Origin of the sequence: Paenibacillus sp. MAHUQ-63 (genome assembly GCF_028765165.1) — a bacterium.
Taxonomy (GTDB): Bacteria; Bacillota; Bacilli; order Paenibacillales; family NBRC-103111; genus Paenibacillus_E.
The window spans coordinates 1,640,846-1,698,516 of record NZ_JARADB010000002.1 but is presented as its reverse complement, the minus strand read 5'-3'; the positions used below and the strand labels follow the sequence as shown (position 1 = coordinate 1,698,516).

The following is a 57,671-nucleotide window of genomic DNA, read 5'->3' as shown; positions in this document are numbered from 1 at the left end:
TGATTCCAATCCAAAGGGACAGTCTCGCAGAACTTCGAACTCTCTGCGAGGACTATCCCTATTGTGATTATGCCTACGGCTGGATGGGAAATCGAAATGGGTCTACTACCCTTAAAATAAATCCCACATCAGAGGTCGCTCTACTATGAAGGTACACATTAATCGGTAATGCCCAATCTTTCGAACTGTTCAGGCGGCGCATCATGCTGATTCATGATTCGGATCATATGTCCGATCATCCGCTTTTCAACTGCGGCATCCTGAATCGGCCGCTGTTGCCCCGGATCCGCCGCTAAGTCATACAACAAGGTTCCAAAGCGATGCGCGGGAATATACGAGGCCGCCGGAATTTTGAGAGTCCGAACCCCTTTCGTGAATGAAAACGGTTCTGCCAATTCCAGCTCTTGCAGCTCCTCTACACGAAATAATGAAGCCATATGCGCCGGCATTAACGTATAGTTGAACAACGGCGTATTATCCGGTCGTACCGGGGCGCGCATATAGACATATCTGCCATCCGTACAATTGACATGGCCGCCATGAATGCCGAATAATACCGCTTCACGCGAGCCCCCGTTTGCCTGAAGGGCTGTATGCAGGGGAACACCCAGCATATCCTTAGGTATTTCCACGCCAAAGAATTCCAATAATGTCGGCGCCAAATCAATCAACTGCGTTAAACCACCGCAGCGTTCGTTCTTCCTCTTGTCACGAGGGTCCCAAACGAAGAGCGGAGACCGGGCGATTTCATTATAAAAGGGCATGATATTCTTGGCCCACCAGTCGTGCTCCCCAAGCAAGAAACCATGATCGGTCGTGACGATTAGCATGGTGTCCTGCCACAGCCCGTATTCATCCATGATATCCAGCACCTTGCCTAAGTAGGCGTCGCACATACTGAGCAGCGCCGCATACTCGTATTTGCAGTGTTCGACTTCTTCCCTCGCTTCCTGAACAGGCTGATAGCCAGGCCAGTCAAAGTGCTTGCCCGAATAATCATGAGGATACAAGTCTTTATACCTCTCGGGAGAAAAGAATGGCTCATGCGGGTCGAAGGCTTCAATTTGCAGCACCCACCTGTCTGCGGTGTGATTCGCCCGAATGAACTCGATTCCTCTGGCAAAGGTCTCAGACTGTGGATGCAGCGATTCTTCCTTCATATATTTCCGGTTAATCCAATCCTGGCGAAACAGTTGGCTCCGGTATCCTTCGAAGCTCCCTACGTGCTCAGGAATCTCAGGATCTAAGACTTCCCCCTTCCACGGGTCGCCCTCCTGTCCGCGAACGAATTCCCAGGTGCTGTATTGGCTGTGGTAAGTGGCGCCTCCCGGTTCCCAATAATGATAATGGTCGCTAACCAAATGCGAGTAAACCTTTTGCGCTCTTAGCAGCGCAGGCATGGAATCGTCGAAGGGCTCCAATGGCCCCCAGCTTCGATGCAGGAAATTGTAACGGCCGGTGAGCATATCGCGCCTGGCTGGCATACAAGGCATACTCCCCACCCAATTATTATCGAACGTTACACTATGTGCGGCCAGGCGGCTAAAATTCGGGGCATGCGTCCAATCGCATCCATATGGGGGAAGCATATGGCGGTTCAGGGAATCAAACATCAGCACAATCGCTTTCAAAGCATCTGCGCCTCCTCGTTAAGTGATCGGTACCACCGTCTCACATCTTCCTCCAGCCTCCGGGCAATGTCCGGGAATTGCTCCGCCAGATTGACACGTTCGCCGCTGTCCTGCTCAAGATCGGATAAGTGCACAGGGTCGGCTGCCGTTCGGCTAAAGTCCAGCTTGCCGTTCAGCACTAGCTTCCACTTGCCTTCGCGAACCGCCAATTGATCTCCGTATTCCCAGAAGAGCTGCCGGTGAGGGCCAGGGGCAGCACCTCGAAGAGTAGCGCACAGGCTGCTGCCGTCCAGGTCATAGTCTCCCGGGTTAGTTCCGGTCAGTTCCAGCATCGTGGGGAAAATATCCATCATGGCGCAGACTTCATCGTTCGATTGTCCTTTGCACGCTGCTAACCCCGCCGGATAGCTCAGGATCGCAGGTTCCCGAATGCCGCCTTCGAACAAACTGGCCTTATGGCCGCGGAATCGGCCTGCACTTCCCCCATAGTACAGGTCCTCGGTGCCATCGAGCCAGTTGCGGGCTTCCGTCGACGGACCGTTATCACTCGAGAAGAAGATGATCGTGTCATCGAAGACGCCTCGCCGCTTTAACGCCTCAACGATTTCACCTACCCCGTCATCAACGGCCGCAATCATGGCAGCCATAATTCTGCGATCCGGAGGAAGATCCGGAAACCGGTCTATATACGCTTTGGGCGCATGCATGGGATAATGCGGCGCATTATAAGCAACATATAGGAAGTAGGGCTCCTGATCTGAAGCGTCATCGATGAAAGCCACTGTTTCCCTCGTAATCACTTCCGTCATGTACTGGCCATTCTCCCATACTTCCGTCTCATTCTGCCATAAATCGTGTACGGGGTTGACGCCGCTACTTTGCTCCCAATAGAAAATATGCGAATAATAATCGATACACCCTGCCCGAAAGCCATAAAATTGATCAAACCCATGAGCATTCGGCCCATACGCCGCAGATGCTCCCAAATGCCATTTACCGAATATAGCCGTTCGATAACCCTGCGTTTTCAAGGCAGCCGCTAACGTCTTCTGTTCAAGCGGCAGTCCCTTGGTCCCTCTTTTTCCTCCAAGAATATGGCTGATCCCCGCTCGCGCCGGATATTTGCCCGTCAACAGTGAGGCCCGCGAAGGCGAGCAGACCGGCGAATTGGAGTACCAATTCGTGAAGCGGATGCCTTCGCCGGCAAGCCGGTCGAGATGCGGCGTCTTCATGGCGTCGGAGCCGTAGCAGCCCAGATCGCCGTATCCCAAATCATCGCAATAGAAAATGATGACATTCGGTCGTTTCATGTTAAGTTCCTCCACTTATCCAAAGAGATGACAACGTATTTGATGTCCGTCTGCTAGATGTACAGCACGAACCGCCTCTGTCCTGCAAATTTCGTTCGCGTAAGGACACCTGTGCTGGAAGCTGCAGCCCGTGCTGGGGATATCCTTACCATTCGGATCGATGACTTCGAAGTCTTCCGACTGCTCTCTCCATGGATCGGGAGACGAATGCAGCAGCAGTTTCGTATACGGATGCCGGGGATGATGGATCAGCTCCTCAGAAGGTCCGCATTCCATCATTTGCCCTGCGTACATCACCATGATGCGATCCGCCATATATCTGGCGCTGCCTAGATTATGGGTAATCAGCATCAGCGCTAGATTCTCCTTCTCTTTCAAATCGAGCAGCAAATTCATAATATCGACGCCGATGGAAACGTCCAGCATCGATGTCGGCTCGTCAGCGACGATGACCTTGGGTGCAAGCCCCAGCACTTTGGCAATGACAACGCGCTGCTTCTGTCCGCCGGATAATTGATAGGGATACTTATCGATGAAGTCCTCCGCTGGCGTAAGACCGACCTTCTGCAGCAGCTCCAGCACACGCGGCCGAAGATCACCTTCCGCTATGCGCTGCACCTGCAGAGGACGGCCAATGATGTAGCCGATAGGATGATGCGGGTTTAGAGCGGCGAAAGGGTCCTGGAAGATCATCTGCACAAAGGTTGGCAGCTTCTCTCGCAGCTGCCTGCTTGCCTGCAAGGACTCTCCATTATAGACAATATCCCCGGAAGTAGCTGGAATCAAATTAGTCAGCATGCGGGCAATCGTGCTCTTGCCGCTTCCGGATTCGCCGACTATCGCCAGCACCTCCCCCGCTTCCAGGCTAAAACTAACCTCATGCACCGCACGAAATTTCTTCTTGCGAAACATGGAGCGGGTACTGAACACCTTGCCGAGCTCATTCACGTGCAGCAGAGGCTTGCTCACGGGATAATCCCTCCTCGGAATATAGATGGCAGGCTATCTCCCCCTGTTCATCCTGTATGAATGCCGGCTGCTGGGTCTGACATTGGGGAACCGCTTGCGAACAGCGCGGATAGAAACGGCAACCCGCAGGCGGCCGGATCAAGTCTGGCGGGTTCCCGGGAATGCCGGCAAGCCTTTGTTTGGGACCGGACAGAGAAGGGAACGAGTTGAGCAATCCCTGTGTATACGGGTGGCGGGGTCCTCGCAGGATCTGCTCCTTAGCCGTCACCTCCACCAGCTTGCCCGCATACATAATGCCGATCCGGTCACACATCTCCAGCATTAAAGGAAGATCATGCGTAATAAATAGGATGGAGAAGCCGAACTCCTTCTGAAGCTCCAGAATTTTACGTATAATGCCGTTCTGAACCACGACATCGAGCGCGGTTGTCGGCTCGTCCATGATCACCAGATTGGGTTTGAGCGCCATCGCCATGGCGATAACTACCCGTTGCCGCATCCCGCCAGACAATTCATGCGGGTAGCTGTCCAAGCGGTCAACCGGAAGATCGACGAGCCTCATTAGATGCGCAGCTCTCTGATAAGCTTCCTGCCCTGCAACCGGCTCATGTGCCAGTATCGCATCGACCAGCTGGTCGCGAATTTTGATCACCGGATTCAGATTGTTCATCGCACTCTGAAGAACAATGGATATCTTAGACCAGCGCAGCCGATCAAATTCCTCGTCGCTCAGCGCCGTCAGCTCCATGCCCGCCAATTGCACACTGCCTCCTGTAATTTGGGCCGGGTGGCGCAACAATCGGCATATGCCGAAGGCCGTCGTCGATTTTCCGCAGCCGGATTCCCCGGCAAGACCGAAAATCTCTCCTTGGCCAATGGAGAAGCTGACCTGATCGACCGCTTTGACGACACCCCGGGGCGAAGCGTATTCAATGCTTAGATGATGAACCCGCAACAAATCCGCCAAGACATTTCCTCCTTCGAATTCCTAAATTCCAGCAGCCTTCCTGTTCTACAAGGCCGCATTACCGCGGTTCGAACGATATTTCTCCAGAATGCCATTGCCAATCAAGATGAACCCGAAGCAGAAAAAGGCGATTGCCAGCCCTGGCGGAAGAATCCACCACCAGGCATGGAACAGCACGGCATTATTCGCATTCGCGAGCGCGAGAATGGTCCCCCAGCTTACATTCGTGGGATCGCCAAGCCCGAGAAAACTTAGTCCCGCTTCCGCTAACACAGCTTGCGTCGTCACGAGTACGAGATTCGCCAGGATCACCGGGACAATATTCGGCAGAATCTCGCGGAACATGATCTCTGAATCCCTCATGCCAACCATCCTAGCGGCTTCCACATACCCGCTTTGCCGCTCGCTCATCGTCTGACTGCGGATACTTCTACCCATGTAGAGCCAGCTTAACGAACCTATTATCAGTATTGTGCTGAGCGTCCCCATAGAAGGAAGGAAAGATGCTAGGATAATCATCAGAGCTAGCGTAGGGATAATCAGAAATAGGTCAACGATCCGCATCAGCGATTCCTCCACCCATCCTCCCTTGAAGCCGGATACAACGCCGACCGTTACACCGATCACCGTTGTAATTAATCCGGCAAGGATTCCGACCCAGAATGAGGTTCGCGTGCCGTAAATCATTTGGCTCAAAACATCCTGCCCGTAGCTGTCCGTACCCAACCAATGGCTGAATGACGGTGCCAGCCATGAATCGAAACCTATGAAATTTTTCGGGTACGGGGCGAACCAGGAGCCGAACACCGCAATAACGGTGAACAACAATAAAATAAGGAGACCCATCTTCCCTTTTGTTCCCGGAACGACGGACCAGCTTGCCTTCAGTAATTGTTTCATAGTTTGCATGTCAGCCTCCTAGACCGGTTAATTGAGCGCCACGCGGGGATCAATCAGCGGATAGACGAGATCGGCAATCAGATTGCAGACGATAACCGAAATGGCAATACACAAGAAGCTTCCCTGAATCAATGGATAGTCATGATTCAGAATCGCATTGAAGGTGACCAGTCCCACACCGGGATAGGAGAAGACGATCTCGGTCGTGATCGCCCCCCCAATGACGTGTCCAAGTGAGGTCATCAATCCGGTAAAGGAGGGAAGCAGCGCGTTGCGTGCGCCGTACATGTATTTCCTTCGTCTTGTGCGGAGCCCTTTGGCCTTGGCCAGCAGCATATAATCTTCGGACAGCACACGCATCAGATTGTTGCGCAGTACCAAAATATGTCCGGCAAGTGTAGCTATGATTAAGGTGAATACGGGCAAAAAGGCGTGATACAGGACCGATTTCCCTTTATCCCACACGGTGAAGCTGTCGAACGCAGGATCAACCGCCTGCCCCAGCGGGAACCAGCCCAGATAAAAGGAAAAGATCATAATAAAGATGATCGCTATCCAGAAGAAAGGAACTGAATTTAAGAAGAAGGCTGTAAATAATGTCGTGTTATCGAAGAGCGATCCCGCTTTCCACGCGCCACGGATGCCAATGAGCCAGCCGATCAGATAGCTGAGCAGAGTTGCTGTGAGGACTGTACCGAATGTCCAAGGCAGCGCTTTCAGCATGACATCGGCAACAGGCGAAGGAAAATTGGCGTAGGAAACGCCGAGGTTGCCGTGCAGCAGCTGCCTCAAGTACTTCACATATTGGTACCAGAGGCTGGGGTTATCCAGCCCGAATTGTACCTTCAGTGCGTTAGCCACCTCCTGCGAGCCTAGTGCCTTATCCGACGCAAGGGCACTCGCAGGATCTCCCCCCATGAGGCGGGGGAGCAAGAAGTTTAACGTTGCCGCAACGTATAACGTGATGAAGGCGAAGCCGATTCTTTTCAACAGATATACGGAATTGTAACGCATTTGGCACACCTCCTCTTCTCCTGGCTTGATTACTTCTTCTTAATTTGCAGCAGTGAGAGTGCGGAGGTGACAGGCAGATCTTCGTTGTAATTCGTGAATTGGTCGATACGGTAAGGGATATGCCCGCCAACGTTATACATGACGGCTATCGGCGCTTTCTCCGCGATCCGGTTCTGAACCTGCAGGTACAGCTCTTTCCGTTTGCCGGTATCTGCGGAAGATGCTTCATCCAGCCATTTATCGACATCTGCATCGCGGAAACGCATGTAATTGAGGCCTGGTGTATTCATTTTGGTAGGCGCCGTCATTTTGCTATGGAATATCTCGAGCATGGCTTGCGGGTCCGGCGGTGTTTGAATACCGTTCTGCAGCAGCTCATAATCACCCGACATTAAGAGCTTCGTCAGCTCCGGCCAGGTCACCAGCTTCACTGTCGTTTCAATGCCGATGCTCTTCAGCCAGTCGGTGATCATGGCGCCCTCTTTATTCTGGGCCGGTGCATTGGCCGCCATATGATAGGTGAAGGAAAGCGGCTTACCGTCCTTTTCGTAAATGCCCTTGGCATTTTTCTTATATCCTGCGGATTCCAATTGCTTGATGGCATCATTGACGTTATAGGCATAGGCTGGATTGTCGACCAGTTTGGCGTCCGCAATCTCCCCAAAAACAGAGGATAAGAACCCTGGATTGGCCGGGAATACGCCGTTGGACTCGCCCTTCTCAATGAGCGATTTGCGGTCCAGCGCGAGTTGGATGGCCCGGCGCACAGTGGCATCCGTCAGCCCCGGTTTTTCGTTATTCATAATGACGGAGAACGTATTTAACCTCGGATATACCTGCAATTTGTTTACGGGATTCTCCAACAATTTCGGCACGCTTGGCATGGCAACGGTTCCGGTTGAGCCTTGCACGTCGCCTTTTTCCAAAGCTAGTGTTAGCGTGGAGGAGTTATTAAAACGATTAATGTACAATTGATCGATATTCGGGGCGCCAAGGAAATAATCGGCATTTTTATTCATCACTATAGCGCTTTCATTTATGCTTTTAAATTGGAACGGACCTGTGCCAATCGGGGTTTTGTTCAGGAATTGGGATGGATCTTCTTTCTCAAACTGTTGTTTCGGCACGATATAAACGGTCGTTAAATAGAAGGGTAAGGAAGGAAATTGCTTGTTCAGTTTAAATACGACGGTATCGCTGCCTTGTGCACTAACTTCTTGCAGCCTGCCCTCTCCCCACAGCTGGTAGCGGTCGAGCACTTTATTATTTTTCAAAGTATTGAAGGAATAGAGCACATCATCTACGGTAAAAGGCTTGCCATCCTGCCATTTGGCCTTCATATTCAGCTTGACGGTATAGGTTTTGTTCTCGTCTGACCAGACTCCGTCACCCGCGGCCAATCGGGGAACGAGCTTTCCTTTCACGGGATTAAAGTAGTACAGTGGATCAAACACGTAATCGAAGAACGGCTGCCAGTTGCCCGTGGCGAGAAACGGGTTAAAATTGGTGACTTGCTCCGGATTTACCGTTTCACCGAGATGATAAACCAATGGCTCGCCTTTCTTAGCCGCTTCAGAGGGCTTGGCTGCCTCCGTCACACCCGCGCTGGTTGGCGCTTGCGGCGTGGAATCGCTGCATCCGCTAAGCATACCTGCGAATAAGGCCAGCGTGGTGAACAAGACCGTAGACGTTTTTCTGGTACCCCGCTTCATTGTACTCTTCCTCCTTGAGAAAAGATGGTGTTGTAGACTCGAGCATCTACAACTCCGATCATAGTGACAAGACGCGATAAGCGTAAAGAGACCATTTCCGGACTTTGTAGCCTTCGCCTGAGATCCCTGTCCATCCAGGCTATGGACCTTTTCTGATATCGTTCACCTGCATGAGAAGTTAATAAATTTCGTTGGTATGCAGCTTCTTGGGAGCGTGAATGTCCCTGAATTCACCGGGCGTCATGCCTTCATGTTTCTTAAAAATGCGGTTAAAGCTCCGCTGATTGGCATAGCCAACGGCCGCTCCAATATCCTTCACCGTAAGGTCGCTCATCTTCAGCAGTTCCTTCGCCTTCTCCAATCGCAGGTAGATGACATAATCCATGAACGTGATGCTGATCTCCTGCCGGAACATGCGGCTGACATATGACGGGTCCAATTGCAATTGGTCAGCGATGCCTCCAAGCGAAACTTCCTTATCATAATTAATCTGTATGTAGTCAAGAATCTGCTTGGCAACCGTATCCGGTTCGCGCCTCTTCTCATCATGAAAGCGCCGACTGGTATGACGGATATACATCTTGGTAACCTTAACAACGTCGTCAACCGTTTCCATCCGCAGCAGTTTTTCCTGCAGCATGGCCAGCTCATTGTCGGCTTGAGGCGGCAGGCCAAGTTCTGTGGAACGCTGGAACACTTCGACGATCAACTGAAAGTAAGCATGTTGGATGAGCGGAAATGGCAAGCCCTCAGCACCTCGGGCCGCCTCGTCAAGCTTTTGCAATTCTTCTTCGAAGCTCTCCGAGGGCTCCTCGCGAAACAGCAAAAGAATCTCGCGTTTGTGTTCCGCCAGCTTGCGGATCAGCAGGTTGTCGCCTGGCTTCTTCTCCCGGACAAGCCAGCTTGCCGCAATTAGACCGTAGCCTTTAAACACCCTGCTCTCCAGTGCATCTACCGCTTCACGGTAAGACTCGCTGATATCGCCTGCCTGCTGTTTAAGTTCGCCGATGCCCGTACTCACGGTCAAATGTAAATATTCCCGGATCGCATCGCGAATCCGCTCAGCCGTCTCCAACGCTCCCTGGCCAAATGCTTCCGCCGTCATGCTCTCTTCCGGATTGCAGACCAGGATGATATCTCTGCTTTCCGTATGCAGCGGATAGCTTCTATAGAAATGGCCGCCCAGCTCACCCGCAAGCTTAGCGATAAAATATCGAATCAGGCTCTGGTCGAAACTCCCATACTGGTTCACATATGTATGATAATCATCGATGCGGATCACCATAACGAAAAATCCGCAGCGCGTCACAGGCAGTTGATAATAAATAAATTTGGCATAACGCTCCTCGTGGAGTTTAGACCGTTCATGGATTAATTGCTGAAGAAAGCTTTGCTGCAGCACCGGCCAATTATCTTTTAACTGGCCCTCCATTTCCGCACCATGCTCCTTCAACGAGATGAATGCCGAGAACAGCATGGCCAGTTCGCTCTGCTCCCGGACCGGAACCACAGATTTCCAATCGCCTTTCTTGTTATTAACCATTTGCACGAGGGAGTGAATTGGGCTGTAAATCCGGAGCGTTATATAAAAAGCGACCAGTACAGCCGCCAGCATGCTGAATGCCATGAGGATCAGCATGAAGCTCTGAATTTCTTTGCTGCTTTTGTATAACGAATAGGTTGGAATGAGGTCGACATATTTCCAACCTGTATACGGCGAAGATACCGCTGTAAATGAATACTCGCTGCCACGGAAAGGACCCGTAAAGGCCGATATATCGCTGCCCAGCTTCTTTTGAATAGCTGCGAATTCCTCGCTGGGCACTTCGAGCCCCGTGTTGCTGTTGAATGCCAGCGTAGCATCCGGGCTGACCATCCATATCTCTTCCCCTTGCCGCATGAGCCGGAAAGAAGGAATTTGAAACAGTGCTTGCTGATTCATATTGACAATAATGGCACCTTGTATAGGAGAGCTTGCCCATGGTGTGGTTCGAATGAATGTAACCTGCGTTTCGGATAAATTTTTATGCTCATCCGGATATTCACGGATTAACCATTTTCCTTCCGTACGGTTCATACTCCGGTAATAAGGGAGCCACGCCGAATCATCCATTTCCATCGACTTTACCGGTCCGATGAGCGAAGTCTGTACGGTATCGCTAGCCGCATAATACACATACATGGATTCAATATACGGTGAAGTTATGTATGAATCGAGCAAGTAACTTCGAATTTCGTCTGCATCGGATTGTGTGGGGCCCTCGGCCCCTGCTTCCAACGCTTCCGAGAATGCACGGTTCTGCGCCAACCTGACTGTGATCTGGTCCACATCGTTGAGGAGCGTATCCATGAGCCGGCGCGTCTGTTCCAGCATTTGAATACTGGACTGTTTAACCTCCGTCTTCACCACATTCTGGCTGTAGCGATTTGCGAAAAATCCCACGATCAGAACGGTGATCACCACCAGCAAGATGAGGAGAAACAAAATTCGAAAAAATAAACTTCGGAATTTGAAATTAGAAAAGGCCCCTTGGATAAGGCTTACCATTCGTCTCCCCCCTGTGCAATAAGTAGGGTAACACAGCGTCTCCTCTATACTTTCCATATGGGGCCTATAATTCCCTTTCGAGGGAACGTAACGCGGCTGTAACAGTTGTTTCATTTCGCCGTTAGTTCATTTCATGTAGCGATATTCCAGGAGATTTTTCAAATTTGAGATTTTCTGCTGCAGCTTCTCCCCGATATTGGTTTCCCTCACCAGCTTCCGCTCCAGTTCTTTGTCCACCAGCCTTTTTACAGACAATACGTCCGTTCCGTTACATAATACATCTTCTTTTGACTTAAATTTCTGATGGGCAACGAGCTGCATGCCAAAAGAATTATACAACAAGGTATATCCGGCGATGCCCGTTGTGGATTGATAGGCTTTGGAAAAACCGCCGTCAATGACAACCATTTTCCCATTTGCTTTAACGGGATTCTCTCCACGTATTTCTTTAACCGGCGTGTGGCCGTTAATGATATGGCCATGATCCGGATTCATATCAAACTCCAGCAGGATTTTCCGGCAGATCTCTTCGTTCTCACGTAAATGATAATAAGGGTTCTTTCTCTCCTTATAGGCTTCTTTATCTTGAATAAAGTACCTTTCAAAGGTGGTCATTTCTCTCTTCCCAAAGAGCGAGGAATATTCCCCTGTCCAGATGTACCATACCATATCCGTAGCCAGATCATCCGTCTCTTCCGGATGCGCAAAGGCGTAACGTAAATAATATTCAAAAGCATCGAGCAGCTTACGGCCCGAATACGTCTCGTTTTCAATCTGCATTTCTTCCATATTACCTTCTTCATCCAAAGGAATACAGCCGTGGAATAATAAATTCCCGTTGTATTTTAGATAAAGGCTGCCCTTTTTCATAAAAAAATTCATATGTCTGGACAGCTTTTCGGAATGCTGAACGGAGAACAACAGCTTTTCCATCACCTGCTGTTCTTCCTCCAGCAATTGTTCAGGCTGCTGCGGATTTACAGTTGAGAAACAGGTGTTTTCCAGCGGATACGTTTTTCCGCCGATCTCGATTTCACTTTTGTCGTAATCGATTTGCTCAAGCAAAAGCCTTTCAGACATATTAAAGTAAGGGCGCCTCTTGATAATAGGGATTTCAAGCTTAAACTGGATCATGGCAATGGCTTGATGAATTTTGGTAATCTGCAGAATTTCCTGCTCCGAACCGTTATGGTCGGTCTGCAGCTTCGGTCTAAAGGCTGGATTGTCATTATAGTATTTCTCCGCCAAGTTCAGCAGCGGGCGAAGATTGATTCCATACACGTCTTCGATGATATTCAGATTGTCGTATCTGGCGCAGATCCGGATAATATTCGCAAGGCAGACCAGGGAACCCGCATAGGCGCCTATCCACAGGACATCATGGTTCCCCCACTGAATATCTACAGAATGGTAGTTGATCAGCGTGTCCATAATTTTATCGGGGTCCGGCCCCCGGTCATAGATATCTCCGACCACATGAAGATGGTCAACCACCAGTCGCTGGGTCGTATAAGCAAGGCCGATAATGAGCTTGTCCGCCTGGCCCAAGGAAATAATTTGCCGGTATATTTCCTCATAATAAGGGTCCTTATTGTTAGTCGAATCCGTCTTGTATAGAAGCTCTTCTACAATATAGACAAACTGATCCGGCAGAGCAGTACGCAATTTCGAGCGCGTATATTTGGAAGAGGCGTAAGAAATGAGCTTAAGCATTTGTTCAATCGTTTGTCTGTACCATAAGTTCAAGGCTTGTTTATTGCACAGGTCTCCTTTAACCATCTGTATTTTTTCTTCCGGGTAATAAACTAACGTCGTAAAATCATTGATTTCCTGATCCGTCCAAACCTCATAGAATAAGGCTTTGATTTTCTCTTTTACAGTACCCGATCCGTTCCTTAGCACATGCTGAAAAGCCTGGAACTCCCCATGCAAATCACTGACAAAATGTTCAGTTCCCTTGGGAAGATTGGAGATCGCTTCAAGGTTGATGATTTCTGTTATAACTTTTTCTTCCGTATCATATTTCTGGGCCAATAAATCTAGAAACTGTGCATCCAAAATAGATGTCCCCCTTCAAGGCAATAAGGTGATGTATAAGAGGTTTTTCAATGGGGCTAGTCGCGTACCTTTAGGCTTAGTGTAAACAGTAAAGGGAAAAACATAAGGTGTTCGAGGTAACTTTTGGTACTTATATTAATAGCTATTATAACTGAAACTTCCCATGCTATCCTCCCATTACTTCAAAGAAAAAGGGAACAGCTGCCGGCCGCGGCGACTGCTCCCTGTTAATTTAAGTATCGTTCCCAGTTAGTTGAATCCCAAACCCCTCTAATGAATCTTCCGTTTCCTTTTTAAGCTCTAACATCATAATAATCAGACCACTCTATTCCTCCTGAATTTCCGCTGCTGCGGTAATCTGCTCCCTGGCCTATGATCTGTATCCCATGGTTACTTTTTGTAAAACTTGTTGACCGCAATGGAGCACCTATCATTTGGTTTTTTGGACTAGTCGTACTGATTATTACAATTATTACAGACGAATTTGGGGCAGACATTGGTATCTGGGTATATCCTACAAAATTAATACCATAATCTGTTTTCGAGTTACCTTTTGATATTTCACTAGTACCAATAGGTCAAATGTTAATTTTTCAATATTTTTCAACATGGAAATCGTTTTCCATTTCTGTATTCTTACAAGCTGCTATTTTTGCGTTTATTGGCGAACCGTTTTCTGTCTGGGTCGGTGCTCTCGTTTATTATGGCTGGAACTACATTTATTCTTTCATTTTCTATATGTTGATCGGTACTCTGGCTAGAGTATTCGTTCTAAAGTGGATTCCAAAAAAGCGTCCCCGTAGCTTAATTATAAAACGAATTCCCCAACACCTTCCTCCCTTCGTGCATTACAATGCTAGACATAAATTTATAAAAATTCACCACCCTCCCAGTCATCTTGGTGGTTAGACTATCGTTCTGCTTTTAGATTTTTATCAAGAAACTCCTTTATCTTTTGCAGCATTCCCAGTGTGATCTGGTGATTAACTCTCGGATATTCAATCAATTGGAGATGATCAACTGATTTTCCCTCTGCTGATATAGCATTGATAAAATATAACTGACTATCGATAGGTACTGAAGTGTCATCCTGGCAATGAAGAAGCAATAATGGTTTTTCAAGATTCCTGTGAATATAGGAAAGCGGATCATGTTGTTGTAAAAGAGCTTTGGCACTAGCCTCTATTGGATTCAAACCATTTTTTTCACGAAATAGTTCTTCAAATTGAACCCAAGCACAGGAACCATTAATAACGATTGCGGATTGAACCTGCTGATGTTTAGCATAAGTTCCAGCAGTAATAAACCCGCCTGTTGAGTGGCCAACCACACTTATTGGACTATCACTGTTTTGTATAAGCTCTGAAACGATTTTCTCCGCTTCTTGTACACCTTGAAAAACGATGGGCCAGAAATTCGTTTGCAGCGTTTCTTCATCCAAATAATTAAGACTTCCACGCTCTCCATGGCAAGGTAGTTCAGGTATAATGACTCTATACCCCCAGTTAGATATTAATGAGGCAAAAAACTTGTAACTATCCATGGTTGATCCCCACCCGTGATACAGTACAATTTGGCCAATCTGTTCAGATGAAGGTTCAAGTATGATGCATGGTACTCCACAAAGTTCTCGATATTCACCAATCTGTTCCATTAAGTTATCTCCTATGCTTAATTTATCATTCAAACAAAAAAACTTATCATATATATGCCTTCTTTTTCCTTAACTCATTGTAACATTTAGCCGATTAAACTGCCTGTAACTATAATGTGTCTACTAACTCCAATCGCAAAAAGACGGTCCTAACGGACCGCCTTAAATCATCCAAACATTCCTTTCTTATGCGTGACTCTCCGTCTCTTGACTGGACAAGTGCAGTCGTCTTCGAGCTTCCTCGTACACATCAGTTGAAAGCGGGCCTTTCTCAACCATTCGTAGATTGTCGGCCAGATGAGAGGGATTCTTGGTGCCGACGATTGTGGTCGACATATCCGGATGGCTGAGTGTATAACGCAGCAGGAATCCTGTGCGGCTCTCCCCGACATCCAACAGATCGTCCAAGCCGGCGTTCTCCCATACGGCCCATCGATCTGGGAGCTCGCGCCCTCCGTTCGTTTCTCCCTTGCAGACTCCACCGCGAACAATGGTTCCCGCCCCTGCCTGGGCTGCTGCCGTAATGATCTGTTCATGGTCTCTATCCAGTGCGGAATAAGGAAGCTGGAAGGTGTCGAAAGCGCCGGACTCGATGTAGGTCGTAATATGAGGCATCGTAGAGGAGACGCCGATCCAGCGGACTTTGCCGGACGCTTGAATGTCTTGGAGAACCTCGATGAGCTGGCCATCCTCTGTCTGTTGCACCGTTGGATTATGAAGTTGAAGCAAGTCGATGTAATCCGTGTTCATTCGTTTCAAGCTCGTTTCAATATTGCTTAGCAGGTTTTCTCTCGTCCATACATGCGGTGTCTCAAAATGATCTCCGCAGTCGACCAGCGTACAGCCGCACTTTGTCGCCAAGAAGTATTCGCTTCTCCGATGGTTGATATAGCGTCCGATGTAGGATTCGCTAAGTCCATAATCATAAGATGTATCGATAAAATTAATGCCTGCATCGAGGACGGCGTTTAGGATCCGCTCCGCATCTTCATCCATAAGCGGACGTCCGTTCCAAACCCGCGTTCCGCGTATTTCCATGGCGCCAAATCCAAGGCGGGTCACTTCAAGACCGGTTCGGCCTAACACTGCTTTTTGCATGATAATCTCCCTTCCCTATCACGTATTGATGGATGACTGCTGCTGAGAAGCGGCTGCTTCCATCAGACCTTTGATATAACCAACGCCATACAACCGCCCTAAAAGCTCATAGCCTGGATTCGAATTATCCTCCCCTTCCATGGTCGGGACATGGTCAGGTCTTGCGATGCCGTTATAGCCGACCTCATAATAAGTTTGCATGGCTTCCAGCATATTGGTTTTGCCGTCGTCGTGAAAAGTCTCCTCGAATTTCTCCGGTGTCCCTTGCACATCGCGGAAATGAACGAAAAAGATTTTATCATCAGCCGCGAAATGACGGATGACGGCGGGGATCGATTCACCTGCGGTTGCCAGCGTTCCTTGGCAAAGCGTGATGCCGCTGTATTCGCTCGGAACGAGATCAATCGCCCGACGCAAGCTATCTGCGCTTCGCAAAATGCGAGAGACTCCGCGAATCGGAGAAATCGGCGGATCGTCCGGGTGTAGCGCAAGCTTTACCTTTGCTTTTTCTGCTGTCGGAACTATTTTTTCCAAGTAATACTTCAAATTTTCCCACAGCTGCTCTTCCGAAACTTCGCCGGCTTCTGTCAGTGGAGCATTCTGCATCAGCGAATGATCATAGCTGGATACAAGCGCGCCGCCTCTTGTACGGGTTGTCGTTGAGGTACGGAACCAGTTGAACTGTGCCATAAAGTTATAACAAAGCACAGAAATCCCTAATTTACCTATGTTTGTAATCAATTGCCTCATCACTTCGATCTCTTCATCGCGACCTGGCAAGCCTAGTTTAATCTTGTTCGTCGGGGGCGCCGATTCAATGACAGCCAGCTCGATGCCGAAATTCTCGAATCTTTGCTTCATATGCAGGAGATTCATAAAATCCCAGGGCTTCCAGCCGTTTTCTTCCCGTGGAAGAGGACCAACCGCATAGTCGACGCCCATCTGTTTGGCTAAATGCCAAAGCCGGTTTGGATGAGAAGTGAAAAATTCAGCTAATTTCATGGCCGCCACGCCTCCTCTGCGATTCACTTATTTTTTACTGAGCTTGGCTTCGGTTTCCTTGCCCTTTGCTGTAATTTTCGCGAATGCTTCATCAAGCGTTTGTTTGCCGAACATAACATTTTCCATTTCCGAGGTGTACGTTTTGACGAAATCTTCCCATCCCGGAGGAGCCGGATAGAACGGCAGTGCTTTACCTAGAGCAGCGTCCAGAAGATCTTTTCCAATCGTGTCCGTTTTCTTCAAGTTCGGCACCAACTCTTGATAAATGCTTTCATTGATCGGAATGCCCCGGGTCGTACCGAGCACCTTGCCGGCTTCCTTATCGGTAATAAACCATTTGACGAACTGCTTCGCTTCCGCTTTATTTTTGGAAGAGGCGCTAATGCTCAAATAGATCGTAGACTGTGCCCAGCCGCCTCCTGACGGACCTATAGGATTGTTCACAACGGCAACTTTACCCGGCATCAACTGTTCAAGCACACTCACAGAGCCGACCGTCGCGCCTCTCGTCATGACGGTTCCGGATGCCATCGGATCGCCTTTCGGATCGTTTTCTTTAAATGCAGCCTGTATCTGCCCCTGAGGAACTACACCGTCTTTGCGGAACTGTTCATAGGTTTGCTGGAATTTATACCACAAGTCTTTATCCAGGTTAAATTTCGTTCCGTCGATCATAACAGGACCTTTGCCATAGGAAGTTTGATAAAATTGATACCACTCCCAGCCCGTAGAGCTGTCAGCAATTCCGAACTTATCCTTGGGCAATTTCGAGCGCGCTTCCTTCGCGAAGGCAAAGAAATCATCCCAGGACCAATCTTTGGATGGGAGTTTGATTCCTGCGGCTTCCAAATCCGTTTTGTTATAAGCAAATCCGGCCCCGTTATGACTAAGAGGGATGCCATAGAGTTTTCCGTTAATCTTCGAATTTTCAATAATTTTGGGATCCACAATCCCCTTTAAGTCCACATCCGTCAAGTCTTCAAGCAATCCCCGCTTCGCATAGTCCTGGATATAGGCAGCATCCATTTGAAGAACATCGGTCATGGACTTGGATGCAGCCAGTGTCGTTAATTTCGTCCAATATCCGTCCCAGGCCAAATACTCCGGCGTAAACTTGATGTTTGCATGTTGCTGTGAATACAGTTCCAGCGCTTTTAGCGTAGCTTGATGCCTGGCATCTGGCCCCCACCACATGATTTTGAGATTTGCTTGTTTAGCGGATTTAGGAGCATCCGTTGTCGCTGAAGTCCCCCCCTCACCTTGACCTGAAGTCGATTCTGAACTACAACCGGACATGAACATGAGTGCTGCAAGAGTAACCGCTGAGAACTGTAAACCCCATGTTTTCTTTATGAGCATACTTTCCTTTTCCCCTTTCAGATTCATTTTATGGTGTCTAACCTTTAATACCAGTTGTAGCAATACCTTCTACGAAATATTTCTGAGCGAGGAAGAAGACGATTACGGAAGGAAGGGTCGATAATAAGGACATGGCGAGAAGCTGCCCCCACTGAACTTCGAATTGATCGATGAACATTCTCAGCCCTAAACCGACTGTATATTTCTCGATCGAGCTCAAGTAGAGGACTTGCCCGAAGAAATCGTCCCAACTCCAAATAAATGTAAATATCGCGACTGTGATCAATGCAGGTTTAATTAAGGGGAATACGACTTTCAAAAAAATGGTGTATACCGAAGCTCCATCGATTTTGGCGGCTTCATCCAACTCTCGGGGAATCCCTCGAATAAATTGAACAAGTAAAAAGACAAAGAACGCGCCTCCGCCAAAAAAATGCGGCAAAACCAAGGGAATATAACTGTCAACGAGTCCTAAATTGTTGTACATGATGTACTGCGGAACGATCGTAACCTGACCCGGCAGCATCATCGTGAGCAATAGAATGGAAAACCAAAAGTTTTGCAGCTTAAACTTCAGACGGCCGAATCCATAAGCCACCAATGCGCTTGTTATCACCGCACCGACTAAGTTCCAAAATTCCATGATCAACGTGTTGGCAAAAAAAGTGGAAAAGCTGTATTCAGCAGAAAAATTCCAGCCTTTGCTGAAGTTTTCCCACATCGGCGTTTCCGGCCAGATTGTCGGTAAACTCATTTCTGAATTTTTTTTCAATGAAGCTCCGAGCCACCAAATCACCGGATAAAGCATGAGAAGTGATATCGCCGTTAATACAACATGGTTACTGAAAGAGGAAAGCCTGGTTCCTGACATTTTCATTTGGCATGACCTCCCTCAGACTCATAGAACACCCAATATTTGGACATCAGGAAATTCAGTGCGGTCAGTGCAGCGATGATCACAAGCAAAATCCAGGCAAGCGAAGATGCATAACCCATTTGATAATTTTTAAAAGCTTTTTCGAACAGAAATAGCGCATACATATAGGTGGAGTTAGCAGGTCCGCCATTCGTGATGATGAACGCGGAAGTGAACATTTGGAACGATCCTATAATACCAAGAACCAGATTAAAGAACATGACAGGTGAAAGCATCGGAAGCGTAATATGGAAAAATTTTCGTAAAGACCCTGCGCCGTCAACAGATGCAGATTCATACAAATCTTGTGGAATTTGCTTCAAGCCGGCAAGAAAAATGACCATCGTCGAACCGAATTGCCAGGCATTCAGCAGTACAAGCGTATATAGTGAAGTGCTTGGATTGGATAGCCAGCCCACGCCTTCCATATGGAACCAGCCCAAAACGTGGTTCACATACCCTTTCATGTCAAACATATTTCTCCAAAGCACGGATACGGCAATACTGCCGCCGATTAGCGACGGGAAATAAATTGCGGTCCGATAGAGTTGAATCCCCCGCATACTTCTGTTCAGAAACATAGCTACCATCAATGAGCAAAACAGCTTCACGGGGACCGAAAACACGACGAATGTAAAGGTGACCCCTAACGATTTGCGAAACAGCTGATCATTGAAAAATATTTCCTTGTAGTTGTCAAAGCCGACCCACACCGGGTCCTCAAGCAGCGAGTACTCCGTGAAAGAAAGATAAAAGGATCGCAAGATAGGCCAAACGGTTAATAGAAAAAATCCCAACAGCCATGGAGATATAAATAAATAACCGGCCAAATTTTGCTCGTTGGAGAGAAGGCTTCTTCTCCTAAGGCGGCTAAACGATAACGAACGTTTCGATACCGCTATTTCTTCCACATTCATTCTTCCACTCCTTTCATATTGTTCATTGCGACAGCGCTTACAAGACTGCTAGCGGTTGTCGTGTATTAACAAAATATCAAATGGAATTTTAGATGCACAGTAGACAATTTATTGATAATGTTTGTTTTCTTTCATTCACGAGAACCGCCTATGTAACTAGGTGCCTGTTGTTTGCAAGGATTCCCTGTAGTCGCTCGGCGACAATCCGACCTTTTTCTTGAAAATTTGACTGAAGTACCTGGAATCGTGATAGCCGACCTTTTCAGCTACCTCATAATTTTTTAACTCCGCTTGCTTGAGAAGCCTCTTCGCCTTCTTCATGCGAATCTCGGTCAAATGCTCAATAAATGTAATGCCCATATTCGTTTTGAAAAGCGTGCTTAAGTAAGCCGGCGTAATGAACACTTTTTCCGCCACATAATGAAGTGTCGCTCGGTCGTATTCGTCCTCCATGATTGTAAGCGCTTTCCGAATGAGCGTGCGATTCATACTTTCCGTTGACAAAGCGTGGATTTCGTTCACAAGGAGCTGAATATAGCAAGTGACATAAGCTTTAATTTCATCAATGGATGGCAAGTGCAAGACGGACATGATGTCCGGCTTCATGATCGTAAGCGTGCGCGCTGTTGCAGAAGATTTGACCCGATGCTCCAAGCCAATCAGCAATCTGATCGTTGCATCTCGAATATCATTAGGCTGCGAAAGTCCATGTATCAGAAAGGATTGATAAAAAGAGTCGATCGCAGAGCCGATATGCTGCATTTCTGCAGAATCGTTTATTAAATGAAACAATGCTTCTTCTTGAGCTTCAGGATATTCAATGGTGTTTTTAAATGGGGCGATAGAGTTATACAAGATCATCTGGCCGATGCCACGATAAAATTTATGCGTCAGGGAAATTGTAGCTTGAAGGTAAGAGGTATGCAGTTCTGCGAGGTGTTTGCACGGATTTCCGATGCCTGCCGTTGCGGTATGGAGACTTGCTCCCTTCATACAGCTATGTATGCTTTGGACTTTATCCAGATTGTCCCAAGAAAACAAAATGCCGATATGGCAGGCATCGTCCATAAAAACGATACAATTACACGTTATCCTATGTTCTATGAACGTTCGAAGCTGCTTGGCAGCCTCCCTTTTCGTCCATTGATCTTGAAATTCACCGGCAATATCGAATAAGGCCAGCGTTGGGTAAGAAAAATAAGGATTCATCCCCTTCTCCACGAATCGATTCCGGATAGATTCCGACTGCTCGGTCCGATTCCGAATGAGGTCGGACACAAGCCTGTCTCGAATGACCATATGCTCCGGGTCAACGGTTCTTCTATCCTTTTCGTATGTACTGATTAACGAATTCATCTCCTCGTTCTCCTCTCAGTCAGGACTGTAGGTTATGAAAAATGAGCAGTATCGTTATCCTGTGTACGCTTTGTGGAAATCCAAGCCACGAACCAGCTTTTCAACTAAAATCTCGACATCTCCCGATTTGATCAGATCCAGCAGTTCTTCGTGAGCGGATGGGATGAAGTATCCCGTATAATCTTGATTCGTGATCGAAATAAACCGCATGATTTTCGTTTTGATACCGTTCCAAATGTCTAGAAAGAGCGCGTTCCCGCTTCGTTCGTAGAAATAACCGTGAAAGGCCATATCCAATTCGACCAATCGGTAAGGATCGTTCTCGTCTACAGATTCTTTCATTCCATGTAAAATTTGTTCCAAATGAGCGATGTCTTTCGGAGTCAGGTTTTTCATCGTCTCCCGAAGCGCATGGCCTTCAATCAGCTGCCTTAGCTCATAAATATCGCGAATTTCTTTTAACGTGATTGGTGCTACCATAGAGCCTTTGTTGGTCTTGCCGATGATCATACCTTCATGCTTCAATCGCTCGAGTGCCTCTCGGACCGGTGCTTGACTCACATCAAATGCTTTGGCAATTTCAAGTACGATCACCCGGTGACCTGGAGGGAGCTCCCCCTTCATAATTTGCTTTTTTAATGATAAATACACATGCTCGCTTAATGAAGTTGGATGTTGAGAGTAGTTTGCAAATTCCATTCGGTGAGGATTCCCCCTGTCCTATGTACCCAATAACGATTATCGATAATCGATTTATCCAGATCATACCGGAGATGAAGAGTGTTCGTCAACAAACAAAATCACTTAATCTTCGACAAACGGCAGTTTTAAAAAAATCAAACAAAATCATAATTTTACAGCATCGCCTTGTGCACGGTTCCGTTTGTAAGATTGACCATATCAGCCGCTTGCCCCCTAGCACATCTAACTATGGCTTTTGGAGGACTTATGAAACTTACAAAAAAAGTGATCTTCATTACGGATGCCGACAGCGGCTCCGGCAAGGCTCTCCTCTATCGTCTGGCGGATGAAGGAGCGCACTTTATTCTCAACAGCGTCTCAGGAGGTACGAATCTCGAATCCGAATTGCAGCGTTGTCAGACCCGCGGTGTGCAAGTGGTTATCGTCAATGCGAACCTGCTCAGCAGTTCGGCCGTCGTCTCTGTTTTGGAAGACACGACAAAACAGATCGGGCCGGTAGACATCCTGATCCACAACAATAGGACAGTGAAAACCTCTAGTGTGGAATTGTGCGAAGAGGATTGTTTCCTTGAGGTCCTGAATGCCAACGCCAAGTCAGCTTTTGTATGTGCGCAAGCGGTTGGCAAACAGATGATCGCCAAGCAGTCCGGGACGATGCTGTTCGTCGGCTCGATTCATGCAGAGAAGCCGACAGGCTCGTCCTTCTCCTTCAGCGTTTCACAAGGCGCCATAAAAATGCTAAGCCGGGAAGCATCGCTTGTCTTGGGTCGGCATGGCATCCATGTGAACTTCATTGAAATGGGGCCTGTCGCGGGTGATGATACCTTGTTTCAAAGCGATGTTTCTTCAATCTATGAAGACTACATGTATAAGGTACCGAGTAACGTCCTCGGCACTTATGATGATTTGGCGCAGCTGGTCTCCTTCCTGTGCTCGGACAACGCACGTCATATGAACGGAGCCGATATTCGCTTGGATGGAGGGTTCCTCATGCATTACATGGATCACAAAATGAAAAAGCCACCCGATTTGGAGGTCTGAGCAGCCATGAATTTATCGGGAAAAACGGCATTGGTTACCGGAGCCGGAACAGGCATTGGCAAAGGAATCGCTGTCGCGCTTGCCAAACGAGGCGCAAATGTCGCCATCCACTACAATTCAAGCGATACCGGCGCTAGAGAAACGCAACAGCAGATTGATGCATGCAGCGGACAATCTATGATTGTGCAAGCGAATATTGCGTATAAGCCTGAGATCGAACACATGGTCAATGTTGTTGGGAATCGTTTTGGCGGCATCGATATCCTGGTCAACAATGCGGCACTGCAGTTGAATGTTGATTTCTTCGCGTATATGGATGATCAGTTCGACCAGTTGATGCATATCAACTTGAAAGGTTACTGGCAATGTATCCAGGCCGTCGTCCCGCAGATGAAAGCCAACGGTTTTGGACGAATCATCAACATTTCCTCTGTCCATGGCAAGAGGCCGACAGATTTCGATGTGATCTACTGCATGACCAAAGGCGGTATCCACATGTTAGGCAGAGAAAGCGCCATTGAGCTGGCGAAGTACGGAATAACAGTGAACACCATTGAACCGGGAGCTGTTGATGTAGGAAAACAGGGAAAGCTCAAACGCGGCGTAAACCGTAAAAAATTCCCTATGGGCCGTGTCGGTTTGCCATCGGATATAGCGAGTATGGCTTGCTACATAGCATCCGAAGAAAGCGAATTCATGACTGGCGCTTCCATTCGTTTGGATGGCGGCAGCATGCTGCTTTAGCTAGAGGTCCGATTGACGACCACATTCTATGAGTCAAAGGAGCATTCCTATGCCGAATCAAGAAACCTATGAAAATACGTTAGCCTATGTTAACACAAACGCCATCCCCTCGGAATTAAAAATTACCGATATCCGCTTTGCGGATATTGCCGGCGCGCCCATGCACTGCAGCCTCATCAAGGTCTATACCAACCAAGGGTTAGTCGGCTTTGGTGAAGTTCGCGACGGTGCAGACAAAACATTTGCCCTCATGCTTAAAAGCCGACTGCTGGGTGAAAACCCATGCATGATCGATAAACTGTTTCGACGAATCAAGCAGTTTGGCGGTCATGCCCGCCAAGGCGGCGGTGTCAGCGGACTGGAGATCGCACTCTGGGACTTAGCGGGCAAAGCTTATAACATCCCTATTTATCAAATGCTTGGCGGTAAATTCCGCGAGAAGATTCGCATGTACTGCGATACCGATGTGAACGGCAAAGACACGGGCACTGCAATGGGAGAAGCTTTGAAAAAAAGGATGGAAAAAGGATATACCTTCCTCAAAATGGATCTGGGTATCAATCAAATTATTCATGAACCCGGCACCCTAAGCGCCCCTCTCGGCTTCCTGGAGGAAATGCGATCGCTCTCCAAGTCGTGGTACAACCGCAAACAATCAAACCATTCCGAACTGGAGCTCTGTAACCTTCGAAACCGGCATTACGATATTTATAATATCGCTCACCCGTTCACTGGCATTCACGTCACGGAAAAAGGCCTTGATATGCTCGAACAATATGTAGCCGATGTGCGTTCTGTAATTGGACACGAAGTACCGCTTGCTATCGATCATTTTGGCCATATCGGCATTGAGAACTGCATCAAGCTCGGACAGCGGATCGATAAGTTTAATCTCGCCTGGATGGAGGATATGCTTCCATGGTCATACACGGATCAATACAAACGATTGTCTCAATCGGTTGCTACTCCGCTCTGTACGGGTGAAGACATTTATTTGAAAGAAAACTTTAAACCGCTGCTCGAGTCGGGTGCCTTATCGGTTATTCATCCGGATGTGCTCACAACCGGCGGCATCCTGGAGACGAAAAAAATCGGCGATATGGCGCAAGAATACGGCGTAGCCATGGCTATTCATATGGCAGAAAGCCCCATCGCCTGCTTAGCGGCGGTTCACGTTGCGGCAGCGACGGAGAACTTCCTGGCGCTCGAATTCCATTCCTCCGATGTCGACTGGTGGGATGACATTATTATCAGCAAGCTGCCGAAGCCGCTCGTCCAGAACGGATTCATCGCCGTTCCCGATGCGCCGGGTCTCGGCATTGAAGAGCTGAACGATGAAGTCATCGCCGAGCATCTGCATCCGGAGATTCCTGGCCAGTGGGAACCCACCGATAAGTGGAACCATTATTGGTCGAATGACAGACTGTGGAGTTAACCAATTTTAAATAAGCGAGGTGCTTACTATGAAATTTGACAATGCGGAAGATATTGTACAATTGACGCCTCTGTGGCAAGGGGAACGGTTTCCTAATGGCCGGCCCAAAGTAGCTGCTAATATTTTACGGCGGATGCGCAAAATTACACTGGAGGAAGCTTGGGGACCCCTGTGGAACAGAGGCTATCAGTACCAATTTGAAGGGGATTTCAAGATCATCCATCCGAATCAAGTCATGGTCGGGCGTGCGGTGACAGCCGTCATGGTACCGAAACGTCCCGATCTGCATGAAACACTACTGAATTACGGCCATCAACAAGAAAACCGCAGAGGCTTCTTCAATCAGTGGGTCATCGACTCGCTGGAGGAGGATGACGTTGTTGTCGTCGATCTGTTTGACAAAATTTATCAAGGCACCTATGTGGGCGGCAACTTGTCTACCGCTATCTCTGCCCGCACGAAGCAAGGCGGAGCGATCATCTGGGGAGGCATTCGGGATAATCAGCAGGTCGTAGAGATTGAAAATATTAACGTGTTCTATCGGGGGAGCGATCCAACTGCAATTGCGGACGTAACGATGGTCGGCATGAACGTGCCTACGCGGATCGGCCGTGCCGTATGTCTCCCCGGCGATGTCGTGCTGGGAACACCCTCTGGCGTTATTTTCATCCCGCCTCACCTCGCTGAACTGACCGTCGTGAACGCAGAGAAATCGCAGGTTCGGGACATCTTCGGTTTTGTTCGTTTGAAGGAAGGCACCTACACGACAGCACAAATCGATGCCTCATGGAACGTATCCCTTTGGCAGGATTTCCTGAACTGGTTTCAGAACGATGAAGCTGCTTCGGAATATCGTCATCTGACTTGGGAGAAGGAGCTCGAGGAAGCCCGGAAATTGGAAGCGAACGGGCCTATTAATGACGTTCGATTGTAAGTATGGGATGGGGTCAGCGGATTTGTCCGGCTGACCTCTTTTTTATGGACAATAATGAAAAAGCCGAATAAAAAATGCCGACAGTTGTTATACTCCTAAGTCCCAATCAATCCCCATTTATCATTCAATTATGGTAAGATGAACTTATCATCCGCTCTCAAAAAAAGAACCTTTCGAGGTGACTATGCTTCCACAAATCCTTCACTTTATCGCCCCGCCAATCCCATATTTCCTAGATTTCGGTAAAGCTTTCTATCAAGCCGGCGATCTCCATATTTCGCGGAATCAAATCGGTACCTTCGACTTAATCATTGTGACCAAGGGTACGATTTATATTGGAGAAGGTAAGCATAACTGGACGGTGAAGCAGCAAGAGGCCATCATTCTCCGCCCGGATCTCAATCATTACGGTACAGCCCCTTGCACAGAAGAGACTGAAATTATTTGGATTCATTTTCACACCCATGGGGCCTGGGGCGAGTATACCGATATGAATGCCTGCCTGGATAATCAAGCCGAGTTAATCGATAATCATCGAACAACCGCATTCCTGAACCATGCAGAGGTCAACTCCATTTTCATTCCAAAATATATAAAGCTGACGCCCAAAGCGTTTGAGCTTGCGGCATATTTTTTCCAGCTGGAGGACGAGTCCCGTTCCTTGCGAAACTGGCGCAAGCAAAATGCATTCCAGCTCTTTATGCAGCATATTAGCCGGGAGCTCATCGCGACTACGGATATGACGGCTTTTCACCTGGCTGAGAAGGTTGAGCTGTTCATTCGCCAGAACTATATGAGGAAAATCACGAACGCTACGCTCCATGTGGAGCTGAACTATCACCCAAATTACTTGGCCAAATGCATGCTCAAGGTATTCGGGATGACACCGATGGACTTCTTGCTGCAGTACCGGATCGAGCAGGCCAAAAAGCTGCTCATCCAGACCGATTGGTCCATGACAAAGATCGCAGAGGAGTGCGGCTTCCAGCATGCCTCTTATTTCTCTTATTGTTTTTCAAATATAGAAGGGATATCACCGCTTCATTTCCGAAAGAATTTTACGAGTCAAGCATAGAAAGAGCAGAAGTACAGACCGTTCGATGAACAGTCAACGACCTCAACAGGCAGCCCCTTTCACCTACGTGCAGGCAGCCTTCACCCACACCATCATCTCGCCTGCTCCGCGGTTACCCCACGCATAATACGGAATGAACGTGGATATAACGCGGCTTTGCGCCCAAGCTTTATGAGGAACATATAAATGCACTCCCTCCGCTGGCACTTCCGTGCGCAGCGTTTCCACACGGATCGTCGATAAGCCGCCAAGTAGATACGGATCGTATTCAACCATAAACGCTGCCTCCCTGTCAATCTCCACCAAGTGGATATGACTGCCGTTATCCGCCTCCTCCAGGCAATAGATGAATGGACCCCGCTGCAGCGCCACTTTCCCGGCATTTTGGCGGACGAGCGGATGGCTATGCACCAACTGCACCTGCATGTCGAACAACAGCTCGACCCGATCGCCGGATTGCCATGACCGCGTCAAGAAAGCGTAGCCGTCCCGGACATCATCCGGCACGCATATCGTGCCGTTCAGCCGATATACCACGTCTTCACACCACACAGGAACTCGAAATGCCAGTGAAAAAGGAATCGCAGCACCGACACCATGTATGTTAAAGCTTACATTTCCGTTTATTGTGTACCTCGAGTCCTGACGCACCTTCACCTGATTGCCGTGAATGCGCACCTCCGCTTCGCCTCCGATATACAGATGAACATACAGCGTATCCCCTTTGGCCGTATATACATAATGATTTAGCGAGGCCAGAAGCCGCGCGATGTTCGGCGGGCAGCAGGAGCAGCCGAACCACTGCTGACGCTGGATATTGACATGCTTATACATCGGATTGACCTTATTTGCCTTTGGATACACCTCCAACGGATTCACATAGAAGAAATGCTTCCCGTCCATCGCCATGCCGCCGAGTACCGTATTGTACAACGCCCGCTCAAGAACGTCGGCGTACTCGCCCTTCGGCTCAATCTCCAGCATCCTCCGCGCAAAAAAGATAAGTCCGATCGACGCGCACGTCTCACCATACACCGTATCGTTCGGCAGGTCATAGTCGATCGTGAACGACTCTCCGTACGCCATCGCGCCGATCGCGCCAGTGATATACATCTGCTTGTGTACGATGTTCGCCCATAGTCTGCGGCACGCCTCCAATAGGCTTGCATCCCCTGTCACTCCAGCCACGTGCGCCATGGCCGTGCACATGTAGACCAACCTAACCGCATGACCGACTGCCGTGTCCTGTTCCCGAACCGGCAGGTGCGACTGACTGTATGTCAAGTCAAATGCCATGTTTAGCTCTTTGAAATGCACCTTGTTCTCGCGTTTCTCGAACTCTTGCGCAAAGAAGCTCGGCCGCCGCCCCCGTTCGTCGAGGAAAAAGAGGCTCAGCCTCACATACTGCTCGTTGCCGGTCACCTCGTACAGCTTCATCAGCGCAAGCTCGATCTCCTGATGCCCGTCGTAGCCCTGCAGCTTGCCCGGTTCGCTCCCGAACACCGTACCCACATAATCGGCGTACCGGCAGCATACATCGAGCAGCTTGCGCTTCCCTGTTGCTTGGAAGTAAGCGACACCCGCTTCGATCAAGTGGCCTGCACAGTACAACTCGTGACATTCCGCCAGATTCGACCAGCGGTGCTCCGGTTCCTTGAGCGTAAAGTACGTGTTCAAGTACCCATCCGGTTGTTGGGCTTTGGCAAGCAGCTCTACTACATCGTCTGCAATGGCTTCCAAAGCCGGATCCGGCTGCACGCTGAGCATATAACCGACAGCCTCCAGCCATTTGTAGACGTCGCTGTCCTGGAACACCATACCGCCGAACGTCCCCTCTTCCTGCCCTGCCGCAATTCGGAAATTCCGAATTGCATGGCTTGGCTCGGCGTCCTCGATTATATTGTTGAGAGCCTCCCATTGATAGGGCAGCACAACCTCTTTCACCAACCGGATATAAGATGACCAGAAGCCGTCTTCAATCCGTACCTTCCCCGGTTCCAGTTGTATATCCTTCATTTGCTTTGACATTGCACAGCACCGCTTTCATTTGCATTTATTTCGTCGATCTGGCCGGCAGCCCATGAATCCGGACTAATTTTTCAATCCGGTCAATGTGATTCCCTCTACGAAATATTTTTGACCGATCAGGTAGAAAATGACGCCTGGAGCAAAGGACAGGCACGTGGCCGCCATCGTCATCGACCAATCCTGCTTTAATTGACCTTTAAAATTGGTAAGCCCCAAGGCTATGGTGTATTTATCGCTCGAATTAATGTAAATCATCTGTTGGAGCAAATCATTCCACAAGCCGATGAAAATAAACATGGCCACGACGATCATAGCGGGCTTGATTGCCGGCATAATTATGCTGAACAAAATGCGAAAGTACCCGGCGCCGTCTATCGTTGCCGCTTGGTCGAGTTCTCTCGGTATAGAGAGAATGAACTGCCGAATCAAAAAGATATTAAAAGCCCCGCCGCCGCAAAAATAGGGCAAAATCAACGGCAGATAGCTGTCTTGGAGCCCCAAGCCCCGTGTCCATCCAATGTACAGGGGAATGAGCGTAACCATGGCAGGTAGGAGCATAGAACCGACGCAAAGAATCCAGATCAATTGTTTACCCCTAAACCGCAGCCTCGCAAAGGCATATCCGCATAAGGTGGCTGTGAACGTGCCCCCCAAACAGGAAGGAACGATAATGATCATCGTATTCCACAAATATTTCCAAAATTTAAATAACTGCATTGTTTTTTCATAATTAGAAAATAACCATTGTTTCGGGAAGAGAGACGGCGGATATTGGTAGATCTCGGGATTTGTCATCAAAGACGTACGAAATATCCACCAGATCGGGAAGAGCACGATCAGGGCAAAACCAATAACGAATATGAGCGTAAGTGCATTGATCGTTCGTTCACTGCGTTTCTTGCTCTTAAAACTGGCATATGCAGCTTCGCTCATCTGTCGTCATCTCCTTCGGAAAAGATCCAGCGCTTCGACGCTTTGAACAAAACGGCAGTAAAAGCGGCCAGTATGGCAAAAATAATAAAGGTCGTTGCACAGGCATAGCCTAGCTTGTAATTGACGAAAGCCTGATCGTACATCAGGTAAGTCATGAATCGCGAAGAGTTGCCCGGACCCCCATTGGTCAGAGCAAGGGCTGGCGTAACGACTTGGAGATTGGCGATCAGGCTCATCAACAGGTTGTAAAAGATGATAGGCGTCATACAAGGCAAGGTGATATGCCGGAAGCGATTCCATCCGTTCGCGCCATCCATTTCAGCCGCTTCATGATAGACGCTCGGAACGTTCTGAAGCCCAGCCAAAAAAATAACGATTAAGTTCCCCGACAGCCAAACTGAAATTAACGAAAGAGATGGGACTACGTAATTGGAATCAGCGATAAAGAGAACTTTGTTCAACCCGATTTCGGAGAGGAGATAGTTGAAGAAACCAAAATTCGCCTCGTAAAGCCAGGACCAGCCTACATATATAGCGGCAGCAGGCAAAACAAAAGGCACATAGAAAACAGCTCTGAAAAACCCTCTTGCCGGAATTTTACGGTTTAGCAGCATAGCGATGAAAAGTGAATAGACCATGCTTCCGGCTACGGATAAAAATGCAAAATAGAGCGTTGCTAGAATGGAATCTTTAATATAGGGGTCGGTGGTAAAGAGCGTGATATAATTGCTGAAGCCGACGAATTCAGGCGTTTTTAGCCCCGTCCAATTCGTCATACTAATTGCCAACACGCCAAGAAGAGGCAGATACGTAAGGAAGATCAGTCCAAGTATTGCCGGAATCAAACATATATAAGCAATGCCTGCCTCATTTGAATACAAGCGGGAACGGCGTTGCTGAGGTTTATGAATGGTTTCCATATCTTGCTCCCCACCTCATATTTGAAGGATGACCGCCGCTTGCTGGTTCTTGGCGGCCATCCCTCCTACACGTTATTTTTTGCCTTTATTGGCTGCTTTCAAAGCTTCGAGATTCTTTGTAATAGCATCTTTGGCGGTAGTTTTTCCGGTCCAAACATCCCCCAATGTTGATGCCAGTAAAGTGTTAAAGTCCGTCGTATGATTCGTATAGAACCAAGCAGCTGGCCTCGCGGCTGAGGATTGTGCATAATCGACTACAGCAGATTTGTATTCGTTATATGGAGGGAAGTTCGGATTATCGACCCATTTATGTGTAAGCGCTTCATCCGTATACCACTTCTTCAGCGTTGGCATCCAAATGCCCGATGAGATGAGTCCCCAATTGTTTTCTTCGGCAGTGTACCATTTAAGCCATTCCATAGCTTCTTTCGTATGCTTGGTTTGGGAGAAGACGACATTGGCACCGCCCGTGTTGAGGGTAACTTTTTCCTTAAAATAAGGTAATACGGCTACGCCATATTTCAGTCCTGCATCCTTGGCCGCATTCAAGCTGGTTCCTACGTTCCACGCGCCGTTCGTGGCCATGGCGACCTTTCCTGCGATTATGGTACGCTGAATGCCATCATCGGTCTGCCCGACGGACAATGGAGCGACATGATCTTTCAAGTACAGATCCGCAACCTTCTGAATCGCTTCGATACTGGCGTCTTCCCCGATTCTCACCGCTGTACCGTCATTGGAATAGAAACCGCCGCCATTGCTGAGCGCCCATACTTCCAGCTGCCAGGCCAGATTTTCAACGGATGCGCCATACTGTACGATACTCTGCGGTTTGAAGCCGGCCTCGTCGGGATGTTTGCCATTCGAGTCGACCGTCAGCTTCTTGGCCGTTGCTACGAATTCGTCCCATGTCCATGCTCTATCCAATGCGGATGGAGGATAAGGTACCTTCGCTTTGTCGAACATGTCTTTGTTGTAATAAAGGAGAAGAATTTCATTGGCAGCCGCATAGGCAACAGTTTTGCCTTGATATTTGTAGGCTAGACTGTCCAGTGGTTTACTTTCACTTCCCGTGTACATGCTGCTTACATCATTCAGCATGCCGTCGGAGGACCACTGAATGACGCCATCCTCCTTTAATATCCCCGTATCCGGCAATTGACCTGCCGTTGCCATGGCATTCAGTTTGGTCATGTAGTTTTCCCAAGGAATCGCTTGCACTTTGACTTCGATTCTGTTTTGAGAAGCATTGAACTTGTTCGCCGCTTCCTGGGTTTTATTTCCTTCTTCCTCGCTTCCCCACATCGAATAAGTTATCTTGACCTTCTCCGTGGAAGGAGACACCGTCGTCGTCACCGTTGGTTGGGAAGTCGCTTCTCCAGTTGGCGATGCGTTCGGTTTGTTATTTTTCGTGGAGCATCCAGCCACCATGGCTAAGATCAAGACCATAGATACGTTAAACATGAATCCTTTTTTCATCGTCTTCACATTAACCCCTCCATCATTTATCAGTCATCGTCATTCCTCGATTTCTCCCGCGTTGGCGGGGATATTTCGTTTGTCCGGATTTGAGCCTCATTTTCAGAGTTTTTTTAAATGGATTCTTTCTTGTAAGCGCTACAAATTCATTATAGATAAACGTTCCAAGTTTGACGACAAAGGATCTCAACCTCTTTTTTAGAAATCTCAACCATTCAAATAAATCTTCGGCTGGATCAAAACCGTGGTTTTCAAATCTATTGCGAATATTTAAAGATCCATCCTACCAAGGATGGATCTTTCTTACGGTAATCAATAAATATGTTTATAGACTTCTCTTTTGAGTAAGGCATATAATACACTTTATGAGTTAGTAGTTGAAAGGATGTGTCATTCACTTGATCTCATCAAGCAGTTCCATACATCAAATTCCCTATTATAAGAACTATTGGATATCCCGAATGTTATCTTCAATTGCCTTCCAGATGCTTTCTGTAGCCATCGGTTGGCAAATGTATGAATTGACCCACGACGCCTTCAGTCTCGGTCTTGTTGGCCTAGCCCAATTTCTCCCGATGGTACTACTTACTCTGGTCGTTGGGCATTTCGCAGACCGCTACGACCGGCGATTTATAGTCTTTCTATGCCAGATCGTAGAAGCCGGTATGGCCTTATTACTTTTGTTAGGTAGTCTTACGGACTCGTTAGGTCAGCATCATATCCTGCTGATGGCTGCCGTTCTAGGAGCCTGCCGTGCATTCGAAGGGCCTTCCTCCTCAGCACTGTTGCCTCAATTAGTACCAAAAGAATTCCTTCAACAGGCGATATCCTGGAATACCTCGGTCGGTCAATTATCCCAGATCCTTGGCCCCTCCATGGGGGGATTACTATATTGGGCAGGCTCTATTTTCGTTTATACAGCTGCTTCTCTTGCCCTTTTAACCGCCGGTATCCTAACCTTCTTCATCCGTTCAAGACCTATAGTCCGCAAATCTGAACCGGTTACCCTGCGTTCCTTGTTCTCCGGCATAATGTTCGTTTACCGCAAACCGGTCATTCTAGGGACGATATCACTTGACCTTTTTGCTGTACTGTTGGGAGGCGCCACCGCTCTGCTGCCGATTTTTGCCCAGGATATCCTTCATACGGGACCATGGGGGTTAGGATTAATGCGAACCTCGCCGGCTATCGGTGCCTTGATAATGTCAATAGTATTGGTTTATTATCCGCTCAAGAAAGCTGTTGGTTACATACTGTTTGCAGCCCTTGCCGTCTTTGGATTGGCAACTATGCTTTTCGCCGTATCGACCCATTTATTCGTTTCCCTTGTGGCACTATTCCTCATTGGTGCTTCAGATGTGATTAGCGTCATCATCAGGTCTTCCCTCGTGCAATTGCAAACGCCTGATGAGATGCGGGGGCGGGTCAATGCCGTTAACTCCCTCTTTATCGGGACTTCCAATCAGTTGGGTGAGTTTGAGTCGGGTACATTAGCCGGATTTATTGGAGCGGTACCGGCAGCCTTCATCGGTGGTTTGGGTACGCTTGCAATTGCGGGGCTCTGGATGTTCCTGTTCCCATCCCTTCGCAAAATGCGGACACTATCCGAACAGTCGTAAGTCCTTCGCTCAATCATTTACATCAGGATATATAGATAAAACCACTCCCGGCAATGGAGTGGTTTCTTTTGTTTGAACTTCGTGTTTACTTCAATACTAAAGTAATCACTGCGCACGATGTGATAGTCGGTACGATCCATATACTCCTGGTCCTTTAAAAATCTATTTTACAGCGTTTGTTGTGAAGCTAAAGCTGGCCTCTTGACTAAGAAAAAATAGGAGATGACAGCCAAAATACTTGTCGTGAAAATCGTGACTCCGAAAGGCAATGCCGAGTTTTCTCCTGCTATTCCTACAAGAGGAGAAGTGACCGCCCCTAATGCAAATTGCAAAGTGCCTAGTACGGCGGCAGCACTCCCTGCAATATGCCCTTGTGACTCCATAGCCAACGTAAATGAAATTGGGCCGATAATTCCAATAGATGCTGCGAACAAGAAGATCGAAATAAACAAAAGAAAGAAGGATCCATGAGATAAGATAACAACCAGGATGGCCGCGGTAGTGATAAAAGCTAACTGCAACCCGATCCGAAATATAAGGTGTTCATTCATTCTTCCCGCCAGCCGTTTGACGAACTGTGATCCTAAAATAATACCTAAACCATTTAAGGCAAACAGAACCGAAAATAGCCCAGGTGAGATGCCATACATATTTTGATAAATAAATGGAGTACCGGCAACATATGCGAACACACCAGAGAACAAAATACCGTTGACGAGGGCATACCCCATAAAGTTTCGATCCCTAAGTAAGGAGCCATAGTTCCTTAACACTTCCATAAAATTGCCTGGAACACGCTGCTCTATAGGTAGGCTTTCTTTAATCCCCCACAGGGTCATAGCGGTAAGAAAAAGCCCTAGAAATCCTAAAAAGATAAACACACCGATCCATGAAGTAAACGAACTGACCGCGCTTCCGGCAGTAGGGGAAATTAATGGAGCAACATTACTAATCATCGTCAGCATGGCAATGAATTTAACCATTTCCACTCCACTGTACCGGTCACGAACAATCGCACGGGAAATGACAAGTCCTGCGGAGGCGACAAATCCCTGTAAGAAGCGCAAGATAATAAAAATACCGATGTTAGGTGAAAAGGCACACGCCGTGGAAGCCAGTAAGTAGAGAAACATGGAAACTAACAAAGGCTTTCGTCTGCCATAAACATCGCTTAAAGGGCCTGTAACAAGCTGGCCTAAACCTAACCCTAATAAGCTGGCAGTTAAGCTGGTTTGGATCATAGATGCGTTCGTGCCGAAATAATTCATCAGTTGCGGAAGTGATGACAGGTACATATCGACCGTAAATGGCCCTAGTGCAGAAAAGGCGGATAACATCAAAGCAAATAAGAAAGGATGGTTATTAGTCTTTACATTCATATTGAAAGCTCCTCAATCTAATATAATTATTTTCAATTTCTCCTCTAACGTCATGGCAGTTCAGGGGCGTGAGCACACGTAGGTTAATCAATTAGATTTGTTTAATCAACTATCGTCTATTATTATATAAGGGAAGCTTTTATTTTCAATGGTTAAAGAAACGCAATTTGTCGATAACTCAACATGCTGTTTGAAAATGTTAATTATCTAGGAATTTAGCAAGTCAAGGAGCCCCTTCTTTTCGAATAAGGCTATTGATGAGCGAAGATGTCTTTCAATTTTATCGCCATTCAATTCGTAGTATAAAAAAAATCCGCTTGGTAAGCGGATTTGAATGTTATTCATTCTCCATCGTACTGATGTCGATCACGAATCGATAGCGTACGTCTGAAGCTAATACGCGCTCCCACGCTTCATCAATTTGATTAGCAGCAATAACCTCGATGTCAGGAGCAATATGGTGTTCGGCGCAGAAGTCAAGCATTTCCTGCGTTTCTCGAATTCCGCCGATCATGGAGCCCGCAAAGGACCGACGATGAGGGATAAGTGAAAATACCTGAACTGGCAACGGTTCCGCTGGCGCACCCACATTGACCAATGTACCGTCTAACGCTAATAGCGAAAGGTAGGCATTTATTTCGATCTGAGCGCTCACAGTATTCACAATGAGGTCGAAATAACCAGCCAATTTCTTAAATGTCTCGGGATCACTCGTGGCATAATAATGGTCCGCACCTAACCGCAAACCGTCTTCTTTCTTCTTCAATGACTGGGATAAAACCGTAACCTCCGCCCCCATGGCATGCGCGAGTTTCACAGCCATATGTCCAAGCCCGCCAAGTCCGACAACCGCTACTTTCTTGCCAGGAGCGGCCCCCCAATGGCGGAGCGGCGAGTATGTTGTGATGCCGGCACACAGTAAAGGAGCCGCGGCATCAAGCTCCATGCCGTCAGGAATTCTAACCACGAACTCTTCAGTTACGACAATATGGGTGGAATAACCCCCCTGCGTGTATTGCCCATACCGGTCGATAGCTGCGTAAGTGCCCGTATTGCCGCTAAGACAATACTGCTCCTCTCCTTTATGGCAATTCACGCACTCTCCGCAGGAGTCAACCATGCAGCCTACCCCCACTCGATCCCCAACGGCATACTTGGTGACTTCCGAACCGACCTGGGTGACGATTCCGGCAATCTCGTGGCCAGGAACAAGCGGATACTTCACCGGTCCCCAATCGCCGCGAGCTGTATGTATATCCGAGTGGCAAATACCGGCGTACTTTATCTCAATGAGAACATCATGCGGCTGGAGATTCCTTCGTTCTATCGTAGTGAGTTTGAAGGGACCTTCCGGACTAAATGTTGCGCGTGCATGAACAGAAATCATGATCTAACCTCCTATCAAAACTAGATTTACATATCGACAATTTTTTTGTTCATGCTGCGGTTAGTCTTGCTGCGCATGTGCTTGAATGAATAGCTGTTGCTGCTGTGCGTTGTTTTGTGCAGCCACTGCAAGCGTATCATCCGATTGCTGCTGCGCGAATTGAATCAGTTCGTTGCACTCTTGGATCACCTGACTCCAGTTGCTTTTGGAGCAAGCATTTTGAATTTCCTGACACTGTTGCTGCCAGTTTCCCGCTGTTACCATATTGGCTTCCTCCTCTGTATTTATTAACCATATTCATAGGTTTGGCTATTTTAACCAAAACATAGGATAAGCTATGCTGGCTCCTTTTATGCGTATCATGTTGATGTTGGGGCGAAAACATTAAATATCAAGTTTACGCGCAGCCATCCATTTCACGATTTCAGGGTCGTTATGGGAAAAGAACAAGCTTTTTCCTGTATCTAAGGCAGCTATTTTTTCCATATCCTCTTGGCTTAATTCAAAGTCGAAGATATTGAAGTTTTCAATGATTCTTGCCTTCCGTACCGACTTGGGAATCACAACTACGCCTCGTTGAGTCAACCAACGTAATACTACTTGAGCAACGGATTTCCTATACTTTTCAGCTATACCTATTAATGCTTCGTTATGAAAGAGGTCATTCCTTCCTTCAGCAAAAGGTGCCCAAGACTCGATTTGAACATTGTACGCTTTCATCCATTTTGCACTTTCGGTTTGCTGGTAGAAAGGATGGGTTTCAACCTGATTTACGGCAGGGATGACTTCGTTGCGAAGAGTTAAATCGAGCAAACGGTCATCTCTAAAGTTACTCACTCCAATTGCCTTGACCTTTCCTCCGCGATATAATTCCTCCATAGCCCGCCAAGAACCAAAAACATCACCAAACGGTTGGTGAATGAGGTATAAATCCAAATAATCTAATTGCAATTTGCGAAGTGATTTTTCGAATGCCTTTTTTGTGTTTTCATAACCTGTATCCTGAACCCAAAGTTTTGTCGTAATAAATAATTCCTCTCTTGGAACACCACTCCGTTTGATGGCTCTGCCAACCGCTTCTTCGTTTACATAAGAGGCAGCCGTATCGATCAGACGATAGCCTGCTGTAATGGCATCATACACCGCTTGTTCACATTCATTTGCATCCGGAATCTGATATACGCCAAAGCCGATTATCGGCATTTCAACGCCATTGTTCAAAATCACTTTTTGCATTTCATATCCTCCTGTCCGTTTCGATCGGCTCCGCATCAAATCAGGCTTCTTTCATAATTTTTGCAATAGCCATGGCATTATCTAGTTGGTTATCACCAACAATAATTTTCTTGCCGAAACCAATTCTTCTAGCTATCGCCATGCCAATCTGTCCAGCACCGGTCCAAAGTATTACTTCTTTCACTGGAAGTCCCCTCTCTCTTACGATCTGAACGGGATAGCGCCAACTACGGGGTGAGGAACATACAGCTCTTCCAGAGACATCATCTCTTCAGATGTTAACGTGATCGAAAGTGCGGATACGGCATCATCGAGATGCGACGTTTTCGTAACCCCAATGATGGGGGCTGTTACAGGATCTTTTTGCAACAACCACGCTAGTGCAATTTGGGCACGGGGAACGCCACGTTTTGCTGCTATCCGTTCAAGCCGATCTACAATCAATCGATCCATATCTGCAGTTGAATCGTATTTCGTTCTCTGCGCTTGGTCGGTCTCCGAACGATGTGTTGTTACAGACCAATCGCGTGTTAATCTTCCTGATGCGAGCGGACTATATGGAATCACACCGATTTTTTCTTCTTTACATAGCGGGAGCATTTCTCGCTCTTCCTCGCGGTAAATCAAATTGTAGTGATTTTGCATCGATACAAACCGGGTCCAACCATTTATCTCAGCAGCATGCAGCGCCTTTTGAAATTGCCATGCATACATGGCGGAAGCACCTATGTATCTGGCCTTCCCGGCTTTCACGACATCGTGCAAGGCCTCCATCGTTTCCTCAATGGGTGTATCGTAATCCCAGCGATGGATCTGATAAAGGTCCACATAATCGGTTCCCAATCTCTGCAGGCTGTTGTCGATTTCGCTCATGATTGCTTTGCGGGAAAGCCCCGCCCCATTCGGCCCCTGATGCATGCGAAAATGGACCTTAGTCGCGATGACAACCTCATCCCGATTCGCATACTCTTTTAAAGCCCTTCCAACGATTTCTTCACTGGATCCGACGGAATAAATATTCGCAGTATCAAAAAAATTGATACCGAGTTCCAACGCTTTTTTAATAATAGGTCGGCTCAACTCTTCATTGAGCACCCATGGATGCGTCCATCGTTCAGCTACGCCAAAGCTCATACAGCCAAGGCAAAACCGCGATACATCCAATCCTGTATTTCCGAGCTTCACATATTGCATAACTTGCTCCTCGCCTTCGATTTCATATTTTTCTTCGTGCTTACCAGGAAGACCATCATCTGTAAAGTATCATTGTTTCGTCAGCGTATTTTAAATCCTTTACTTACCGGCTCTCTTGGCATAATCCGAACCTGCTGGGTAACGATCTCCGGATATCTCGATCTTCGAAAGTGCAGCATTCAAATCGCTCAATTCTGCAGAAGTCAGTTCTACGCGAACTGCCGCAAGATTTTCCTCAAGACGGTCCAATTTACGCGTACCAGGAATAGGTACAATCCACGGCTTTTGGGCGAGCACCCAAGCGAGGGCGATTTGCGCAGGTGTTGCGTTCTTCGCTGAAGCAAACTTCTTGATGATGTCTACGAGAATCCGATTGGCGGCAAGATGCTCCGCTTGAAAGCGGGGCTGCTTGCTCCGAAAATCGTCGCTGCCGAATGTTGAGTTTTTATCAATCGTTCCAGTAAGGAATCCCTTGCCTAGCGGGGCAAATGGCACAAAGCCAATGCCAAGCTTTCAAGTTCCTTTCATCAATTCCTTGATTTGAGCTATTCATTGGTGTACTTCATGTGCACCCCAGACTCTTATTATGCAACATTAACAAAACACTGCGTTATATCGATTATCTTAAATGATTGCCTAATCCTATCAATGTACTAACATTATGGATGTAGATACTTTATAATAAATACAGCACATTCAGTTAAGGAGGATCCTATAACCGTGGAAATCCTGCACAAGCAGAATGAACTCTCCAAACTCATTGCAAACCATAGCGGCCAGAACGGTGTATATGAATCTGCGATCCCAGCTCTATTTCTCATTCATCATTCCAAAGAGACACATCCTGTTTACAGGGTCTACAAACCTTCTTTTTGTTTCATTGCGCAAGGTTTGAAAGAGATTCTGTTGGCACAGGAGCGTTATGAATATGGTCCTGCCAACTATTTGGTTTCATCCATGAATTTGCCGGTGATCGGCCAAGTGATCAAAGCATCTGCGGACACACCCTATTTGAGCTTGAAGCTGGAATTTACCTCTGATCAGATTTTTGAAGTTTTGAAAGAATCGGAGGCTATAGCGACAATGAAAGAACACCCTAAACGGGCGTTGTACGTTGGCGAAATAGAGGCATCCATACTGGACGCGGTACTCAGGTTAGTTCAACTGCTGGATCATCCGGAAGATATCCCTTTCCTTTCCCCCATTTATAAAAGAGAAATTCTATACCGGCTGCTGCAAGGGCCATATGGCGCAACCCTAGCCCAAATTGCCATAGAAAAAAGCGGCACCTACCGGATCCGAGAGACGATCGAACAAATCATAACTCACTTGGATCAGACCTTGCGGGTCGATGAACTTGCAGCGCTCGCCAACATGAGTGTTCCGACCTTCCACAGACATTTTAAAGAGTTAACCGCTATGAGTCCCATTCAATTTCAAAAACACCTCCGCTTGCAAGAAGCCCGGCGCCTGCTATTATCGGAGTCGGCAGATGCCTCGGATGTCGCATTCCGGGTAGGTTATGAGAGTGCATCTCAGTTTAGCCGAGAGTACTCCCGTATGTTCGGTGCTCCGCCAAAAGCAGATGTTAAGAAGTTTATGGAAAAATATGATCAACGGCTAAACGCCGCATCCCTGCTATAAAAACAAAAAGCCCAAAGGCAAAAGCCTTTGGGTTATTTTTTAACTTCACCTGTTCTACTAGGGGAGTTTGTTATGTCGAATGTTTAGTGTCATTCAAATGGTAAGCGCTTGTAGAGCAAAGCGACTTGATTAGCAATATATTCCGAGCTGAAATGAATCCCCTCTTTCATCCACCACGTCAACACTCCAAGTATGGATGAAGTCATAATATCTATGGATACGTAATTAGAAGGCATTTGATTCATCTGCTTAGGCTTAAGCTTCATTACGATGCCGCTCAATACAGCCGGATTAAACGCGCTGCCTAGACAACTAGGCACTCACGGCTCTGCCGTAAACAATACGGTCCGACAGATTGCAGGAGCAATCGGGACTGCTGTCGTCGTGACTATTTGTACTTCTCAAACATCCCATCATGCTATCGAAATCGCACAAGCACATATAGGATTCTCGCCTCAACAAATAGCTAGTCATTCATCCATGATGGGTTCAAGCGATTCCTATACTTTCATGACGATATTAGCCGTTGCCGCCCTTCTTCCTTTTTAATTAGCCTTTCCTATTAGAGTTGTTCAGAGATCTCAAGCTGAATAAAATTCAAATGTTTCATCCGGTTTATAACTGCTAATACTTCATTCAATCTTGGTAATTCAAGCCATCTTTCGAAACCAGGAAAGAAGGAAGAAAATACAGTATCCAAGCCTTCCCTCTCCATATCTTCGAGAGCCTTTTTGACCTTTTCATGAAGAAAGATGAGGCGGTCCTGGTTACTTATCGCGATTTTCCGAAGTAAAAACGCAATAGCTGCGAGCTGGGCGTGTGAGGTGATATTGTAAAGCCCTCTGATATCAATTTGTTCATCACCTATCATCAAGTAGCCCATGGTTGAAACCATCAGCTTTTCTGTCCCACTACCCTGCGGATAGCTCGAAAATTGATCGGTTGTTATTTCTCTTATCTCCCATTTTGTAAGGGGGATACGTTCGCGTGGTTTGTCGTTTTCACATAATTTTTTTGCCTCCCGCGTTACGTTTATTGGCACAAAATTGTCCATCAGGATGATTTGATCGGCAACGGATAGGAATTCGCCGCTGCCTCCAATAACAAGAACGGAAGATACGCCTACAGCTTCATAAAGCTCTCTGACACGTTCGGTAAAAGGTGTAATAGGTTCATGCTTGATTAATGAACGCATTTTGATGTCTTGAATCATAAAATTCGTCGCACTTCTGTCTTCATCAATAAGAAGAAGCTTACATCCGAAGTTGATTGCCTCCATAATATTTGCGGCTTGAGATGTGGAGCCTGAGGCGTAGTGCGTCGAAAACTGTTCAGCCGAACTATTGGGTATCCATTTGATAAAAGGCGTAATATTGATATTTGTGATGGAACGGCCTTCCTCTGCAGCTATTTCCATGGCACTTTGATCTGTAATCACAAATTCTCGTCCGTCGCCTAAGATGTGGTTATAAATCGCCGAATTTAGCGCATCCAGCAAGGTGCTTTTACCTGAATATCCGCCGCCCGTAATGACCGTCACACCATGTTTTATTCCCATTCCTTGCAACCCACAAATTTCAACTTCAATATCTTTCGGGGATCTAAAAGGCATGGCACCCTCCAATGGCCCGCTGTTGTCTTTATTTCTTGGCAAAATGCTGCCATTCGCAATAAACGCACAATAATTATTGGCTTTCAGCCATTCGCGGATCCTATTTTGTTTTTCTACCAATTCATAGGCAGCTTTCAACTGGATGAGATCAAACTTGGCAATAAACGCCTCCACTTCTTTTGGAAGCATTTTGCAGAGCATGCGCATAGCTTTATCATTGTTCTTAAATGGCAGTTGAACGGTAACCATTATGCACAGATACCATTTTTCTGAGATGACTTCAACATAGGATGCATTACGTTGCAGCACCACATTGGTTGGACGAAAACAATAAAAAGCGCCATTTTCTTTATCAGAACGTGACCGGTTATAAATCAATTCATTTAACGCCTCAATATGACCAACCCATGCTCTTAATGCAAAATCGGAGAGAACAACTTGATCCCTATTTTCATCTAAGCCGAGACGGTCAAAAGGTATTTTGATGGTGATGCATGGTATATCCAGTGTGAGTTTATGGGTCCGTTCAATGTAATAGGCAACTTCATTATTCCAATAGGTTGGGTCACTTATCATCCCTCCTTGATCATAGTATGAACCTTCATAGATCAGATTGTAAGATGACTGTCCGGATTGTAAGGAGCGAAAATATTGAGCGAGTCTTTTAATAAAGCATCATCCTTTCATAGTTGAAAAAGCGGTGAATAACGGGAAGTGTTGCCGAAGTTAAAACGATATCTTAAGAAGGAGGCCCCTTATCCTTACCTTTTGTCCTAAATAAATAACAGCCACTCTGTAAGTGGCTGTTATAGACCGGCAAGAAAGCATAAACGTTTCTTCTGTCTAAATGAAAAAGCCCTGAGAGTGATCCCACCTCAGAGCCTAATGTAGTCGTAAAAAGAACAACTAAAAAGCAATATGAGGATAAGACGTATATTTTTTTGTTTTCATTGTCCTCACCTCTTTACCATTTATTTTTTACTGCAACTCAAACATACCATTAAGATCAACCACAATATAGGGAAAGATTAATTATAATGAAATCAAACTCTGAAATCGAGTCATTCTAAGAATTACATGAAGATCGATTTTCACTTTTGGGGATTGTGATTCATGCTTGATGTGAGAAGTTAACGCTTTCCTCTCGGAACCTCTTGGATACGGCAATTATGGAAAGCAGTCAGTTTCCATTCTCCGTTGTCCTTCATAACTACATTCGTATTGATTGATCCTCTATCGTTGGGATCTTGAGCAGGCTCGGCGAGCCGTACCTCCCCAGCTGCATGAACAATCGCGATATCGGACGCGATAAAACGCGGCTGTAAATCGGAAGAAGTACTGGATAACAGGATAGAACCTTTAAGAGGTCCGTTAAACAGCATTTGATGGACATCGGCAATCTGCTTTCTCCCCTTCAGATGTTGACCCATGAACGTCACATAATCGGCGTCTTCCGTAAAGCAGTTGCCGAAAGCAACCCCGTCCCCATGATTCCAAGAATTGCCTAGCTCTGTAAATAATGCTCGGATGCCCTTCAGATCTTCTTGATTTGTCATTTTGAATCGTCCTCTCCATAGTGAATTTGTTTGGCGGTGCATGGATCGTATGTTATACTGTGGATGTTAAGAAACTTAATAACTCAATTATCTTAATGAATATTATATCTTGATTAATTAAGATAATAAAATCATAACTTGGAGGTTACGATATGTCAAGGGATAATTTCCCTTCGAATTTTTCCGAGCTCACTTCTTCACAGAAGGCGCTAATCCACGAATTGCAGCAAAACAGCGCGAGAGCCGTTATGTTTCATCAATTGATCTCTAACAAATTAGGTCTCAATGCGACCGATCATAAATGCCTAGACTTCCTGAACCGCACCGGTCCGGTAACTGCCGGCCAGCTTGCACAATTAACCGGGTTGACTACTGGAGCGGTGACAAGTGTAATCGATCGATTGGAGCAAGCTGGTTATGTAACCAGGGACAAGGATCCGGACGATCGAAGACGTGTTGTTGTCAAGCCCGTACCGGAAGGCTCTGCCCATATCTCACCCATGTTCCAGTCAGTCATGCATTCGACGCTTAAGATCATCACGCAATACAACGAGCAGCAACTACATCTGATCATTGACTTTATCAGGAAGTGTAATGAGATGACTTTAGATGAAATGAACAAATTGAAAGATCCGAATTGATAAAGTTATGCTTCAGAATTGCAATAAACAAAAGGAGCCGCTGAGCGGCTCCCTTTTTATTTCATGAATGATCTGCATGAAGCATTCCATTCTCCATGATGATGAACCTCCGGATAGTATTCTTAAGGTTTCATCACAATCGGTATGACAACTTCCACCATAGTCCCCTTGCCAATTTCACTTTCGAAGCGCAAAGTCCCCTTATGATTTTGGATGATCTTCATTGAAACCATTAATCCTAAACCTGTTCCGGATTCTTTGGTCGTATAAAAAGGATTTCCAATTTTGGCAATATCATTTTGCGGAATTCCATACCCTGTGTCTGTAATTCGAATATTTATTGCATCGTTCATTTGCTTGGCCTGTATGATCACTTCTCCGCATTTCGGCATGGATTCGATCGCATTTTTTAGAACATTGATAAACACCTGATTAATACTGCGCTGACACTGGATTAACGGTAAATTGGCATCAAACTCTTTCTTTATTTGAACGTTATACAAGTTTGCCTGCCCTTCAAATAATGTTGTAACGTGATTTAACTCATGCACGATGTCCCTCAATTCATAGGCTTCATTTGAAGGTTTAGCTAACACTAGAAGTTCGCTTACAATTTCATTGATTCGATCGATTTCTGAAATCATGACTTCATTTCGCAATTTCTTTGTACCATTCATATCCTCTTTCAAATATAATTGCATAAATCCTCGTAAACTAGTCAAGGGATTTCTAATTTCATGGGCAATCCCCGCTGCGAGTTCACCAACCAAGGAAAGCTTCTCGGATCTGCGGATTAATTCTTCGGAATGTACCCGTTCTGAAATATCACGCCCCATGCTGATAACGTGTTGAATATCTCCTGCTGCATTTCTTATTTTTTTAGAATGCGATTCTTGCCATATATAATGACCGTTTTTATGACGAAGACGATATACAAATATTCTGCTATCTGACTGATCCGAATGACCTCGCCTTAACCAGCCACCGTTCAAATCATCTTGATGCCAATAGTCATAAGCATACTTTCCGATAAGTTCTTCTGGTTCATATCCCATTTGGATGCGGATCGCAGGTGAGACATATGAAATAACTCCTTCTGGAGTTAAACGCAAAATAACGTCCTGAGAATGTTCGGAAATAAGATTGTGCAGCTCTTCAATCTTCTTGAATTCTTCTTCCTTCTTTTTTTGTTCTGTGATATCTATAATGTGCGAAATGAAAATATCATTCGTATGGATTCCCTGATGGTTCCTCTCCACAGTAACATTTTGAAGCCCCCAAATGATGGTCCCCGATTTATGAATATACCTTTTTTCTATTTGAAAACCATCTGTTTCACCCTGCACCAATTTACGCCACAATGCCAGTTCTGCTGCTAAATCTTCCGAATGGGTGACATAAGAATTACTGGTATTAATCAATTCAATTTCACTATAGCCTAACAATTTGCATAAAGATTGATTAGCTCTTAATAGCTTCCCATCCGAAGATAACAAAGCCACGGCAATCGGGGATTTCTCAAATACGCGAAAATAAAAACTATGGTCATCATTCAATTGAGATAACATCCGATCCTCCGTTAATAACCTGATTCATTCATTATTCCAGCAATTTTCTGTTATTAGTATAAATGATTTTTCTATAAGTCGGCAGTATGCTATGGACCTATTTTATAAAGTCATTTGTGGCAATTTGTGGTTGCTGTCTGGAGACAAGTCATTATATTGAAAAGAAACAACGGCGGACTAGGACTTGAAAAACAAAGTCTTAGGCTGCCGCCGCTCCTACGATTTACCGGTTATGAGGTTAATCTTGGCTTGAATGTCCGTTTATAAGAATGCCTTCGCTTCTTCATTTCCTGTTAGCTGTAATAAGATTGGATCGTCTATATGGCTTGCGCGTACTGAAAACGTTAGGAAGGGACAGCATTGTCTCTCCAAAACTGTTACTTGGTCGGAATGCAAAGAAAAAATCGAGCATAGCGGTTCTTGTTAGGGAATTTGAATGAATTTTAGTTATAAGAAAGCGTGTATGAGAAACAGAACAGCAAATGCTAGCCCTGTCCGCAAATGCCATTTACGATCCAATCTCTGATACCGGAATAATCCCGATACGGGAACTGGTAGAAGAACCAGCAAGGCAAACAGGCCGCTAATGTTATTAAAATCGAATTTAAAGCCATACATAAAGACAGCAACTGTATGAAGTATGATAAAGGCAATAGCAATAATGGCCAGTGGGGTGTGCCATCTACGTGTAAAGCGCAGCAATAGTGCAAGCCCCTTTTTCATATAAACTATCCTATCCCCTATCCGTTGTCTCATAGCAAAGAGAAGCACGTAATAAGCAAGCACAAAAAATAAGGCGATTCTAGCATACGAACCAAAATCCTTAAACGTATGTTCGAACTGTCTGCTATGTAGAGCCGATGGCGAAAGAAGTAATAACCCCTTAAGCTGCCAAACTACGAGCAGAACAGCTATAACGAACGCTAGGCCTATACCTAATCGCTCCTTTTTAGGTATCAATTCAAGTTTTTTCATGTGAGCTTCCTTCTCTCTGTGTTTCACTTTATTTTCCCTCCGTATCGCTGTCATCGCGTCTCTTCTTCCTCCATTTGTCCCTGATCAACATCGTCATAATGCCAGTGGAGAAGAGAACAATCACGAGAAAGATCAGGGCTCCGATGAGAGGAATATTGATGAAAGATACGATCACACTGGCGCCTGTTAATGCGATTAACCAGTCAGACCGACCTTTTGTCATCTGAAGATTGGATCCGACTAACAAGCTTAGCACAGCTAACCCATAAATAAAGGCTACCGCAATGAAGAGGATGATGACGACGGCAAGTGGAATTCCGATAATCGTTACAAGAAGCAGCACAGATAATGCGCTAAGAATTAAACTGCTGAAGAAGCCAATGGAGATCAATGAGCCAGGTGCGCGCCGGGCACGTTCAATCACCGCGACCATCCGGCCTTTGCTCACAAATACCGTTAGTACAGACAAAAGGACAAGCAAAATACTTATTGCAAGCTGCGTAAGCCACGTACCGACGATGAGACCTCCCCCAACGAACAAGCTGTTTTGTGTCGAAGTATCGAATGAGAAATTCATGACTTCGTCCTTTACAACAGCTCCTTTCTCCTGCCGCACGTTGCCGCCAATAACGAGAACAAAACCATCCACTCTAGCGGAGGATTTTAATTCTACACCTCCATTAATCACAATAACAGCATCGGAGACATTTCCTAGAATGGTTGCGTCCCCGCCTATGACGATGACATCGTCTACCGTTTGATTGGGTGGGATAACCGTATCTTGATGATCAAATATCCCTTTAGCCACCGCATTTGTCGGCATCACCAATAAGAAATAAATCAACAGCACGCTTATCGCGTACCACGAATGTTTGTTTTTCAAATGGAATCCCCCTGAATAGCTTTGGCTTTTAGCAAATGTTTGATAGAAACACTGGAACCTATAATAATAACAAGCGAACAAACGGTCATACTTATCAGAATTAAAGGCTCTGAGCCCAGAATACTGCTGGTCGCATATATCAGATTAAACATAAATTTAAACAGGATCGAACTCAGGTTGAGTAGAAAAGCTCCTGTGACAACGACAGCGATCGCAAATAAGCTTAATACGCACAGGAATGGGGCTAATATCCAAACCCGCAGCGTTGCCCTTGAAGGTGACGTCTCCAAATTGAGCTGCGCAATCACTTTATCCTCCAGGCTATGGGGTACTTCGATCGCTTGAAAAGCTGTATGAACTTGATTCTGAATAGCCAACAAGTCATCCAGCAAGGCGGAGCACTGCGGGCAATGACCCAAATGCTTTTCGACCTGTTTTCGTTCTTTATCCGTCAATTCATTGTCCATGTAAGCGGCAATAAGTTCTTCTATATGGTCAGACAAGATTACTCCCCCGTTCCCCTTTTTAATTCCTTACGAAGCAAAAGCCGCGCGGCGTTAATACGCGATTTAACCGTTCCTATTGGGATATCGATTATTCCGGCAATTTCGTCGTAAGAATAACCTTCAACATCACGCAAGATAATGACCTCTCTGTGCTCCGGGCTTAATGTATCTAATGCTTCTTGAATGGACATCTGCAAATCGGTTCGCTCTAAATCAACCCGCGCAGTCGTTTCCACCCATTCTTGAGGACTCGTATTTTCCTTTTTACGCTGATTAAGCCTATCGTAGCATAAATTGGAGACAATACGCGTGAGCCATGATGTGAAAGCGAAGCCATGTTCAAGCTTGGGAAGTGAATAAAAGGCTTTGATAAAGGCTTCTTGAGCCACATCCTCCGCCTCCATACGGTCTGAAAGCATGCCATATGCATACCGATAGACACTGCTCTTAAATCTCTTGACAAGTAGGGCAAATGCATCTTTATCGCCATTTGACGCCTTACTGATTAAATCATATAATTCCTGATCCACACATAATCTTCCCCCCAAGAGCGCCCTATTGGACTTAAGACGAGGTTGCTAGGTTTCTTCAAATATAATCTGAACGATAAAAGTTGTGATTTCATCAAAATCAGCGAACTCATTAGCGAGAAAATCCTGCACCAAACCCGCCATCAAGATGAATAAAGTCAAGAACACACAAAAGGATGCGAGAAACAGAAATTTGACTTTTCCTAGAGAATGAAAAGTCTTCACGCCTTGACTTAACCCCTTTGCCGTTGAGCTGTAGATCTGATCTCTATATCTCCTGAACATATAAAGCACGATGAAAATCAACGCAGCAATCACGCCCGCCATCAACAAATACTTGGTGATCGTATGATGAAATTGGTCCCATTTGGGTCCAAGGATTTTGCCTAGTGAGATAAACGTGCCTGTCCACAGGAAAGCTCCAGGATACGCAAACAGCATATAAGTTCGAAACGGCATGCGCGTAACACCGGAGAAATAACCCGTGAAGTGGCGGATGCCTGGGATAAAGTAGGCAATAATCAGAAGCTTATTCCCGTAACGTTCAAACCAGTCGGATGTCTTCTGCAGCTTATCGGGGCCAAAATGGATCTTAGACCCATGCTTCTCGAAAAAAGGAGTTCCTAATTTAAACCCAATCCAATAAGAAAGTGTCATACCGAACGAGGCGCCGCTGCCTGCTGCGAGAATACTCATGAACCAGTTCAAATGCCCCTGGTAGATCATAAGTCCAGTATATGTCATGAGCACTTCCCCCGGTAACGGAAGAGCTAGAAGTTCAAGAATGAGCGCAATTCCGAGCACAAAATAGCCGTATTGCTCCAGCAATCCTTGTATGAAGTGTGTCAATTCTACCTCCGCAAAAATATCCATGTAATGACCAAAAGACAGGAACTTTATCGAAAAAGTTCAGTGTGCGTATTGTTATTTTTTACTTTCTTTAACTAAAAATACCCCTCAAGCACGAATGCCCAAGGGACTTAAGTTTACTAAATGCTTTCAGCTCTTTATGCCCATAGCTTTCGTTCCATTTTTTCGTAAATAGTCATACAGGTATTTAAAACGTTTTTCCCTAAGGTGGAGCTCTCGAACAGTCGGTAGACTAAAATCGCACTCGTCATACCCATGAAAGCCCCCGTTAACACATCCAACGGATAGTGAACGCCCGTCCAAACGCGTGATACCGCTATGAGAGCGGCTAATGCTAACCAAATAATGCCGTCCTTTTTACGATACATCCAAATCGCTGTTGCAATCACAAATGCTCCCGTTGCATGATCGCTAGGAAATGATGCATTCGCCGGATGTTGAATTAATTGAATAACTGCGTGAGTAACAAAGGGTCTGTCTCGATAAAAGAAATGGGAGATGATTCCCCCGCTGCCTAGTGCGGCACACGCTGATAAGAGAGCTGTAGCAACCATTCTTCGATTAATTGGACTCCTCGTTAACCAATAAATAATGACACCTAAGTAAAACAGGTACTCCGCATCCTTGGCTAGGAAACGCATCAATGGATTCATAGACGGGACGGTTACAGCTAAATGATTGATGAACTGAAAAACTTGATAATCAGAATATAAAATGTTCACTTGATGTGACCTTCTTTCGTGTTGGTTTCTCAGAAGAAAAGGACTGGGCTATTTTCATAAAAGTTCAGAGCCATTTCATTTTAATTTTTACCAAAATAGAAAAAGCCACTTTAATGATTAGTCGTCAAGTCACCTAGATCAAAACCTTATCTCATCAAAAAAAAGCCGCGATTATCGCGGCCTTTAAAGAGATGATGTTCTTGCACCCAACAGCAGAGTTTTCCTCCATTGTCTAATGACACAACTGTTCGCTGTTGGTCTTCTTAATTGCTACGAGGTAAAACGTCTCGTCTAAAATGGTAATCGGTGTCATAGCGGCTCGAATGATTTCTGCGTCTGAGTTATTACCTTTCATAACGTACTGAGCCGCAGTTCAAAAAAATACTGTACAATCGGATGCTTTAACTTCATCTTCTCGGTCATGTTTAAAATTCGTTTTTTTCCAACCCGTCTGTCAACCAAAGCTAGGATATTCAATAAAATATCGTTGCTCTCTAAGCTTTCCTCTATAGAAGTGGATAAAAATTTATTAGCTACAACGATAAAATTGGATTTACTTAATGATGACTGCGCTGACAAAAGATCCTTTGCATATTCCGATATTTTTCTACTTCTTGCTATTACTTTTAAGCGATCCTCCGGAACACTCCCATTGGTATCTTTTCTGATAGCATCGATTTCTTCGTTATTGATAGGAATCTGGATCGTTGCATCATTCTTAATTTCCAACTCGGTTTGATACCATCTGATGAAGGTATCACTCATATTCAGTACGTTTTTTTTATCTACAGCCATATAACAAAGTCCTGCTTTATCAGGTAAATAGCGGTAGCTGGTTGAGAGGTATTCGACCCTTCCATATAACGCAGGACTGAGAAAACTCTCCAGTTGTTGCTTCAATTTGCTCCAGGCCATTTCATCCTCCGTTAGATCAATCATTTGAGCTCTTTAACTTTTATTGCAACTTGGGATTATGTTTTATAGAAAATTCAAATTCATCCATATCCCGATCGGCCTTAGATTGGTTGCACGTATTGCATGCGCAGACGCAATTATCAGGAGTTGTATGCCCACCTTTGGCACGAGGCAGCATGTGATCAATCGTATCCCCGTATTGTCCGCAGAAGCGGCACGTATATTGGTCTCGCTCCAGAATAAGCCTGCGGAATTCCTTATTGCTATATAAACGGCGAATCGTGTGCCGATTCATAACGACTGCAGCCCGCTCCTTCACTAACGTTATGGCTAGCACGGGATCGATCTCTTGATGCCACTTGCGTCCGTTGTCCGTTTTGCCGCGCATGTGGATGAAGCCCCTCCGATTCGGCATCAAGCCGATGGCCTTCATATCCCTTATCAGATCCCTTTTGTTGACGATCGGTTCTTCCATAATCGCAGCAGATTGTATATTCTTATTGACGACTGTCTTCAATGTATCTGCTGTCTTTGCCTTTGAACGCCGCCTTCTTCTCTTCTTCTTGGCAGGTGCAATATCGACGCTTTCGTCCGTCTTGCTTGTTTCAGCAATCCCTATTTCCAGCAGGGTTCTGTCGTCGGCTTGTTCCCTGCGGTTCTTCCGGCAAGCTTTGCAAGCCCCCCGGTATGAAACCGCCCCTCTGCTTTTGCCTGTCCTTCGCTTAAATTCCGACAGCGGCCTCCGGCATGCACAGTACGTGCATAGCTTGGTCGGCGCGGTATCGTCCTCTGTTATCTGCGGCGGATTTCCGCTTGTGCCGCTCAAATCCTGTTGTATCTGTACCGTATCCAGCTCAAGCACTGGTCTCGTATGACTACGCAATCTCCCCTTACTTCCCATCCTGGCTTGTCAGCCCCACTTTCATAGTATTGACCTTATCATACCACATCTCCACCGAATTAAAGAGCCGGACTAATACTCGCGCATTCCTCTTATCAAAATTGCGTACAAACTGAAATTCATTTTTACTTTGTGATATTAATCACATATTTAACCTTTCGTGCATGGTAAATTAAAGGTGTAGAAAGGAAGCACACAATGTAATGGAAAGGATGGTATCACATGAAAACACAAAAACGATCCCGTTCTTGGCTGAATTAGATAAAATTTTTTAGCTGACCTTGTGAAAAATTCACCACTCAAAATGAGGAGATGTTTATCATGTTAGGTAAATGGCTTAGAGAAAATAAATATGCAGCAGGTATCCTACTTTTCATACGTTTGTATATGGGATATGAATGGCTCACTCACGGATGGCAAAAGTTAACCGGCGGATTTACTGCCGAAGGATTCTTAAATAATGCGATTACTAAACCGGTGATCGATAAAGCAACCAATGAACTTGTTTATCCGACGTTCACTGCATTCATTCAACATTTTGCCCTGCCGAATGTTAAAATAGTTAACTATGCAATTCCGCTAGGCGAATTCTTAGTAGGTCTTGGTTTGATTCTCGGTGCATTGACTACAGCCGCAGCATTCTTCGGACTTCTCATGAACTTCATGTTCATGTTCGCGGGTACCGTAAGCACGAACCCTTGGTTCATTCTTATCGGCGGGATCCTGTTCATGGCTGGAGCAAATACCGGCAAATTCGGTTTAGACTACTACCTGATGCCGTACCTGCGCAAGCTGTTCACGCATAAGAAAGATGACGCCAATCGCACAGCAGGAACGGGAACAAAGCATAAGCCTGCACATGCCTAACCCGTAACAGGATGAGCAAGAAGGATCCGCTAGTGCGGATCCCTCTTACTCATCATAATTAGAGGTGTTCAGAAACCATAAGCTGAATAAAATTCAAATCATTAAATTGGACGGTGTAACTTATTTGGTGTCATGGAATCTCCCCATAACAATCGTGTTATAGTATTTACCGTCGGAAAGAATTTTGTCTTTAGTTAGTATGCCTTCGATTTCAAAGCCAAGCCTTTTATATAGTTCAATAGCTTTAGAATTGGTTTCCAAGACGTTCAGCGTTATCTTCTTGATCTCATTGGAGTCAGCCCATGCTATAGACTCTTTTAGCAGATTTTTACCGATCCCATATCCCCAGAAGTCTTTAAGTACGCCTACACCAAATTCAACCTTATGAGAGAATCTCTTAAGGTAAGTTCCTTCGCATCTCGAAAAGCCGACAATTCGTTCATTAGCGACAGCAACCAAAAATAAGTTTCTTGGACTGATCGCATCCGTATGTATTAATTGTTCGAATCCTGCTGGATCAATGAAAGCTTCTCCCCTTTCTCTATCCAGATTCTCCGTCTCTCCATCAATTTGTAGTCTTAGTTCAGACAAATCTTTCGCATCTGTTTCGACAGAAGATCTAATGGTGTAGGTCTGTCCATTCACATGAAATTCTTTATTGCTGATTATCATCTATTTGCCTCCTATAAACAATCTTCCATTCATCATCCAGCGACACAATAAAGCCCCCCTTGCAGCAGCAGGTTTATATTAATTCACCTGTCTACCTTAAGGGGAGCATATCAGCGCGGCAAACTGCTCTTTTTTAGCCCTTCACAGAACCTGCCGTAATTCCATCTATAAACTTCCTTTGGAACATAATATATATCACAATAATAGGGACAATTACAATTGATACCCCTGCTGTGAATTCGTTACAACCATCTATTTGAGAAGCATCCATCAACTCATCCGGTAAATCTCTGAAAAAGGTACGCATCCTTATGGACAATCTCAGCGATGTCGACTCCGATGAAGAAGATCAAGATGACCAGCTACCACGGTGTCTTCACTCAGCTATCGTGCATTTCAAAACTTAATTTCTCAAGAATTCTTGTTTCCATTGTTTCAATTGCTTCTTCCCATTGGATTTTTCCCCGCACAGCTCGTTCCATTTCACTTCTAACAATACTTCCAGCCATATTCTCATAGGGGCTTTGCGGATTTGCCCAGCCTTTTTTTATACCTTGAAACACCCATTCCATGTTATTTTCTGAGAAATTCGGATTATCCTGTCCATAATTCGCCTCGTATTTTCTGTCAGATAAGGAAGAGAATCGACCAATGCTAGAAAGATACAGTTGGAATTCTTCCGACACTAAATAAGATATGACTTCAAACGCCTCTTCCCTATGTTCGGAGCTAGGATGTAAGGTTAAAAACCATCCATAATCACTTAATGACGGAACTATAAGGTGATTATAAATCTTTGGGAAACGTACGGCTCCTAACTTAAACGGAAGCTTTTGGCTGAACATCTCAGGGGAGTCTATGGACATTGCAACAGTTCCATTTCGACGGAATGCCCTACCATAAACGAATATACGTTCATCGGTATCTTGAACATTCCCCGGTATCCCATAAGCAACTTTTATTATGCGGAAATATTCGTTACAGTCACTATCCCGAAGTTTTAGTCGGTGTGTTTCAGGATCAAGAAACCTTATTCCCAGCTGCATTTTTAATAAAGAATAATCCCCAATGTCTAATCCGCAATAAGGTATACCATCGATTGTTCCAGTTACTTTTGCTGCTAAAGTTATTACATCGTCCCACGTCATTTCATGTTCGGGAACTGGGACATGAAACTTCGCAAATATATGTTCATTATAAAAAAGTGCATGCGTATAATTTGTTCCTACACCAAAGGGTAGACCATATATTCGTTTTTCATTGGAAACCGACTTAAGTAAACTTGGTATAAAGGATTCAAGTTTGACATCAGAATTATTCAAAAAAGGTGTTAGTTCATAATCCTTTTTCTTAAAAGCCGGTACATCACTAATATCAATTCGGATATCAAGATCTGTACGATATTCCCAAGCTCCCCAGGCTTCCGCAGAAGTATATCCTCCCGAGTCCTGTACATGTGAAAACATGAATTCTGGAAATTTTGTTCTCAGCTTCGATGCGATCACTGACTCGAACTCATGGTCATACCATTTAGAACTAAAAATAATTGTTTTCTTCATCGCACAACCTCCTATATATTGGAAATGGCATCGCCTCCACAGTTTAGAACATATGTTCCCTTTGGTAAATAGGGCATTATTATCTTATACTATCTATTTTTACAGCCCCTAGCGTAACGAAGCTGCCAACTATCGTTCAAGTTAGCGTAACCTCTGAACTCTTCACCACTTGTATTCCATCAAATCGGCATGTCTCAAGATCTACACCATCAGAACAAAAGCCCAAAACCGTTCAAAAAACGGTTTTGGGCTTCATGCCATTATTATTGAATCTTGTAAGGCAGTTTGAACGTCCACAGGAGCGTTCCGTTATCTGACGATTTGCTGTCGATGCCGAAGTCGTTATCATTCGTAATAACCAGTGTGTCATCGTTGACAAGCGAAACCCCTTCGATTTTCTCAAACGGGAATTTAAAGCTTACCGCATCCAGCACTGTCCATTTTTTCACTGGCAAAATGCTCGCCGTTTTCAAATCCTGTACGCTCATTTGTTCGAGGGTTTTACCTGCGGCGGCCACTGTGTCGAACTTGCCAAGGATATTCGTAGCGCTGGACAGATCAACTTGGTAGATCCGCTTCAGTTGAGCTTTATCTCCGGAGAATTTATCGCGCTCGTCGATCAGGAGTGTATTTTCGTTCACTGCCACCATGTCGGAGATCACGATATCGCCTTGAGCCAAATTCTTAAATTGGCTTGCATTTTCAAGCATGTAAGCAAATTCTGCTACCGGCTGCAGCGTAGTCAGATCAAATTTGATAATCCGTACTTGGCGGGAGTTGTCCATTGCCTTGTCCGGGTTGCGAAGTGCATTTTGCATCGCCATGAACATATACTTGCCGTCTGGCGTGATGCCTACAGCTTCCGCACCTCGGTTTTGACGAAGCTTATTGTACACATCCGGCAAGTTTTCGTGCGCAGGCACAAGCGGTGTAGCTGCCTGTGCGGACCAGCCTTTCGGTACAATACGCTCGATAATTGTGCCGTCACGCTTCACGTGAACGATGGAAGGACCGTACTCGTCGGAGATCCAGAACGTGTCGTCTTTCGGATTGTAAGCAAGGCCTTCAATATCTAAACCGTAAGGATCGTAGGACAGTTCTTTCTCGCCTTTGGCGTCATATGGCGCTTCGTCGCGGCCTTTGATGTTCGGCAATCCTGTAATTGCGCTTGTTCCCGAAACCGGATCGTTGCCGGACAGCTTCAGAGGCCATTTGTCCAAAATTTTGATCTCGCCGCTGCTCACTTCAATTTTATAAATCGTTGGCGTATAGCTTGCAATCGGGAATGTGCGAAGGGTTTTACCGTTCACGTCAATTTGACCATTCGGACCGCGGTCCGCCGTCGTATAGAATACATTATCAGGATCACCAGGAAGGTGCGTCAGAGAAGAGCCTACGCCCATTTTGATGCCTTCGGCAAGGTCCGGTGCTTTGAGCTCGTATTTCCCGGTCAAGACAGGCTTGTCCGTCAGAGATACGCTTTCGCGGAACTCGTCCCAATCTACATATTTGCCGGTCGCTTCCGCAAGTGCACGGACAGGCAGATACAAACTTCCATCGATATTCACAGCCGGCGTGCTCGGCATTACCGCTTGGCCATTATTGGCATATGTAATTTGCTCGGATGTTTCACCGCTTTTGGTTGCGGCAGAAGCAGCTCCCGTTACCGCCACGCTTAGCGCGAGCAGTATCGATGTATTGGCGATCCACTTTTTCATTTCTCTAATGAACTC

Annotated in this window: 52 protein-coding genes (1 of these 52 cut by a window edge); 10 read left to right on the top strand and 42 right to left on the bottom strand. The window is 46.1% G+C overall.

Annotation, left to right across the window (positions count from 1 at the left end):
- Nucleotides 1-3 carry the 3' end of an NAD(P)H-dependent oxidoreductase gene (locus PUT07_RS15955; RefSeq protein ID WP_274469166.1) on the top strand. The gene continues 537 nt to the left of window position 1, outside the view, so only the last 3 of its 540 coding nucleotides appear in the window; its start codon lies beyond the left edge, outside the window; its stop codon occupies nt 1-3.
- A gap of 155 nt (nt 4-158) precedes the next feature.
- Here PUT07_RS15955 and PUT07_RS15950 read toward each other — a convergent pair whose 3' ends face one another.
- The 17 genes from PUT07_RS15950 to PUT07_RS15870 form a co-directional block, all read right to left on the bottom strand.
- Nucleotides 159-1,631, bottom strand: a complete 1,473-nt coding sequence (locus PUT07_RS15950) for a sulfatase (RefSeq protein ID WP_274469165.1) — start codon at nt 1,629-1,631, stop codon at nt 159-161.
- Nucleotides 1,628-2,941, bottom strand: coding sequence for a sulfatase-like hydrolase/transferase (locus PUT07_RS15945; RefSeq protein ID WP_274469163.1), 1,314 nt, complete (start codon nt 2,939-2,941; stop codon nt 1,628-1,630). Before PUT07_RS15945 ends, PUT07_RS15950 begins: the two co-directional genes overlap by 4 nt.
- A 15-nt stretch (nt 2,942-2,956) precedes the next feature.
- Nucleotides 2,957-3,910 carry an ABC transporter ATP-binding protein gene (locus tag PUT07_RS15940; protein ID WP_274469162.1) on the bottom strand — a complete coding sequence of 318 codons (954 nt, stop codon included), beginning with the start codon at nt 3,908-3,910 and terminating at the stop codon, nt 2,957-2,959.
- Complete coding sequence (locus PUT07_RS15935; protein WP_274469160.1) at nt 3,882-4,877, bottom strand: ABC transporter ATP-binding protein; 996 nt, start codon at nt 4,875-4,877, stop codon at nt 3,882-3,884. The genes PUT07_RS15940 and PUT07_RS15935 overlap by 29 nt, the downstream gene beginning before the upstream one ends.
- Nucleotides 4,878-4,922: 45 nt before the next feature.
- Entirely contained in the window at nt 4,923-5,786 is an 864-nt protein-coding gene (locus PUT07_RS15930; protein ID WP_274469159.1) for an ABC transporter permease, read from the bottom strand.
- Nucleotides 5,787-5,804: 18 nt separating this feature from the next.
- Entirely contained in the window at nt 5,805-6,791 is a 987-nt protein-coding gene (locus PUT07_RS15925; RefSeq protein WP_274469158.1) for an ABC transporter permease, read from the bottom strand.
- Between the two features lie 29 nt (nt 6,792-6,820).
- Complete coding sequence (locus PUT07_RS15920) at nt 6,821-8,503, bottom strand: ABC transporter substrate-binding protein (protein WP_274469156.1); 1,683 nt, start codon at nt 8,501-8,503, stop codon at nt 6,821-6,823.
- Between the two features lie 178 nt (nt 8,504-8,681).
- The gene (locus PUT07_RS15915; RefSeq protein ID WP_274469155.1) at nt 8,682-11,051 is read right to left on the bottom strand and encodes a helix-turn-helix domain-containing protein; all 2,370 of its coding nucleotides are present in this window, start codon (nt 11,049-11,051) and stop codon (nt 8,682-8,684) included.
- Between the two features lie 126 nt (nt 11,052-11,177).
- A complete protein-coding gene (locus tag PUT07_RS15910) occupies nt 11,178-13,109 on the bottom strand; it encodes a fructose-1,6-bisphosphatase (RefSeq protein WP_274469154.1) in 1,932 nt (643 codons plus the stop codon).
- Nucleotides 13,110-14,019: 910 nt separating this feature from the next.
- Complete coding sequence (locus PUT07_RS15905) at nt 14,020-14,763, bottom strand: alpha/beta hydrolase family protein (protein ID WP_274469153.1); 744 nt, start codon at nt 14,761-14,763, stop codon at nt 14,020-14,022.
- Nucleotides 14,764-14,949: 186 nt separating this feature from the next.
- A complete protein-coding gene (locus PUT07_RS15900) occupies nt 14,950-15,861 on the bottom strand; it encodes an aldo/keto reductase (RefSeq protein ID WP_274469152.1) in 912 nt (303 codons plus the stop codon).
- An 18-nt stretch (nt 15,862-15,879) separates the two neighbouring features.
- Complete coding sequence (locus tag PUT07_RS15895) at nt 15,880-16,863, bottom strand: mannonate dehydratase (RefSeq protein ID WP_274469151.1); 984 nt, start codon at nt 16,861-16,863, stop codon at nt 15,880-15,882.
- A gap of 27 nt (nt 16,864-16,890) precedes the next feature.
- Nucleotides 16,891-18,222, bottom strand: coding sequence for an ABC transporter substrate-binding protein (locus PUT07_RS15890; RefSeq protein WP_274469150.1), 1,332 nt, complete (start codon nt 18,220-18,222; stop codon nt 16,891-16,893).
- 37 nt (nt 18,223-18,259) lie between these two features.
- Entirely contained in the window at nt 18,260-19,093 is an 834-nt protein-coding gene (locus PUT07_RS15885; RefSeq protein ID WP_274469342.1) for a carbohydrate ABC transporter permease, read from the bottom strand.
- A gap of 2 nt (nt 19,094-19,095) precedes the next feature.
- The gene (locus tag PUT07_RS15880; protein ID WP_274469149.1) at nt 19,096-20,055 is read right to left on the bottom strand and encodes a carbohydrate ABC transporter permease; all 960 of its coding nucleotides are present in this window, start codon (nt 20,053-20,055) and stop codon (nt 19,096-19,098) included.
- 156 nt (nt 20,056-20,211) lie between these two features.
- Complete coding sequence (locus tag PUT07_RS15875; RefSeq protein ID WP_274469147.1) at nt 20,212-21,411, bottom strand: helix-turn-helix domain-containing protein; 1,200 nt, start codon at nt 21,409-21,411, stop codon at nt 20,212-20,214.
- A 54-nt stretch (nt 21,412-21,465) separates the two neighbouring features.
- Nucleotides 21,466-22,110, bottom strand: coding sequence for a GntR family transcriptional regulator (locus tag PUT07_RS15870; protein ID WP_274469146.1), 645 nt, complete (start codon nt 22,108-22,110; stop codon nt 21,466-21,468).
- Nucleotides 22,111-22,359: 249 nt separating this feature from the next.
- On the opposite strand from PUT07_RS15870, the gene PUT07_RS15865 reads away from it, so the two are divergent.
- The 5 genes from PUT07_RS15865 (at nt 22,360) to PUT07_RS15845 (ending at nt 27,342) form a co-directional block, all read left to right on the top strand.
- Nucleotides 22,360-23,154 (top strand): SDR family NAD(P)-dependent oxidoreductase, encoded by a 795-nt coding sequence (locus PUT07_RS15865; protein WP_274469145.1) that lies wholly within the window; start codon nt 22,360-22,362, stop codon nt 23,152-23,154.
- Nucleotides 23,155-23,160: 6 nt separating this feature from the next.
- Nucleotides 23,161-23,898, top strand: a complete 738-nt coding sequence (locus PUT07_RS15860; protein WP_274469144.1) for an SDR family NAD(P)-dependent oxidoreductase — start codon at nt 23,161-23,163, stop codon at nt 23,896-23,898.
- Between the two features lie 49 nt (nt 23,899-23,947).
- Complete coding sequence (locus tag PUT07_RS15855) at nt 23,948-25,333, top strand: mandelate racemase/muconate lactonizing enzyme family protein (protein WP_274469143.1); 1,386 nt, start codon at nt 23,948-23,950, stop codon at nt 25,331-25,333.
- A gap of 28 nt (nt 25,334-25,361) precedes the next feature.
- On the top strand, nt 25,362-26,267 hold the full coding sequence (locus PUT07_RS15850) for an RraA family protein (RefSeq protein WP_274469142.1): 906 nt from the start codon (nt 25,362-25,364) through the stop codon (nt 26,265-26,267).
- Between the two features lie 184 nt (nt 26,268-26,451).
- Nucleotides 26,452-27,342, top strand: coding sequence for a helix-turn-helix transcriptional regulator (locus tag PUT07_RS15845; RefSeq protein ID WP_274469140.1), 891 nt, complete (start codon nt 26,452-26,454; stop codon nt 27,340-27,342).
- Between the two features lie 63 nt (nt 27,343-27,405).
- Here PUT07_RS15845 and PUT07_RS15840 read toward each other — a convergent pair whose 3' ends face one another.
- From PUT07_RS15840 to PUT07_RS15825, 4 genes are all read right to left on the bottom strand, one after another.
- A complete protein-coding gene (locus PUT07_RS15840) occupies nt 27,406-29,370 on the bottom strand; it encodes a glycoside hydrolase family 127 protein (RefSeq protein WP_274469139.1) in 1,965 nt (654 codons plus the stop codon).
- A 63-nt stretch (nt 29,371-29,433) separates the two neighbouring features.
- Nucleotides 29,434-30,303, bottom strand: a complete 870-nt coding sequence (locus tag PUT07_RS15835) for a carbohydrate ABC transporter permease (RefSeq protein ID WP_274469138.1) — start codon at nt 30,301-30,303, stop codon at nt 29,434-29,436.
- The gene (locus PUT07_RS15830; RefSeq protein ID WP_274469137.1) at nt 30,300-31,223 is read right to left on the bottom strand and encodes a carbohydrate ABC transporter permease; all 924 of its coding nucleotides are present in this window, start codon (nt 31,221-31,223) and stop codon (nt 30,300-30,302) included. The genes PUT07_RS15835 and PUT07_RS15830 overlap by 4 nt, the downstream gene beginning before the upstream one ends.
- Before the next feature lie 72 nt (nt 31,224-31,295).
- Entirely contained in the window at nt 31,296-32,702 is a 1,407-nt protein-coding gene (locus tag PUT07_RS15825) for an ABC transporter substrate-binding protein (protein WP_274469341.1), read from the bottom strand.
- Nucleotides 32,703-33,079: 377 nt separating this feature from the next.
- Here PUT07_RS15825 and PUT07_RS15820 point away from each other — a divergent pair, with 377 nt between their 5' ends.
- The gene (locus PUT07_RS15820; RefSeq protein ID WP_338000758.1) at nt 33,080-34,321 is read left to right on the top strand and encodes an MFS transporter; all 1,242 of its coding nucleotides are present in this window, start codon (nt 33,080-33,082) and stop codon (nt 34,319-34,321) included.
- 167 nt (nt 34,322-34,488) lie between these two features.
- On the opposite strand, the gene PUT07_RS15815 is transcribed toward PUT07_RS15820, so the two are convergent.
- The 7 genes from PUT07_RS15815 to PUT07_RS15785 all read right to left on the bottom strand — a co-directional run bounded on the left by PUT07_RS15815 (nt 34,489) and on the right by PUT07_RS15785 (nt 40,021).
- Nucleotides 34,489-35,700, bottom strand: a complete 1,212-nt coding sequence (locus PUT07_RS15815) for a multidrug effflux MFS transporter (protein ID WP_274469134.1) — start codon at nt 35,698-35,700, stop codon at nt 34,489-34,491.
- Between the two features lie 337 nt (nt 35,701-36,037).
- Complete coding sequence (locus tag PUT07_RS15810) at nt 36,038-37,087, bottom strand: NAD(P)-dependent alcohol dehydrogenase (protein ID WP_274469133.1); 1,050 nt, start codon at nt 37,085-37,087, stop codon at nt 36,038-36,040.
- A gap of 60 nt (nt 37,088-37,147) precedes the next feature.
- On the bottom strand, nt 37,148-37,351 hold the full coding sequence (locus PUT07_RS15805; protein WP_274469131.1) for a hypothetical protein: 204 nt from the start codon (nt 37,349-37,351) through the stop codon (nt 37,148-37,150).
- Between the two features lie 120 nt (nt 37,352-37,471).
- Nucleotides 37,472-38,323, bottom strand: coding sequence for an aldo/keto reductase (locus PUT07_RS15800; RefSeq protein WP_274469130.1), 852 nt, complete (start codon nt 38,321-38,323; stop codon nt 37,472-37,474).
- Nucleotides 38,324-38,363: 40 nt separating this feature from the next.
- A complete protein-coding gene (locus PUT07_RS15795) occupies nt 38,364-38,507 on the bottom strand; it encodes a hypothetical protein (protein ID WP_274469129.1) in 144 nt (47 codons plus the stop codon).
- Between the two features lie 17 nt (nt 38,508-38,524).
- A complete protein-coding gene (locus PUT07_RS15790; RefSeq protein ID WP_274469128.1) occupies nt 38,525-39,517 on the bottom strand; it encodes an aldo/keto reductase in 993 nt (330 codons plus the stop codon).
- Between the two features lie 99 nt (nt 39,518-39,616).
- Entirely contained in the window at nt 39,617-40,021 is a 405-nt protein-coding gene (locus PUT07_RS15785) for an aldo/keto reductase (protein ID WP_338000760.1), read from the bottom strand.
- Between the two features lie 210 nt (nt 40,022-40,231).
- On the opposite strand from PUT07_RS15785, the gene PUT07_RS15780 reads away from it, so the two are divergent.
- A complete protein-coding gene (locus PUT07_RS15780; protein WP_274469340.1) occupies nt 40,232-41,161 on the top strand; it encodes an AraC family transcriptional regulator in 930 nt (309 codons plus the stop codon).
- Nucleotides 41,162-41,723: 562 nt separating this feature from the next.
- Here the strand turns inward: PUT07_RS15780 and PUT07_RS15775 are convergent.
- On the bottom strand, nt 41,724-43,349 hold the full coding sequence (locus tag PUT07_RS15775) for a P-loop domain-containing protein (RefSeq protein WP_274469125.1): 1,626 nt from the start codon (nt 43,347-43,349) through the stop codon (nt 41,724-41,726).
- Between the two features lie 554 nt (nt 43,350-43,903).
- Nucleotides 43,904-44,329, bottom strand: coding sequence for an SgcJ/EcaC family oxidoreductase (locus PUT07_RS15770; protein ID WP_274469124.1), 426 nt, complete (start codon nt 44,327-44,329; stop codon nt 43,904-43,906).
- Nucleotides 44,330-44,481: 152 nt separating this feature from the next.
- On the opposite strand from PUT07_RS15770, the gene PUT07_RS15765 reads away from it, so the two are divergent.
- On the top strand, nt 44,482-44,970 hold the full coding sequence (locus PUT07_RS15765) for a MarR family winged helix-turn-helix transcriptional regulator (protein ID WP_274469123.1): 489 nt from the start codon (nt 44,482-44,484) through the stop codon (nt 44,968-44,970).
- 122 nt (nt 44,971-45,092) lie between these two features.
- On the opposite strand, the gene PUT07_RS15760 is transcribed toward PUT07_RS15765, so the two are convergent.
- The 9 genes from PUT07_RS15760 to PUT07_RS15720 form a co-directional block, all read right to left on the bottom strand.
- Nucleotides 45,093-46,538, bottom strand: coding sequence for a PAS domain S-box protein (locus PUT07_RS15760; protein WP_274469121.1), 1,446 nt, complete (start codon nt 46,536-46,538; stop codon nt 45,093-45,095).
- A 447-nt stretch (nt 46,539-46,985) separates the two neighbouring features.
- On the bottom strand, nt 46,986-47,513 hold the full coding sequence (locus PUT07_RS15755) for a hypothetical protein (RefSeq protein WP_274469120.1): 528 nt from the start codon (nt 47,511-47,513) through the stop codon (nt 46,986-46,988).
- Between the two features lie 28 nt (nt 47,514-47,541).
- Nucleotides 47,542-48,396 carry a hypothetical protein gene (locus PUT07_RS15750; RefSeq protein ID WP_274469119.1) on the bottom strand — a complete coding sequence of 285 codons (855 nt, stop codon included), beginning with the start codon at nt 48,394-48,396 and terminating at the stop codon, nt 47,542-47,544.
- The gene (locus PUT07_RS15745; protein ID WP_274469118.1) at nt 48,393-48,899 is read right to left on the bottom strand and encodes an anti-sigma factor family protein; all 507 of its coding nucleotides are present in this window, start codon (nt 48,897-48,899) and stop codon (nt 48,393-48,395) included. The genes PUT07_RS15750 and PUT07_RS15745 overlap by 4 nt, the downstream gene beginning before the upstream one ends.
- A gap of 2 nt (nt 48,900-48,901) precedes the next feature.
- Nucleotides 48,902-49,432: an RNA polymerase sigma factor gene (locus PUT07_RS15740; protein WP_274469117.1), complete on the bottom strand. Its 531-nt coding sequence runs from the start codon at nt 49,430-49,432 to the stop codon at nt 48,902-48,904.
- 48 nt (nt 49,433-49,480) lie between these two features.
- Nucleotides 49,481-50,281 (bottom strand): DedA family protein, encoded by an 801-nt coding sequence (locus tag PUT07_RS15735; RefSeq protein WP_274469116.1) that lies wholly within the window; start codon nt 50,279-50,281, stop codon nt 49,481-49,483.
- A gap of 158 nt (nt 50,282-50,439) precedes the next feature.
- Nucleotides 50,440-51,024 (bottom strand): undecaprenyl-diphosphatase, encoded by a 585-nt coding sequence (locus PUT07_RS15730; protein ID WP_274469114.1) that lies wholly within the window; start codon nt 51,022-51,024, stop codon nt 50,440-50,442.
- A gap of 351 nt (nt 51,025-51,375) precedes the next feature.
- Nucleotides 51,376-51,939, bottom strand: coding sequence for an SF0329 family protein (locus tag PUT07_RS15725; protein ID WP_274469113.1), 564 nt, complete (start codon nt 51,937-51,939; stop codon nt 51,376-51,378).
- 40 nt (nt 51,940-51,979) lie between these two features.
- Complete coding sequence (locus PUT07_RS15720; RefSeq protein ID WP_274469112.1) at nt 51,980-52,822, bottom strand: HNH endonuclease; 843 nt, start codon at nt 52,820-52,822, stop codon at nt 51,980-51,982.
- 339 nt (nt 52,823-53,161) lie between these two features.
- On the opposite strand from PUT07_RS15720, the gene PUT07_RS15715 reads away from it, so the two are divergent.
- The gene (locus tag PUT07_RS15715) at nt 53,162-53,707 is read left to right on the top strand and encodes a DoxX family protein (RefSeq protein WP_274469110.1); all 546 of its coding nucleotides are present in this window, start codon (nt 53,162-53,164) and stop codon (nt 53,705-53,707) included.
- 120 nt (nt 53,708-53,827) lie between these two features.
- On the opposite strand, the gene PUT07_RS15710 is transcribed toward PUT07_RS15715, so the two are convergent.
- From PUT07_RS15710 to PUT07_RS15700, 3 genes are all read right to left on the bottom strand, one after another.
- The gene (locus tag PUT07_RS15710) at nt 53,828-54,379 is read right to left on the bottom strand and encodes a GNAT family N-acetyltransferase (RefSeq protein WP_274469109.1); all 552 of its coding nucleotides are present in this window, start codon (nt 54,377-54,379) and stop codon (nt 53,828-53,830) included.
- Between the two features lie 380 nt (nt 54,380-54,759).
- The gene (locus PUT07_RS15705; protein ID WP_274469108.1) at nt 54,760-55,938 is read right to left on the bottom strand and encodes an ABC transporter substrate-binding protein; all 1,179 of its coding nucleotides are present in this window, start codon (nt 55,936-55,938) and stop codon (nt 54,760-54,762) included.
- Between the two features lie 263 nt (nt 55,939-56,201).
- Nucleotides 56,202-57,656, bottom strand: coding sequence for an esterase-like activity of phytase family protein (locus PUT07_RS15700; RefSeq protein WP_274469107.1), 1,455 nt, complete (start codon nt 57,654-57,656; stop codon nt 56,202-56,204).
- Between the last annotated feature and the right edge of the window lie 15 nt (nt 57,657-57,671).

Bases quoted from the DNA above. Each gene is read 5' to 3' on its own strand.
- PUT07_RS15945 (WP_274469163.1), bottom strand. From the start codon at position 2,941: ATGAAACGACCGAATGTCATCATTTTCTATTGCGATGATTTGGGATAC.
- PUT07_RS15930 (WP_274469159.1), bottom strand. From the start codon at position 5,786: ATGCAAACTATGAAACAATTACTGAAGGCAAGCTGGTCCGTCGTTCCG.
- PUT07_RS15925 (WP_274469158.1), bottom strand. From the start codon at position 6,791: ATGCGTTACAATTCCGTATATCTGTTGAAAAGAATCGGCTTCGCCTTC.
- PUT07_RS15920 (WP_274469156.1), bottom strand. From the start codon at position 8,503: ATGAAGCGGGGTACCAGAAAAACGTCTACGGTCTTGTTCACCACGCTG.
- PUT07_RS15915 (WP_274469155.1), bottom strand. From the start codon at position 11,051: ATGGTAAGCCTTATCCAAGGGGCCTTTTCTAATTTCAAATTCCGAAGT.
- PUT07_RS15905 (WP_274469153.1), bottom strand. From the start codon at position 14,763: ATGGAACAGATTGGTGAATATCGAGAACTTTGTGGAGTACCATGCATC.
- PUT07_RS15900 (WP_274469152.1), bottom strand. From the start codon at position 15,861: ATGCAAAAAGCAGTGTTAGGCCGAACCGGTCTTGAAGTGACCCGCCTT.
- PUT07_RS15895 (WP_274469151.1), bottom strand. From the start codon at position 16,863: ATGAAATTAGCTGAATTTTTCACTTCTCATCCAAACCGGCTTTGGCAT.
- PUT07_RS15890 (WP_274469150.1), bottom strand. From the start codon at position 18,222: ATGCTCATAAAGAAAACATGGGGTTTACAGTTCTCAGCGGTTACTCTT.
- PUT07_RS15885 (WP_274469342.1), bottom strand. From the start codon at position 19,093: ATGTCAGGAACCAGGCTTTCCTCTTTCAGTAACCATGTTGTATTAACG.
- PUT07_RS15880 (WP_274469149.1), bottom strand. From the start codon at position 20,055: ATGAATGTGGAAGAAATAGCGGTATCGAAACGTTCGTTATCGTTTAGC.
- PUT07_RS15875 (WP_274469147.1), bottom strand. From the start codon at position 21,411: ATGAATTCGTTAATCAGTACATACGAAAAGGATAGAAGAACCGTTGAC.
- PUT07_RS15870 (WP_274469146.1), bottom strand. From the start codon at position 22,110: ATGGAATTTGCAAACTACTCTCAACATCCAACTTCATTAAGCGAGCAT.
- PUT07_RS15865 (WP_274469145.1), top strand. From the start codon at position 22,360: ATGAAACTTACAAAAAAAGTGATCTTCATTACGGATGCCGACAGCGGC.
- PUT07_RS15860 (WP_274469144.1), top strand. From the start codon at position 23,161: ATGAATTTATCGGGAAAAACGGCATTGGTTACCGGAGCCGGAACAGGC.
- PUT07_RS15855 (WP_274469143.1), top strand. From the start codon at position 23,948: ATGCCGAATCAAGAAACCTATGAAAATACGTTAGCCTATGTTAACACA.
- PUT07_RS15850 (WP_274469142.1), top strand. From the start codon at position 25,362: ATGAAATTTGACAATGCGGAAGATATTGTACAATTGACGCCTCTGTGG.
- PUT07_RS15845 (WP_274469140.1), top strand. From the start codon at position 26,452: ATGCTTCCACAAATCCTTCACTTTATCGCCCCGCCAATCCCATATTTC.
- PUT07_RS15840 (WP_274469139.1), bottom strand. From the start codon at position 29,370: ATGTCAAAGCAAATGAAGGATATACAACTGGAACCGGGGAAGGTACGG.
- PUT07_RS15835 (WP_274469138.1), bottom strand. From the start codon at position 30,303: ATGAGCGAAGCTGCATATGCCAGTTTTAAGAGCAAGAAACGCAGTGAA.
- PUT07_RS15830 (WP_274469137.1), bottom strand. From the start codon at position 31,223: ATGGAAACCATTCATAAACCTCAGCAACGCCGTTCCCGCTTGTATTCA.
- PUT07_RS15825 (WP_274469341.1), bottom strand. From the start codon at position 32,702: ATGAAAAAAGGATTCATGTTTAACGTATCTATGGTCTTGATCTTAGCC.
- PUT07_RS15815 (WP_274469134.1), bottom strand. From the start codon at position 35,700: ATGAATGTAAAGACTAATAACCATCCTTTCTTATTTGCTTTGATGTTA.
- PUT07_RS15810 (WP_274469133.1), bottom strand. From the start codon at position 37,087: ATGATTTCTGTTCATGCACGCGCAACATTTAGTCCGGAAGGTCCCTTC.
- PUT07_RS15805 (WP_274469131.1), bottom strand. From the start codon at position 37,351: ATGGTAACAGCGGGAAACTGGCAGCAACAGTGTCAGGAAATTCAAAAT.
- PUT07_RS15800 (WP_274469130.1), bottom strand. From the start codon at position 38,323: ATGCAAAAAGTGATTTTGAACAATGGCGTTGAAATGCCGATAATCGGC.
- PUT07_RS15790 (WP_274469128.1), bottom strand. From the start codon at position 39,517: ATGCAATATGTGAAGCTCGGAAATACAGGATTGGATGTATCGCGGTTT.
- PUT07_RS15775 (WP_274469125.1), bottom strand. From the start codon at position 43,349: ATGATAAGTGACCCAACCTATTGGAATAATGAAGTTGCCTATTACATT.
- PUT07_RS15770 (WP_274469124.1), bottom strand. From the start codon at position 44,329: ATGACAAATCAAGAAGATCTGAAGGGCATCCGAGCATTATTTACAGAG.
- PUT07_RS15765 (WP_274469123.1), top strand. From the start codon at position 44,482: ATGTCAAGGGATAATTTCCCTTCGAATTTTTCCGAGCTCACTTCTTCA.
- PUT07_RS15760 (WP_274469121.1), bottom strand. From the start codon at position 46,538: ATGTTATCTCAATTGAATGATGACCATAGTTTTTATTTTCGCGTATTT.
- PUT07_RS15755 (WP_274469120.1), bottom strand. From the start codon at position 47,513: ATGAAAAAACTTGAATTGATACCTAAAAAGGAGCGATTAGGTATAGGC.
- PUT07_RS15725 (WP_274469113.1), bottom strand. From the start codon at position 51,939: ATGGCCTGGAGCAAATTGAAGCAACAACTGGAGAGTTTTCTCAGTCCT.
- PUT07_RS15715 (WP_274469110.1), top strand. From the start codon at position 53,162: ATGTTAGGTAAATGGCTTAGAGAAAATAAATATGCAGCAGGTATCCTA.
- PUT07_RS15710 (WP_274469109.1), bottom strand. From the start codon at position 54,379: ATGATAATCAGCAATAAAGAATTTCATGTGAATGGACAGACCTACACC.
- PUT07_RS15705 (WP_274469108.1), bottom strand. From the start codon at position 55,938: ATGAAGAAAACAATTATTTTTAGTTCTAAATGGTATGACCATGAGTTC.
- PUT07_RS15700 (WP_274469107.1), bottom strand. From the start codon at position 57,656: ATGAAAAAGTGGATCGCCAATACATCGATACTGCTCGCGCTAAGCGTG.